Annotated in this window: 30 protein-coding genes, 1 tRNA gene and 10 pseudogenes (2 of these 41 cut by a window edge); 8 read left to right on the forward strand and 33 right to left on the reverse strand. The window is 53.4% G+C overall.

What is annotated here, in order from left to right:
- From tssH to GM30_RS12380, 8 genes are all read right to left on the reverse strand, one after another.
- On the reverse strand, positions 1-1,773 hold the 5' portion of the coding sequence (tssH, locus tag GM30_RS12350) for a type VI secretion system ATPase TssH (protein WP_049848861.1). 804 nt of this gene lie to the left of the window's left edge; 1,773 of the gene's 2,577 nt are visible here — the first part of the coding sequence; it begins with the start codon at positions 1,771-1,773; its stop codon lies beyond the left edge, outside the window.
- Between the two features lie 17 nt (positions 1,774-1,790).
- A complete protein-coding gene (tssG, locus tag GM30_RS12355) occupies positions 1,791-2,762 on the reverse strand; it encodes a type VI secretion system baseplate subunit TssG (RefSeq protein WP_049848862.1) in 972 nt (323 codons plus the stop codon).
- Positions 2,755-4,602, reverse strand: coding sequence for a type VI secretion system baseplate subunit TssF (tssF, locus tag GM30_RS12360; RefSeq protein WP_049848863.1), 1,848 nt, complete (start codon positions 4,600-4,602; stop codon positions 2,755-2,757). The genes tssG and tssF overlap by 8 nt, the downstream gene beginning before the upstream one ends.
- 35 nt (positions 4,603-4,637) lie before the next feature.
- On the reverse strand, positions 4,638-5,081 hold the full coding sequence (locus tag GM30_RS24390; RefSeq protein WP_072091746.1) for a type VI secretion system baseplate subunit TssE: 444 nt from the start codon (positions 5,079-5,081) through the stop codon (positions 4,638-4,640).
- Between the two features lie 51 nt (positions 5,082-5,132).
- A complete protein-coding gene (locus GM30_RS12365; RefSeq protein ID WP_038162297.1) occupies positions 5,133-5,657 on the reverse strand; it encodes an Hcp family type VI secretion system effector in 525 nt (174 codons plus the stop codon).
- 188 nt (positions 5,658-5,845) lie between these two features.
- Positions 5,846-7,336, reverse strand: coding sequence for a type VI secretion system contractile sheath large subunit (gene tssC / locus GM30_RS12370; protein ID WP_420340978.1), 1,491 nt, complete (start codon positions 7,334-7,336; stop codon positions 5,846-5,848).
- 30 nt (positions 7,337-7,366) lie between these two features.
- Positions 7,367-7,930, reverse strand: coding sequence for a type VI secretion system contractile sheath small subunit (tssB, locus tag GM30_RS12375; RefSeq protein WP_038162280.1), 564 nt, complete (start codon positions 7,928-7,930; stop codon positions 7,367-7,369).
- A gap of 10 nt (positions 7,931-7,940) precedes the next feature.
- Positions 7,941-8,930: a type VI secretion system protein TssA gene (locus GM30_RS12380; RefSeq protein WP_049848865.1), complete on the reverse strand. Its 990-nt coding sequence runs from the start codon at positions 8,928-8,930 to the stop codon at positions 7,941-7,943.
- Positions 8,931-9,202: 272 nt separating this feature from the next.
- Between GM30_RS12380 and GM30_RS12385 the strand changes: the two genes are divergently transcribed.
- Positions 9,203-9,904: a transcriptional regulator domain-containing protein gene (locus GM30_RS12385; protein WP_049848866.1), complete on the forward strand. Its 702-nt coding sequence runs from the start codon at positions 9,203-9,205 to the stop codon at positions 9,902-9,904.
- 104 nt (positions 9,905-10,008) lie between these two features.
- Here the strand turns inward: GM30_RS12385 and GM30_RS12390 are convergent, their stop codons facing one another.
- Positions 10,009-10,767: a M48 family metalloprotease gene (locus GM30_RS12390; protein WP_049848867.1), complete on the reverse strand. Its 759-nt coding sequence runs from the start codon at positions 10,765-10,767 to the stop codon at positions 10,009-10,011.
- Between the two features lie 249 nt (positions 10,768-11,016).
- Complete coding sequence (locus GM30_RS12395) at positions 11,017-11,640, reverse strand: helix-turn-helix transcriptional regulator (protein ID WP_049848868.1); 624 nt, start codon at positions 11,638-11,640, stop codon at positions 11,017-11,019.
- Between the two features lie 1,212 nt (positions 11,641-12,852).
- Between GM30_RS12395 and GM30_RS27230 the strand changes: the two are divergent.
- Positions 12,853-12,960 (forward strand): annotated as a pseudogene (locus GM30_RS27230) (PTS transporter subunit EIIB); the annotation flags it as partial.
- Here the strand turns inward: GM30_RS27230 and GM30_RS27700 are convergent.
- Positions 12,954-13,265: pseudogene (locus GM30_RS27700) on the reverse strand (cation-transporting P-type ATPase); the annotation flags it as partial. The pseudogenes GM30_RS27230 and GM30_RS27700 sit on opposite strands and share 7 nt — an antisense overlap.
- Positions 13,266-13,656: 391 nt before the next feature.
- On the opposite strand from GM30_RS27700, the gene treR reads away from it, so the two are divergent.
- The 3 genes and pseudogenes from treR (at position 13,657) to GM30_RS12415 (ending at position 17,436) form a co-directional block, all read left to right on the forward strand.
- Entirely contained in the window at positions 13,657-14,604 is a 948-nt protein-coding gene (gene treR, locus GM30_RS12405) for a trehalose operon repressor TreR (protein WP_049848870.1), read from the forward strand.
- A 130-nt stretch (positions 14,605-14,734) separates the two neighbouring features.
- On the forward strand, positions 14,735-16,153 hold the full coding sequence (gene treB / locus GM30_RS12410; protein ID WP_162212994.1) for a PTS trehalose transporter subunit IIBC: 1,419 nt from the start codon (positions 14,735-14,737) through the stop codon (positions 16,151-16,153).
- 87 nt (positions 16,154-16,240) lie between these two features.
- Positions 16,241-17,436: pseudogene (locus GM30_RS12415) on the forward strand (maltoporin).
- A gap of 86 nt (positions 17,437-17,522) precedes the next feature.
- On the opposite strand, the gene GM30_RS12420 reads toward GM30_RS12415, so the two are convergent.
- Positions 17,523-18,365: an OmpA family protein gene (locus tag GM30_RS12420; RefSeq protein WP_238582643.1), complete on the reverse strand. Its 843-nt coding sequence runs from the start codon at positions 18,363-18,365 to the stop codon at positions 17,523-17,525.
- 131 nt (positions 18,366-18,496) lie between these two features.
- On the opposite strand from GM30_RS12420, the pseudogene GM30_RS28215 reads away from it, so the two are divergent.
- Together GM30_RS28215 and GM30_RS24400 are read left to right on the forward strand one after the other, a co-directional pair.
- Positions 18,497-18,589, forward strand: a pseudogene (locus GM30_RS28215) (hypothetical protein); the annotation flags it as partial.
- Between the two features lie 68 nt (positions 18,590-18,657).
- A pseudogene (locus GM30_RS24400) lies at positions 18,658-22,628 on the forward strand (autotransporter adhesin BigA); the annotation flags it as partial.
- 175 nt (positions 22,629-22,803) lie between these two features.
- Here GM30_RS24400 and GM30_RS12445 read toward each other — a convergent pair.
- The 18 genes and pseudogenes from GM30_RS12445 to phsC all read right to left on the reverse strand — a co-directional run.
- Positions 22,804-23,979 (reverse strand): HlyD family type I secretion periplasmic adaptor subunit, encoded by a 1,176-nt coding sequence (locus tag GM30_RS12445; RefSeq protein WP_049848877.1) that lies wholly within the window; start codon positions 23,977-23,979, stop codon positions 22,804-22,806.
- Positions 23,980-26,036: pseudogene (locus GM30_RS12450) on the reverse strand (type I secretion system permease/ATPase).
- A gap of 183 nt (positions 26,037-26,219) precedes the next feature.
- Positions 26,220-27,863 (reverse strand): TolC family protein, encoded by a 1,644-nt coding sequence (locus GM30_RS12455; protein ID WP_238582644.1) that lies wholly within the window; start codon positions 27,861-27,863, stop codon positions 26,220-26,222.
- A 193-nt stretch (positions 27,864-28,056) separates the two neighbouring features.
- A complete protein-coding gene (locus tag GM30_RS12460) occupies positions 28,057-29,418 on the reverse strand; it encodes an HlyD family type I secretion periplasmic adaptor subunit (protein ID WP_080993426.1) in 1,362 nt (453 codons plus the stop codon).
- A 42-nt stretch (positions 29,419-29,460) separates the two neighbouring features.
- Positions 29,461-29,994, reverse strand: a complete 534-nt coding sequence (locus GM30_RS27590; protein ID WP_338011782.1) for an ATP-binding cassette domain-containing protein — start codon at positions 29,992-29,994, stop codon at positions 29,461-29,463.
- A gap of 55 nt (positions 29,995-30,049) precedes the next feature.
- Positions 30,050-31,669, reverse strand: a pseudogene (locus GM30_RS12465) (ABC transporter transmembrane domain-containing protein); the annotation flags it as partial.
- 424 nt (positions 31,670-32,093) lie between these two features.
- Positions 32,094-32,957 (reverse strand): OmpA family protein, encoded by an 864-nt coding sequence (locus GM30_RS12470; RefSeq protein ID WP_049848879.1) that lies wholly within the window; start codon positions 32,955-32,957, stop codon positions 32,094-32,096.
- Positions 32,958-33,098: 141 nt separating this feature from the next.
- Positions 33,099-33,440, reverse strand: a complete 342-nt coding sequence (locus GM30_RS12475) for a type I secretion C-terminal target domain-containing protein (RefSeq protein WP_049848880.1) — start codon at positions 33,438-33,440, stop codon at positions 33,099-33,101.
- A complete protein-coding gene (locus GM30_RS27240) occupies positions 33,433-34,347 on the reverse strand; it encodes a type I secretion C-terminal target domain-containing protein (RefSeq protein WP_155483970.1) in 915 nt (304 codons plus the stop codon). The genes GM30_RS12475 and GM30_RS27240 overlap by 8 nt, the downstream gene beginning before the upstream one ends.
- A 2,140-nt stretch (positions 34,348-36,487) precedes the next feature.
- On the reverse strand, positions 36,488-37,504 hold the full coding sequence (locus tag GM30_RS26605; protein ID WP_476690989.1) for a hypothetical protein: 1,017 nt from the start codon (positions 37,502-37,504) through the stop codon (positions 36,488-36,490).
- A gap of 605 nt (positions 37,505-38,109) precedes the next feature.
- Positions 38,110-40,566: pseudogene (locus tag GM30_RS12495) on the reverse strand (Ig-like domain-containing protein); the annotation flags it as partial.
- Positions 40,563-41,543 carry an Ig-like domain-containing protein gene (locus GM30_RS12500; RefSeq protein ID WP_049848885.1) on the reverse strand — a complete coding sequence of 327 codons (981 nt, stop codon included), beginning with the start codon at positions 41,541-41,543 and terminating at the stop codon, positions 40,563-40,565. The gene GM30_RS12500 and the pseudogene GM30_RS12495, both read right to left, overlap by 4 nt.
- A complete protein-coding gene (locus GM30_RS26170; protein WP_155483972.1) occupies positions 41,537-41,752 on the reverse strand; it encodes an Ig-like domain-containing protein in 216 nt (71 codons plus the stop codon). Before GM30_RS26170 ends, GM30_RS12500 begins: the two co-directional genes overlap by 7 nt.
- On the reverse strand, positions 41,706-52,220 hold the full coding sequence (locus GM30_RS12505) for an Ig-like domain-containing protein (protein WP_049848886.1): 10,515 nt from the start codon (positions 52,218-52,220) through the stop codon (positions 41,706-41,708). The genes GM30_RS26170 and GM30_RS12505 overlap by 47 nt, the downstream gene beginning before the upstream one ends.
- Positions 52,210-52,506 (reverse strand): Ig-like domain-containing protein, encoded by a 297-nt coding sequence (locus tag GM30_RS12510; protein ID WP_049848887.1) that lies wholly within the window; start codon positions 52,504-52,506, stop codon positions 52,210-52,212. The genes GM30_RS12505 and GM30_RS12510 overlap by 11 nt, the downstream gene beginning before the upstream one ends.
- Complete coding sequence (locus GM30_RS25565; protein ID WP_049848888.1) at positions 52,457-53,167, reverse strand: Ig-like domain-containing protein; 711 nt, start codon at positions 53,165-53,167, stop codon at positions 52,457-52,459. The genes GM30_RS12510 and GM30_RS25565 overlap by 50 nt, the downstream gene beginning before the upstream one ends.
- Positions 53,160-55,088: an Ig-like domain-containing protein gene (locus GM30_RS12520; protein WP_049848889.1), complete on the reverse strand. Its 1,929-nt coding sequence runs from the start codon at positions 55,086-55,088 to the stop codon at positions 53,160-53,162. The genes GM30_RS25565 and GM30_RS12520 overlap by 8 nt, the downstream gene beginning before the upstream one ends.
- 523 nt (positions 55,089-55,611) lie before the next feature.
- Positions 55,612-56,247 (reverse strand): annotated as a pseudogene (gene phsC / locus GM30_RS12525) (thiosulfate reductase cytochrome B subunit); the annotation flags it as partial.
- An 11-nt stretch (positions 56,248-56,258) separates the two neighbouring features.
- Between phsC and GM30_RS24410 the strand changes: the two are divergent.
- A pseudogene (locus GM30_RS24410) lies at positions 56,259-56,438 on the forward strand (amino acid ABC transporter permease); the annotation flags it as partial.
- A 98-nt stretch (positions 56,439-56,536) separates the two neighbouring features.
- Here the strand turns inward: GM30_RS24410 and GM30_RS12530 are convergent.
- The 3 genes from GM30_RS12530 to glmM all read right to left on the reverse strand — a co-directional run.
- Positions 56,537-56,623 (reverse strand) — tRNA-Leu (locus tag GM30_RS12530).
- 12 nt (positions 56,624-56,635) lie between these two features.
- Positions 56,636-56,968 carry a preprotein translocase subunit SecG gene (gene secG, locus GM30_RS12535; RefSeq protein WP_049848890.1) on the reverse strand — a complete coding sequence of 111 codons (333 nt, stop codon included), beginning with the start codon at positions 56,966-56,968 and terminating at the stop codon, positions 56,636-56,638.
- Positions 56,969-57,194: 226 nt separating this feature from the next.
- Positions 57,195-57,671, reverse strand: the 3' end of a protein-coding gene (gene glmM / locus GM30_RS12540; RefSeq protein ID WP_049848891.1) for a phosphoglucosamine mutase. The gene runs 861 nt beyond the window's last position; 477 of the gene's 1,338 nt are visible here — the last part of the coding sequence; its start codon lies off the right edge, out of view; the stop codon is at positions 57,195-57,197.

Raw genomic sequence — 57,671 nt, forward strand, 5'->3', positions numbered from 1 at the left:
TCTTTCCTGCGGTTGAATGCCTGCTCTGGCAATACGCATCGCCTGCGCAATTTCCCGGATGGCATTATCCTGGCCGAAAATTTGCTCGCCTAAATACTGTTCAAGATTGAGAATACATTCGATGTCATCCTGCAACATTTTGCCAGACGGAATACCGGTCCAGTCAGAAAGTACTTCCGCAATAGTGTGTTCATCGACCCAGGGATAAACCAGCGGTTTGTTCTGCTGTAATTCCTGTAATTCAGGTAAACATGAACTAATCGTATTCCCTTCGCTCCAGCTCACCAACTCCTTGACTAATACACGCTCTTGCTCGTTGCGCTGACGCAAGTCTTCGAGCTCTTTCTCCATCTGAGAAATAAGCGTTTCGACTTCTGCTAACCTTTCATTTACCGAAGCGCCGAGCAGCAGTTCATGCTGCAGGTATTGATGTTCTGTATTGAGTATGCTCAGCCTTGCGGCCAGAGCCTCAATGGCCTGAGGATCAGCGTGCTGGCTGAGCGCAACCCTGGCGCAAGCAGTATCTAACAGGCTGATAGCCTTATCCGGTAATTGGCGCGCAGGTAAATTACGCACAGAGAGTCTGACCGCAGAAGTAATTGCAGAATCTCGAATCGTGACGTTGTGGTGCTGCGCAAAGTGAGGAGCAATTGCACGCAACATGTCTACTGCCGTTGACTCGTCCGGTTCGCCGATAAATACCCGCTGGAAACGTCGTGTCAGCGCGGAATCTGGCTCAATAAACTGTTTGTATTCGGACCAGGTTGTTGCGGCAATCATGCGCAACGCCCCTCTCGCTAACAGTGGCTTGAGCAGGTTGACGGCATCACCTGTACCTGCCTGCCCACCGGCGCCAACGAGGGTGTGTGCCTCATCGCAGAACAAAATCACAGGCGTAGGCGATTGCCGAATAGCATCGATCAGTGCCTTTAAGCGGGATTCAAATTCCCCACGCATGCTCGCTCCGGCCTGCATCCGGCCAAGATCCAAGGACAACAGACGCGCACCCTGTAGCAATGGCGGTACTTCACCACTGGCTAAACGGCGAGCAAGCGCTTCAGCCACCGCCGTTTTACCCACCCCCGCTTCGCCCACCAGGATAGGGTTGTTCTGCCGACGACGCAGTAAAATATCCACGACCTGGCGGAGTTCAGATTCTCGACCAATAACCGGATCAATCTCTCCCTGTTGTGCCTGTTTCGTTAAGTCACTACACCATTTTTCCAGCGCATCGGGGTCCCGTCCGGACGATTCGGCGGTAGTTACCCCCTGGCTGTCGTCCGCTTCTCTGCCTTCACTATGTTCACAGGAAGAGATCAACACCTCTTCATATTGTTCAGCAATTTGCGCCACCGGGAATTTTTTAAATTCATCACATAAACGGTATAACCAGCGCTGGTGCTGAGGATCCTGCAATAAACCGATAAGAATATGCGCTGTACGAATAGTCTTCTGGTTTCCTGTGAGCTGGCTAATCAGTAAACCACACTCTACAGCGGCTTCCAGACGATCCGACAAATCCTGCACAGAAGTATTACTGTTTGGCATATACCGGATAAAATTATCAATACGCGCCGTAACCGCACTCTGATTCACATTGTAGTGAGTGAATAAAGCGGGCAGATCGCCATCCTGGCGATCCAGTAAAATTTTCAGCCAGTGCTCCAGTTCCACAAATTCATGACGGTAACTTCGACATAAACGGGTCGCTTCAACAAACGTTTTGTAAGCAAATGGTCCGAGTCGGTTAAACAGACGTTCACGCTGATACACCGTTATTACTCCTTTAATCAGGTTGTCGTTTTGTAGAGGAGTCGTTTCGTCAAAGCTGTGCCGGGTTTCAACCAGCTATGCTTCCCAAGCCTGCCACTCCTCAAACAACAGGCCATGTCGGGTGAAGTTTGAATAAGAATGCTGACATCCAGCACCATCCGGTGACGGATGAAGTCATGACACAGGTGTACCAGCGTTTTCAGACGTTCACTCCCTCGTTGATACTGAAGATACTCATCTCCGATAACCGGTCCGATAGCTACCGAGAGGCTGTGTTGTGCATCGAAAAACCGCTTGCCAATGCGAGTTGAACCCAGATATCCCATTCTTTGGCATTCTTGATTTCGCGCATCGTTAATCCATGTTCCCTTATGTGGAGTCAATCGCACAGGGACAGAAAAATAGTGGGTCAAAATCTCCTGCAATTTCCTTAGTGAACCGCGGCCAGGTAGATAGGCGCCGGGAAAGGCTTCCCGCACGTTGAGGATATGGCGATTTATACCCGTTTCATCCAGGAGGCCGGCAATCTGGTGTATATGCGATTTGAAGCGGTTGTGTTCTTTATGATCATGCCCAACCGCGACATGCAGTTGTGACCACGCCCGGTAATGCAAAATCGCCATTCGCTGACTCAAAATGCCCGCAAAATCCTGAAAAGCCCTGTTCCGCCGGGCCAGCAACTCATTACGGGCATGCTCTGTGATATGGATAGGTAAAGGACCATAAGGGGCAAATAATCCGAAATGACGACAAATAATAATCACCGGTTCAGCAGTTTGACCGTCGCCCAGCGGTTGGCGGACATCCGCCACTTCCCGTGGGGCAAATGACAAATCAGCGGGTTGATAAATACGTATTTGCCGTTGCCCCGGATCACCAAGCCGCACATCGCTATGAGATGCCCACTCAATACGGCGCAGTAATTCGAAAAAATCCTGCCGCGCTGAAATACCGACGATACGTCTGGTCGCGGCTTGTCTTTTAGGCATGGGTGATGGGCCCCCATTTCGTCAGCGGCTCGCCATCCAGAGTGACGGTCATTCGGAGGGTCTGTCCGAGTTCACAATACTCAGCAAGCGCGTGATGGATGATGCGGGCAAAGAGAAACGCCCCCTTGTCGCTATGGTGATGGCTGTGAAGATCAAGCGTGGCCTGGACACCCCGTATCCACGCTATGGGGCCGGGCAACAGGCTGCGTTCAAAATTATGCTCAATACACGCATGGTTCAGACTGGTTATGCGTCTGTGATGAGTCGCATCATTAGGCTGACTAAATAATGAAAGCCAGTCGCGAAGTAAGGACGAGCAATCAGCAATTTCCGGCAAGGCATAACGCAAAGGGTTATTTGCCAGCAACTGCAGAGCCTTCCATGCCTGAGCGATATCCGGAACGCCCTGAGGCCTGGAGGGATGTCTTAACATTTCAATTCGTCGTATCGGCAGAGCACTTTCCAGATGGAAGCCAGGTTGCTGGAGCTGGCTCGGGATCAAATGCCGATCACAGACCATAGCCTCTATAGAAAGCGATTTAACGCGATCAATATCGATATTTGTTCTTCCCGGAGAAAGCGCGATAAACAGGCTATCCATTGGAAGCTGTGCAAATTTATGATCGTTTTTATCCGCGAATTCTCTGCGCCTGCGTAAACTGTAGCCAGCGACCTGCTCATCATTACTAAAATTGGCATAACCATGCAAAGGTGAAAATGGCAAACTGCTGCCATCATTCAGTAAACCATTTACTTTCAACAGATGATGAATTTCATATGTACGAGGATTGAGCCTGTCAACGATAACAGGATATTCCGTATGCTCGCCATTAATTAACACAGGGCTACAGCGGCGTTTACTTAAATTAATAATGGGAGTCGCAAATAAACGGAAATCCTCTTCGCTCACATGCCCGTTCAAATGTAATGGGCGATGCCGTAAAACGAACAGGATTTCAAATTTCTGTTCACGCCCTGCCTGCTGTAAAAAGTCGTTAAGACCATGCAACTCCAGTGAAAGAAATCGCGACGGCGCCGCAAAGTACTCTCTTAATAACCGGCTACCTGGTAGTTCCCCAATCGCCGCAGGGAGTAATGCCTCCTCTTCGCTAAGCCCCCCCTGACGCAAATTGTCAGACGGTAACACCTTAACGATGGGTTTATTTTTATCGGTACTGGTCCACAGAATGATACGCAGAGTATCATTGAGCAAAGCTGTAATTAATTGATTTGAATGAACAATATCCCCCGTCAGCGTTAAATGCATGGGGGCAAAATCAAGATCACCCAGTGAGGCAACGCCTTGAGTGGACATCTGTAATTCAATATGTGCTTGTCCATCCTGCATGGACGATGCTACGACCTGTGGTAAATGCGCAGAAGGGGTATTCGCGCACCGTGCAGATTCGATGACCAGAGGCTGAATTTTAAGACTACGTCCGGTAGAGAATGTGGCATGACGGTTCACCAATGATGCGTCATGCATCAATACCTTACTTCCCCGGGGAAACTCCACTTGCGAATGCCATTGTGGAGAGGTCAAATCAGGAATCATTGAAATCGTGGCGATAGAAGGTAACGGCGTATACCAGAATGGCGCCAGACGCCCCAACATCTGGAGTGCGAATTCAGGCTGTTCATTGTTAAGTCTCTCCTGCACTCTGGCGCTCAGGAAAGCGGTGCCCTCCAGTAAACGTTCGACAAAAGGATCCAGCACACTGTCTGACAACATACCTAAATGTCTGGCAACCTGAGGATGGGTGTGAGAAAAGCGCTGACCATCTTCACGCAAATAACGCAATTCTTCGTTGTATAGCGCGAGAAATTTATCGCTGAGCATAACTACTGTCTCTTTTTATTATCATTGACGAGCATTTATAACACCCGAACGATCCCATAGGAGTAATCGAGTGCAATTCTTAAATTCACCATTTGTTCGTCTTCAGGCAAACTACACTTAGCATGAATATCGAATAAAATAGCTAATACCCATGTTTGGTCCTTGTCTATTAACGGGACAACGCGAATTGAATGAGGATCCAAACGTGATTCAAAAGTGGCAATGATGCGCTGAATTTGTCTGGCTAAGGCAATGAGATCAGTATTCACTGGCACCTGCTGGCTAAGAGAAGGTAATCCGTAATTCACAACGGATGTTTCACACTGAGAATATCGTTGTAACTTTAGCGCCGCACTATGTGCCGAATCATTCAGCAAATATTCAATATCTCTCAACAGTATTTCCCGCCAGTGGGGTAAACCTGAACGGTCACGCCGTACGGTCAGTTTGTCAAACAAAACCGGATCCGATGTTTTCATCATCCCTTTTTCCAAAATACTGCTCCACCATATAGTGGAGCAGTTTATTCATTAGATACGAGAGTTCAGTTTCAGGTCGTAGCCAGACTTAATAACAGCACCCATCGAGCCATCGTTCTTCTGCTCTTTGTATTCAATTTCAATACGTGCAAAGTTCAGACTGATGACATCAGTAGGCAGTACAGTATCTGCATCCTGAAGAGTGACCATTGATGGGCCAAGAGGCATGTTGCCAACGGTCTTGAATGAAGAGACGAGGCAGTTTCCGAAGGTAACGGTCAAGAAATCCTGTTGACCGCTGCCGGATTTACGACATACCAGTTTAGCCTGCGGGATATGTTCACCGGTGGCGCACATCAGAAAAAGTTTCGGAGAAGCTTTGTTGCTGACCATGCGGAATTCGAAATCTTTCATCTCGACTTTACCGGAACCGCCACCACTGCCGTACCCCCAGCGTCCGGCGTTTTCCTCAGACCATTGCCAGGCCTGAAGTTGAATCCAGCCGCCATAGGTTTGATCGGGAGATTCACCTTCTACGCCTTCAATTTTGAGAAAATAATCTACTAAAGCTGTCATGCTTTACTCCTGTTTAATTACATTAATTAATAAAACACCCTCGATATAAAATGTGCTGACCCAAAGTACCCGATAAAGCGAAAATTAATTCCGTCCAGTTGATGTTTCTTATAAAAAAACAACATTGACTGGTAATAACCAGAAAATGGCATGTCACGGAAATTTTGATACTCTGGAAATCAGAACACTTACTTCTCTTTCCCTTCCTTACTTGACGGAAGTTTAGAAACCAGTCGCAAAGAGACTGTCATCCCCTCCAACTGATAATGCGGGCGCAAATAAAAGTGAGCGCGATAAAAACCTGGATCATCCTCAACATCCTCGACTCTGACTTCTGCAGCAGCTAAAGGACGTTTAGCCTTGGTGGCTTCCGTTGATATTGTTGGATCCCCGTCTACATAATTCATTAACCAGTCATTAAGCCAGACCTGCATATCGTCACGAGAACGGAACGAACCAATTTTGTCTCGAACAATACATTTGAGGTAATGCGCAAAACGGCAGGTCGCAAAGATATAGGGCAAACGCGCAGATAACTTGGCGTTAGCTGTTGCGTCAGGATCTTCATAATTAGCAGGAGCATGCAAAGTACACGATCCAATAAATGCAGCGAAATCTGAATGCTTGCGATATACAAGAGGAAGAAAACCAGCACTTGAGAGTTCATTTTCACGGCGATCGGAAATGGCCAGTTCTGTCGGGCATGTCAGTTCATACCCACCTTCATCAGAAGGGAACGCGTAAGCGGGTAATTCTTCAACTGACCCACCTGATTCAATACCGCGGATGCGTGAACACCAACCGAATTCATTAAAAGCACGGTTAATATTGACCCCCATAGCATAGGCGGCATTTGCCCATGAGAAATCTTCAATGACATGAGGGTTGACGACTTCTTCAAACGCAAAATCTTCAATCGGATTAGTTTTTGCGCCGTAAGGCAAACGGGACAAAAACCGCGGCAATGTCAACACCAGATAGCGGGAGTCATTACTTTCACGCAGGCGGCGCCAGGGCGCATATTCAGGGGTAGTGAAAATTTTGCCAATATCACGCGGGTTCCCAAGCTCTTTCCAGTTATTCATTTGCATAATAGCCGGCGATGCTGAGGCAATAAACGGACAGTGTGCTGCGGCCGCAACTTTAGAAATCTCAGTGAGTAAACTCACGCTTTGCGGACCATGGTCAAACTCAAAATCGCCAATCATGCAGCCAAAAGGCTCGCCACCAAATTGACCGTACTCTTGCTCATAGATTTGCTTGAAAATAGGGCTTTGATCCCAGGCGGAACCACGGTACCGGCGAAGCGTTGAGGCAAGCTCATCCTGACGAATATTCAAAACACGGATTTTGAGCGTCTCATTAACCTCGGTGTTGTCAACGAGGTAACTTAAACCACGCCATGCCGATTCCAGTTTCTGGAATTCCTTGTGATGGAGCACATGGTTCATTTGCTCGGAAAGTTTCTCATCAATTTCCGCAACCAGAGATTCGATGGTCAGCACGACATCTCTGTTAACTTTCACTTTCCCTTTTTGTGCGTAAGCCGCCAGAGTCCCAATCGCACGACGAACAGCGGTAGATGCTTCATCCGTTCTTGGACGGAATGAACGTTTAAGTAAATCATCAAGCTCATTGTAATCATCTTCGGCAAAAGAAAGACCGACTTCTGGCTGCAGCTCAGGCTGAACTTGTTGTGTGTTTTCCACTTATGCATCTCCCTCAGTAGGCTCAGTTGGCTGCTCATCCTCGTTCTCATTGATTGCAGCAATAGTCCCCTGTGCATCGGTTGCCAGACGTTGTAAAAAATCCGGTTGTTCAAGCAAACGCTTCACGACTTCTTCAGCACTCGCTTTACCATCCATATAGGTGATCAATTCCGCCAGATGCGCACGGGCCTCCAGCAGTTTTTCCATCTGTGGAATGCGACGCGCGATGGAGCCAGGGGAAAAATCCTCCATTGATTCAAATTCCAGTTCCACATCGAGCAACTCATCTTCCTCGCTTAATGTGTTATCAACGTAAAATTTTAAGCGTGGCTTAATTGCTCGCATGCGGGCATCGAAATTATCTTGATCGAAAGTCAGGAATTTACGCTCCTCTACAGGGGCAAGAGGTTTTGCCCGGTGACCAGAAAGATCTGCCATCACCCCAGTAACGAAAGGCAATTCAACTTTTTTCTGCGAACCATAAATCTCAACGTCGTATTCAATTTGCACTCGAGGCGCGTTGTTTCTACCAATAAATTTTTGAGAACTTGCATCTTTTGCCATCTCAATTTCCTCATTCAGCCGTGATGTTATTATTTCCAGTAAATTGTTGCAGAGTATTCATCGATTCCGGCAAAAGCTCTTCGACAATAGAAATAAAATCCATGCCAATCATTTGCTTTGAACGACGTATGAATATGGGAGCAGGATGACTAGGCTCATAGCGTTGAAAATAATCCAGAATACGATCCAGCATCAGGATAATCTCCTGCCTGGATCGAATATTTGCATCCCCTCCGTCGAGCAATAAAGATCCTGCTATACCAGCGATATTACTTCTTTCCGCATTGATGTCATCCTCATTAAGATTCACTGGTGCTGACTGTTGTTTGAGTTGAGATAATGCTTTAGTTAAAAAAGATCGTAGTGCATGACAATCCAGCAAATATCCTTCGCTGTACTGATTCGCATATGCTTCAACATTTTCTAAAGTCTGACTGATTGCTGTTAATTGCTCATTAAAATCAGGCAAACTATTTTGTTGATAGTAAGTGTTTATGGCTAACAGGATTGAGGAGGATGACGAAAATGAATATTCGGCCGATGAGTTTGCATCTACATTAATCAGATCATGTAATTGATAATTATGCTCTCTTGTAAGCTTTATAGATTTCAATTCTGCAATGAATTGCGGTGCAGATAGCCATCCTAAAGCGGCAGCATGTCCTTCATTACTATTATCTGTCTCTGACTTCGGATAGGCAATGTTATTTTCACTCATTAAAACCTGTCCGAGCTCAGTAATACCATGATAAACAGCACTGATACAATCCAGATACATATTGGCACGGATTAGCCATAGCGCGACTCGCAGGTCATAGCACTGCTCAAGCATTTTTTTAGCATGTTCAGCAACAAGACTCCAGTTCACCTGTGGGGCAGCTCCTGCCTCCGCAAGAGGATCAGAAGACTCATCTAACTGAGCCAGCATGGATTCAATCTCACCATACATAGGATCAAATTCAACGCCATAAAACTCTTGAGAAAAAGTATCAATCGTCATTTATCCTCTACCCCGTGATGAAGTTAAATTCACCTCGTAAACCTGAACGAACTTCCTTATTCATCTTCATACATAGATAAGAGACAGAGAAGGGAGTTTCATATATAAAAATATGTTCTACTTTGTTTACACATTAATATATTGGATACCCACCAGGACAACAGGGACAATTTGAAGCAGGTTTTTTTTGACCCTATGCGATATGCTACAAACAATCATTAATACTAGAAATATAGTTTTTAATGACCAACCATAAACTTAAGGAATGGATTATGGATAGCGAGGCATATACTGATTTTGCTTGGGAATACCTTAGAAGGAATAAGCAGTACATTGCTGACTGGGAACTAAGTAATAATAGTAAATCAAGACCTGGAATACAAACAATTCTTGATCGTAACGCTGAAAAAAAATGGGGGTTACTGAAATATGCAGATCCATCTGAGAAAAATCCTAAAAATGTTTTCTGGTCACCTGAGTTAAGCAGCAAGTCAGCCAGGGTAATGCTTAGCAAGTATGGGGATTGTATATGGGGCAGTCTCTATAAAAAATCTGGGATGAATCTTGAAAAATTAACTTTGCAAGACAAAACAACATGTATCAAGATATTCAATCAAAATGATTACTTTCAGTTTTTCATCGAAGATATTGATGCTTTAAATAGTAGCTCGAGAATTTTTCTGTGCTTTCCGCTCAATCTTGACAATAAAATCAAAAGCAAAAACATCGACTTCATTAAAGGCATTATTAACAATGAGATTTCTGACCTCAATAAAGAGCCACCACCAAATTTATTAGAAACAATCGATGATCTAAATAAAGGTTTTTCGCACCGAACGATAGCATCGAAAATTTTTGGTAAAGAACTTGTTGAGACGGAGTGGTCATCTGATAGCTGGTTGCGCGCAAACATACGATATCGTATCAAAAAAGCGATCACATTAGTTAATACTGGATATTTGAATTACATCTGATTCATTTGACCAGTGATAGCGATGGCTACGGTTAGCATCCTATGTAGCCATTGCTATTTTCGTAGACAGTTTTTATACCGCATTATGGAAATGAGTTACTATCACTATTTTATACTGTCAGCAGCCATGCGATCTTTGATACGTGCCGCTCGCTCAGCAGAGACAGGGTGATTGTCAAACATAGAGTTTCGTTGACCTACTTCCAGCTTCGCCAGTTTTTCAAAACTGGTGACAAGTCCTGTTGGGTTGAGTCCACGTTTACGTAGCAAATCATAAGAATACTCATCGGCCTCGAGCTCCTGCCGCTGAGAGAATTGAGAGTTAATTAGTCTTTCCCCCATATCGCCAAGCGGAGACTGAGAAACACTGCCAGCGAGGCCACCTACTGACGATGCCACCGTGCGCATCGTATTTGTACCAGAGGCTATTTGCCGGCTCTCTTTAACATGGCCAAGGGCAACGTGACCTATTTCATGACCAATAATGGCCTCCATTTCGTTATCATTCATTAGATCCATCAACCCACTGTAAACACGTATGCAGCCATTTTCCATTGCAAAGGCATTAATTTCTTTTGACAGGTAAACGTTATAATCGACAGGTTGACCATTAATGTTGTGACCAAGCATCAACGCAATTTTTTGCAGGCGCCTGGCATAATCACTGTTTCCCGGTGCAATAGTGGCTCTACTATCTATTTCCCGACAGGCCTGATCATTCTGCGGTTGTACCTGATAGTCGCTCAATGTATAAACTTCGAAAGCTTCAGCTCCGGTACTAAACCAGCTCCCCGATTCCATACTTTGGCAGCTACTCAGAAAGAGACTTATTCCCAGTACCAGCATCGTTTTACGCATTCTCATAATGTTGATTCCTTGCACATAAACACAATTAACTTCCAATCCAAAAAGTTGAGGGTAATTGTTAACTGCGTTAGTATCCGACTTGCTCTTTTTTTGTGAAGGGATAAATCAGAAGGAAGGGAGTCTCTCCGGGATAAATTATTCCCCTAAAGCAGTTGCAGGCCGCGCCAGTGCTTGCGTCTTCAAGCGAATAAATATGCAGATCAATAGAGGTAATGCTATCTTTATCGATCTGCTTTCAAAATATCATTAACAAAGATTATTTTGGTGACGTCGGATAAAAAGCTCAGGAAAACGCTTTATACCTAATTTTCGTAATATATTGGACTTATGCGCACTGACTGTTTTTTCACTGCGCGAAAGTTTGCCTGAAATTTCCTTGTTTGTAGCGCCCTCAAGGCACATTTTCAGGATCTGCATTTCTCGTCGGGTAAGCCCGGAAGAGGCATAATATTCCTCATTGAATACCTCACTAATATCATTATTAAGAGTGTGTATGCTCCAGGAATAACAATACCCGCCATCTTGTATCACATTGATACTATTAAGGAAAAAACCTATATCACATTCTCGTTTTATCACGCCATGGATATATTGGATCTGTTCGAGATATTTCTTCCAGGGCTGATTCTCCTCCACTAACAAAAGAACCGGGTAACTAATCAATTGCGATAGTCGCTTCAAATTACATGAAGAACTAGTGTGTAGTGCCCGACCATCAATGATCCCGATGCTATAGTAGTCGGTAGAGTCTTCTTCAATAAATTTATCGATATTCTTCAGGATGACAGAAGACATTTTATAATTAGATTCTATGATACTAATAATGCCAAGACTGCCGAGGTTCTTTTCGCCAAGGTATAATGCTTTCATATATTATTCCTATTTATCCTGATATTCAGAAGCCTCATTTTGTTGCCTTACAATGTAATAGCACTTTTAAGGCTTTTCCTTCATCATCGATACAAACAGGTTGACCAGTCCTGTTGCTTACTCGTGCATGTTGCAGAGAAGATATGCTCATTTGTTCACTTTCATCGCATAGTGAATAATGAACATACGCACTTATAAAGATAAAATTGTGAAGTCATATAATAACGATAAGAAACAGGATAGCATCGAAATTGATACTAGCATTGTTTTAAATATAACATAGTCAAATAAAAACACATCTTATCATTGATGTAAGAATATATCGCCACATACTAAGAACGTCAACATGTTGTTTACTAAAAGATGACACGGCCCCTTATTTTTGATACGTTTTAAATATTCGTTCTTACGAATACTCAATTTTCATATACGAATTTACCCTATTGTATTTAGTAACATCACTTGTGAAAATTCAGTTAACCTCCTAAATACTTAATAAGCAGATCTACTGCCCTCTTGTCCAAATATACTGTAAAATCTGCTATTCATGCAAAAAAACATCACTTTAATAATGTATCTGGTAAGGCATGAAAAATCTCAACCACACTCCATAAATAGACAAATATTCTTACTTTGAGACTCGATTGATCTCAAAGATCACAGATTTTCTGATATATTTTCCGTTAACCGGCGAAAAAGAGCATCCATATTAAACACTGAGTAAGAAATCCATAATCCCGATAGAGCCTTAAATTCCTTTAAAATTTTTTAAGAAGATAACTTATATCACTCTGTTCACAACGCAGGAAACTACTACTTCTGTAGTCGCTTTCTTAATTAATGGATTAATAACCCTCTGGCACTGAGTAAATTTGTTGTTACCAGGCTAAGGGTTAAAAAACAATCGAATAAATTGTCCCTTCCAAACTACGTCCATATGTATATTTTTTAATATGATGAAAAAACATAAAAGCGATATTTTTCAATTAATTACGTTTCACGTTTTTTATGAATCTATTGCACTGCGACCGGATTAGATTTGAGTTTTACTTAACCCTAAAGATTTCCCCTCATATTTACCGGAAGCAAATGCATTACGTAACATATTCTAACCGCTTGTTTTAAAAAGAAAAGGGAACGTTCCCTATAAATTATTCAGTATGCCTTCGAATAAATTTAGCGATGCGTCTCTAACAATAAAGGACATTTAATATGCTAAAAATAAATCAGCAGGACATCGATAAATTGATCGAGCTGGTGGGCGGGCGCGAGAACATCGCTACTGTCAGCCATTGTATTACCCGTCTGCGCTTCGGGTTGCGGTAGCACTGCCACAGATGCACCCACCACGACGCCGGTTTCTGCGCCGGAAGGGTGTTTTCGCCGTACTGCTCGCGATGTTCTTCAACCTCCATCGCGGTCAGCCCTTCCGGGTGGCTATTGAAGGCACGCCAGATTTCGTTTTCATCCATCGCCGCGACGTTCAGACAATGGCGGGCGAGCGAGTCCGGTATCGGACCACTGGCGAGCGATTTGCCCGCGGGCATCGGGTCACGCTGAACGAGACGGCGCGGCAGACGGCGGCTAAGCTGCGCAAACAGCTGCCGGCTAAAAATTTTCCACATAAGAAGTCCCTCCGCGCCCGCAATTCACGGGCGCAGCACGATTTTCAGGCAGGGCAAGGCCGTACCTGACAGGCACAAACATTCACTACAGGGACATCAACGACGTCACTGCCTCACCGCGCCGGTAAGACAGTCACCACAGCCTTACCGGCGCGAAAAAAACTCCCGCGATATCGGGGAATGGGATCGGGATCCATGTCACCTCCGGTAAGTGAAAGAAGAGAGACCGCGCAAGTCCGCCAGATAAACGATGAAGCTTGTGCGATGATGGCGTTATCATACGACCGCGCAACTAAACCGGGCATCAACCAGACTTTTGCCCCTTGTGATTTCGCTGAATCACAGTAGTCTCTGTTTATTCGTTAGAACTGGCTTACGACGGGAATTGAGGATGCAAAACCGGCTGACAATCAAAGATATCGCACGCTTAAGCGGGGTGGGAAAATCCACCGTCTCCCGCGTCCTGAACAATGAAAGCGGCGTCAGCGAGCGCACCCGGGAACGTATCGAAGCAGTCATGCTTCAGCACGGTTTCTCCCCTTCCCGCTCGGCGCGTGCGATGCGTGGGCAGAGCGACAAAGTGGTCGCCATTATCGTTACCCGTCTCGATTCCCTCTCCGAAAACCTCGCCGTACAAACTATGCTGCCTGCCTTTTACGAACGCGGTTACGATCCGATCATGATCGAGAGCCAGTTTTCCCCGGCGCTGGTGGAAGAGCATTTAGGCATGCTGAGCCGCCGCAACATCGACGGCGTGGTGCTGTTTGGCTTTACCGGCATCACCGACGCGATGCTCGCGCCGTGGCAACCGACGCTGGTGCTGCTGGCGCGGGATGCCAGCGGGTTTGCGTCGGTTTGTTATGACGACGAAGGCGCTATTCAGACGCTGATGCAGCGCCTGTACGATCAGGGGCATCGCCATATCAGCTACCTCGGCGTGCCGCACAGTGACGTCACTACCGGCAAACGCCGCCATGAGGCATACCTCGCCTTCTGCAAAAAGCGCAAGATCAACCCGGTTGCCGCGTTGCCCGGTCTCGCCATGAAACAGGGCTATGACAACGTCGCCAGGGTGATGAACAGTGACACCACCGCGCTGCTCTGCGCCACCGATACGCTCGCCATCGGCGCCAGCAAATATCTCCAGGAACAGCGCATCGACACCGTTCAGCTGGCGAGCGTCGGTAACACGCCGCTGATGAAGTTTCTCCACCCGGAAATTATCACTGTCGATCCCGGCTACGCCGAGGCCGGAAGCCGCGCGGCGCAACAGTTGATCGAGCAGATCAACGGCCACGCCGAGCCACGTCAGATAGTGATCCCCGCCCGACTCGCCTGATCCTTTTCTGCACAAATAGTGTGATCGTCGCTGCGTTTCGGGAACGTTCCCATTTACCGAATTTGCGGAAAGGCTCAGGATGATCATCAGGTCATTACGCAACATCCTTCATCTGCCATGAGGCTACATGATGAGCAAAGTTAATCAGCAGGACATCGATAACCTGATCGAGCTGGTGGGCGGGCGCGAGAACATCGCTACTGTCAGCCATTGTATTACCCGTCTGCGCTTCGTCCTGAACGCACCCGCAAAAGCCAACCCGAAAGCCATCGAAGAATTACCGATGGTCAAAGGCTGCTTCACCAACGCCGGGCAGTTTCAGGTGGTCATCGGCACCAACGTTGGCGACTACTATCAGGCGCTACTGGCCACCACTGGTCAGGCGTCTGCCGACAAAGAACAGGCGAAAAAAGCCGCCCGCCAGAATATGAAATGGCACGAGCAGCTGATTTCGCATTTCGCCGAGATCTTCTTCCCCCTCCTGCCCGCGCTCATTAGCGGCGGCTTGATCCTCGGTTTCCGCAACGTGATCGGCGATCTGCCAATGAGCAACGGCCAGACGCTGGCGCAAATGTTCCCGTCGCTGAAAACGATCTACGACTTCCTGTGGCTGATCGGCGAAGCAATCTTCTTCTATCTGCCGGTCGGGATCTGCTGGTCAGCGGTGAGAAAAATGGGCGGCACGCCGATCCTCGGCATCGTGCTGGGCGTAACGCTGGTGTCGCCGCAGTTGATGAACGCCTATCTGCTCGGGCAGCAGGTGCCGGAAGTGTGGAATTTTGGCCTGTTCAGTATCGCCAAAGTGGGCTATCAGGCGCAGGTTATCCCGGCGCTGCTGGCGGGTCTGGCGCTTGGCTTTATCGAAACGCGCATGAAGCGCATCGTGCCTGACTATCTCTATCTGGTCATTGTGCCGGTGTGCTCGCTTATCCTCGCGGTATTCCTCGCCCATGCACTGATCGGCCCGTTCGGCCGTCTGATTGGCGACGGCGTGGCCTTCGCGGTGCGCCACCTGATGACCGGCAGCTTCGCGCCGATTGGCGCCGCGCTGTTTGGTTTCCTGTATGCGCCGTTGGTGATCACCGGCGTGCATCAGACCACGCTGGCGATTGATATGCAGATGATCCAGAGCATGGGCGGTACGCCGGTGTGGCCGCTGATTGCTATCTCGAACATCGCCCAGGCGTCGGCAGTGGTGGGGATTATTATCTCCAGCCGCAAACACAACGAACGTGAAATCTCGGTTCCTGCCGCCATCTCCGCGTTTCTCGGCGTCACCGAACCGGCGATGTACGGTATCAACCTGAAATACCGCTTCCCGATGCTCTGCGCGATGATCGGCTCCGGGCTGGCAGGTCTGCTGTGCGGTCTTAACGGCGTGATGGCGAACGGCATTGGCGTCGGCGGCTTGCCGGGCATTCTCTCTATTCAGCCAACTTACTGGCAAGTGTTCGCGGTCGCGATGCTGGTGGCGATTATCGTACCAGTAGCATTAACCGCATTTATCTATCAGCACAAACTTCGCCAGGGCTCGTTGCAGATTATTTAAGGCTGATTTTTATCATGCAGCCTCAGTTGAAACACGAAATGTAGTAAACGGATGACAAAAATCAATACTCGCAGGAGAGCAGGAATAATGATTAATTTACGTAAACTTACCGTGGCAGCGATTTTTACAGCAAGTCTCGTATCCACCCAGGCAATGGCGGTTGATTTCCATGGTTATGCCCGTTCAGGTATCGGCTGGACTGGCAGTGGTGGAGAGCAGCAATGCTTCCAGGCAACGGGCGCACAAAGTAAATACCGACTCGGAAATGAATGTGAAACATATGCGGAATTTGGGCTGGGACAAGAAGTCTGGAAAGAGGGAAATAAACGTTTTTATTTTGATTCCCTTCTGGCCTACTCTGTTTCGCAAAGAACGGATTTTGAATCAACAAGTCCGGCACTTCGTATAGCCTCTGTGCGAGGCGAAAACCTGATTGATTCTCTGCCAGGTGCCACTCTCTGGGCAGGGAAAAGTTTCTATCAACGACATGATGTTCATATGATCGACCTGTATTACTGGGATATTTCCGGTCCAGGCGCCGGGCTGGAAAATATCGATCTGGGTTTCGGTAAACTCTCGGTGGCCGCGACTCGTAACAGCGAATCCGGCGGCTCGTATGGCTATCTTGATAATGAGTGGGATCTNCTAACGCCCAGGATAACTACCGTTTTGCTGATGGTGCCAGTAAAGACGGCTGGATGTTCACAGCAGAACATACGCAAAGTATTCTGGATGGTTACAACAAATTTGTAATCCAGTACGCTAACGATTCTATGACTGCACAGAATAATGGCCGCAGTGAAGGGGCATCCATCAATAATAACGGTCATATGGTTCGGGTACTTGACCATGGCGCTATTGATTTCAACGATGAATGGGGTCTGATGTATGTCGCAATGTATCAGGACGTCGATCGAGAAAACAATAATGGCGCCACCTGGTACACGGCGGGTCTGCGTTCTATGTATAAATGGACACCAATCATGAGTACGTTATTAGAAATGGGGTACGATAACGTCAAATCTCAGCAAACAGGCGACCACAACAGTCAATATAAAATTACATTAGCGCAACAATGGCAGGCAGGAAACAGTATCTGGTCTCGCCCGGCGCTCCGTTTATTTGCCACTTATGCGAAGTGGGATGAAAACTGGGGGTATGCTACTGACAATGATGCAAACTACACTTCCGGTATCGCATACAGCGACAACAATCTTCACCAGTTTAGCCGTGGTAATGACGACGAATTTTCATTCGGCGCACAAATGGAGATTTGGTGGTAAATAATTATGTGCCCCATCGCATACATTAAATAAGGCATAAAAAACGGGCCCCTTTCGACGGCCCGTTTTATGTTAAGCGAGATTAATCAGTTGCCTCTGACCAGAATATCCACACGGCGACTGTTCACGTTACACCCGGCGTCCTGCTGACTGGCGCGGGTACCACACCCTTCCGCTGACTGCGCCACGCCCTGGCCCATCGCGTTGTTGATCATCTCAGGTTTAATACCCTTTTCAATCAGAAACGTACGTACCGTACTGGCGCGCGCTTCTGAGAGACGCAGGTTCGCATCACGGTTACCGATGGCGTCGGTGAAGCCGATAAGCTGAATTTCGCTGACGTTACTGGCCTGCTTAATGAACTTCACCACGTTATCCAGCTTGTCGCGCGACTCTGGCAGGATCCCCTCCGTATCGCTCTTTGCAAAGCGGAACAGGACCTGTTCCTGAATCAGGATCACGCCACTGGTGTTGATGTAATTACAGCTTTTCACCTGCGAGGCACGGTTCACGATGCGGGTGTGTTTTTGCAGACCGCTCAGCATCGTCTCCGCTTGTGGGCGTTCTTCCAGTGCCGCGGTGTTGCCGGTTGTGCCGGGGTTAACCTGCACAAAGTAGGTTTCACCGCCCTCGGCAGGCAATTGCTGCGTCGGGTTTTGCTTGCCCTGATAAAGCGGTTGATCGTTGAACACCGATTCGATCGCATGCGCCCCTGGCGTCACACAAAATACAGTAAACTCACCTGGCAATAATGCAGACTGTAATTCACGGTCTACATACACTGCCGCCGGTACGCTTCCCTGCGGGTAGTACATCACCACTTGCGCTTGTTCAGGCACCACTGCTGCAACCGGGCGGTAAGGTTCAGCCGACGCTGCCGCCGCGCTAAGCCCTGCCACCGCGCAGAGAATCAACTTGAATTTATTCAAACTAAAACAGGTTGCTTTCAAGCCATTCCTCCGCTGACACTGGCCCGACGCCACCAGACCCGGACCCGACGCCAGACCCGACTCCCGATCCTGACCCACAACCGACGCTGGATTACAGCAACGGCGTCACCGTGGACCCGAATACCAAAACCATCACTTTTGACGCCGTCACCGGTCAGAGCGATGCGCCGGTCACCTTTACTTACGTCAAAAACGGCAGCGACTACGTGCTGACCGCGCCTGATGGCCGCACCCTGACCGTCACCGGCTGGGAAGTGACCGCCGNACCTGGATCTACGACCGCAGCGGCAATTTCACCTTCGCCAGCGCGGACACCAACACCTTTACCGGCGACGGTACCAGCAACACCGTTGACGGCGACACCAGCGCCAGCGGCAGCGGCGAAGCAGGCACCATTGTTTCCGGCGACGACACCAAAACCGACATTAACNCCACCGCTGACGGCGAAGGCTCGGCAGGCACCATCATCAACGGCGACAACGCCAGTTTCGACCAGCAGGGCGATATCACTGTCACTAACGGCGCGACGGGTATTGCGGTGAATGGTGCGACGGCGAAGATTGATAACAGCGGGACCATTACCGTCAAAGACGCAGGCTCTGTGGGCGTCAACGTCAGCGGCGACAATGCGACCTTCATCAACACCGGCACCATCGACAGCAGCCTGAACGGCACCGGGGCCAGCATTACCGGCGACAGTGCCAGTGTGACGCTCGACGGCACGGTAAATGTCCATGCGGAGAAAAATGCCGACGGCGTTTATCAGGCGGCAACCGGGGTCAGCGTGGCGGGGAATAACGCAACGACGGAAATTACCGGTGATGTGACGATGACTGGCGCAAGTGATACTGACGCCGAGATCTACCCGGCAGGTGTTTTAAAAGGCGTGACGGTTTCCGGCAATGATAATTCGGTTACGCTGGACGGTGCGTTAACAATGGATTTCACCACCCCTTATGTCGGTTTTTATGCAAAAGGTATTGAAGTGACCGGCAGTGGTAACACGGTTGATATAACGGGTGGTGTAAACGTTAATACCTCGATTGATAAAGTAGGCCTGGAACATGATGTCGCCGGTATTTCCGTGAGCGGAAACAACACGGTTACCGTCAGTGGTCATTCGACTATAGATACTGTAAGCATTGGCGGCACGCCAACGATTTTCGCCTCAGTGAATGAGGGCGGAAAGGTCATTCTGACCGAAAATTCAGTTTTAGATACCTCATTCACTAATCTGAACGCGGCTTCTTATAGTTTTTATTCGCTTTTACAGGCGACAGGTTTGAACAGCAGTATTGTCAATGAAGGTATTATTAATACTGATGTCGGTATGGTGGTAATGCGTGCCGACCAGGGTGCCAGCGTCAGCAACAGCGGAACGATTAATGTTACACCCGCAGAAGCTACCATCCGTAAAACAGCAATGATGCTGGCAGATGGCGCTGACTCTGTCGCTACAAACGAAAGTGGTGGAACGATTAACATTGAATCGACATTAACGCCATACTTTAGCTCAGGCGCTGTCGCCTATCCTCTGATGTGGAACAACAATGTAGAATATGCCCTGATGGCGTCAAATTATGGCAGCGTGGAAAATGATGCCGGTGCCACCATTAATCTTACTGGCGCGGGGCTTTATGGCCTGGGCGTTGCCAAAGGCACCGCCACTAACGCCGGCACCATTAACGTCGATGGTTTTATTCCGACCCTTGATGAAGAGGGTACCGTCACCAGTAAAACCTTCTGGCAGGACAGTGGCGCGCTATACGCCATGAGCGCCGGGATGATTATCGGTTCGACGGACGCAGGCTACGGCGATGCCACCGGCCTTAACACCGGCACCATCAACGTCAACAACGAAGGTTTCGGCATGCTGGCGCTGAACGGCGGCACCGTCACCAACCAGGGCACCATCAACCTCACCGCTGACGAGGGTGTCACGGCTTTCGCCGATAANNGACGAATCTGGCACCATCAATATCGATGCCGATTATGGTCAGGCGTTCTACAACGACGGCACCGGCACCATTTTTAACTACGGTGCCATCAACCTGAACGGCAGCCCGATGGATGACTCGGACGAGCATATGGGTGACGCCCCGACGGACGCCGTATGGCTGAAAAACCTGACCGGCAGCGGTGATACCGATACCCGTGCCAGCGACACCGGTTTTGCCATTACTGACGCAATGGCGAATTACGGCAGCGAAACCCTGACCGGTGATGTGCAGAGCACCGCCTGGCTGTACAACGAAGACAACGCTAGTCTGACGGTCAATGGTGCACTGACGGTGAACACTGGGCTGGAAAACAGCGGCACGCTGCAGGCCGACACCATCACTGCCCGCGCATCCCTCTATAACCGTGCGTCCGGGTCAATGACCACCAACACGCTGAGCTTAAACAACAGCGCCATCTTCTTTAACGAAGGGGATTTTACCGGCTCAGTCATCGCTGACAGCAAGGATCAGTACGTGGTGAACACCGGCGATATGACGATCGCAGAAGACGGTAAATCGCTGGCGGGCGGGACGTTCCACTTCTTTAACCAGCAAGGGGCCACCCTCAGCAACACCGGGAATGCCGTGGAGGGCGGCGAAAACAGCATTATCAATGTCACCAACACCAGCACCAGTAACAGTCTCTATCAGGTTAACAGCGGGACCATTACCGCCACCAACGGTTACAGCGCCATTAAGACCGCGAATACCAGCGCGCTCGGTGCCTGGATATGGAACACCGAAACCGGGGTGATTAACGGTGTGAACCCGGATGCGCCCCTGGTGGATCTGGGCGTCGGTTACAACTTCTCTAACGCCGGCACCATCAATGTGCAGGGCGACAACGCCGTCGCCATTAGCGGCGGAACCGGCTATACCATCAAGCTGGTCAACAGCGGCACCATTAACGTGGGCACTGAAGAAGGCAAGGCGGACGGCACCAACGGCACCGGGCTTATCGGTATTAAAGGAAATGGTACATCCACCACCATTAATAACACCGCCGACGGCGTCATTAACGTCTACGCGGATGACTCGTACGCGTTTGGCGGCAAGACGAAGGCGATTATTAACAACGGGTCGATAAACCTGCTGTGTGATACCGGCTGTGGTATCTACGCGCCGGGCACCACCTACACCACCGACACCGGGGAAGATATCGCTGTGCCGACGGCGAATACCGCACCGTCACAGGGCACGGTGCCGACACCGCCAGCCGATCCGAATGCGCCGCAGGTGCTGACTGATTATGTTATCGGCACTAACGCCGATGGCAGCGCCGGGACGCTGAAGGCCAGCAATCTGGTGATTGGCGATGACGTGAAAGTGAATACTGGCTTTACCAGCGGTACAGCGGCCACCACGGTGGTGCTGCAGGACACCTTTACCGGCAGCAACATTCAGGGCGCGGATAATATCACTTCCACTTCCGTGGTATGGAACGCGCAGGGCAGCACCGACGCCCAGGGCAACGTTGACGTCACGATGACCAAAAACGCCTACGCCGATGTGGCGACGGACGGTTCAGTCAGCAGTGTGGCCACCGCGCTCGACGCCGGTTATACCAACAACGAGCTGTACAACAGCCTCAACGTTGGCAGCACCGCAGAACTCAACAGCGCCCTGAAACAGGTCAGCGGCAGCCAGGCCACCAGCGTGTTCCGCGAAGCCCGCATGCTCAGCAACCGCTTTGATATGCTGGCCGACGCGGCCCCGCAGGTGAGCAACGGTCTGGCGTTCAACGTGGTGGCGAAAGGCGACCCGCGTGCCGAACTCGGTAAAAACACCGACTACGACATGCTGGCCCTGCGTCAGAAACTCGACCTGACCGGCAGCCAGAACCTGACCATGGAATACGGTATCGCCCGTCTCGACGGCAGCGGCAGNNGCGTTCGAAGGTGGTCTGAGCTGGAACAACGCCCTGCGCTATGACGTTCACAACCTCGACAGCAACCGTTCCGTCTCTTACGGCGACACCAGCAAAACCGCTGACAGCAGCGCGCGTCAGCAGTATCTGGAGTTCCGCAGCGAAGGGGCGAAGGCGTTCGAACTGAGTGAAGCGCTGACCGTGACCCCGTACGCGGGCGTCAAACTGCGCCACACGCTGGAAGACGGCTATCAGGAGCGTAACGCCGGAGACTTCAACCTGAACATGAACAGCGGCAGTGAAACGGCGGTGGACAGCATCGTCGGCATGAAGCTGGACTACACAGGGAAAAACGGCTGGGGCNNCGTGAAGACGGCATCAGCGACAAAGGCATGATGCTGAACGTTAAGAAAACATTTTAAGTAGTCACCCTGGCAAGCAGAAGCCTGCCGGGAAACCAGTTCCTTCCTGGATCGGTGGGTGTAACAACCTTCCGTTAATACACCCGGTGACATGGATGTCTGCCGGGGTATTATAAAAGCGGCCTGTCTTATCGTTCCCGCAGCGCCTCTTTCGCTTTATTCAACGGCTTCAGCAGATACTCAAGAATCGTTTTATTTCCCGTTTTAATATCCACGGTCGCAATCATGCCCGGAAAGACCGGAAACGATTTGTTCTGTTTGTTCACCAGATGGTTGCTGTCGGTGCGGATGTACACCCGGTAGAAATAGACGTCGCGTTTAACCTCATCCTGAATGGTGTCCGGCGAAATCATCGTCACCACACCGTCAATACCGCCGTAGATCGAATAATCGTACGCCGTCACCTTCACCAGCGCTTTCTGCCCCGGGTGGATAAACGCCACGTCACGCGGCAGAATTTTTGTTTCAATCAGGATCTGATCGTCCAGCGGCACCAGGCTCATCAGCTTGCCGCCGGGGGCGATGACGCCGCCCACAGTCGTCACGTCAATGTCTTTCACAATGCCGCGCACCGGTGCGGTGAAGGTCAGACGGGTGAGTGAGTCCTCACGTCCACGCATTACCGAACGCTCGGCTTCGATTTCCGCATTCGCCCGCGCCAGCTCTTCGCGCGCGCGCACGTAATACTGGTTTTGCATTTCGGCGATCTTATTTTCCAGCTCGTTTTTCTGCCGCTGGAGACGCAGCACTTCCACGTTGCTGGCCGCACCCTGTTTAATCAGCGGCTCGGTGAGCGACAGCTCACGCTGCACCAGCAATACGCCCTGTTGCAGACCGGCCAGCCCTTTCTCCAGGCTGTCGCGGCGCGACTGGAACAGCGCCGTTTCCTGGCGAACCAGTTCGGATTCGTTGCCCAGCTCTGGCGGAAACACCAGCGCGGTGTTGTTCACTTCGGCGTTCAGTCGCGCAGCGGTGGCCATCGCGGCATGCAGTTTGGATTCGCTTTCCAGCACGCTGGATTCGGTTTTGGTGCGGTCAAGCTGCGCCAGTTGCTGGCCGCGCTCAACGATGTCCCCTTCATGCACCATCAGCTTGTAGATAATGCCGCCTTCCAGCGACTGGATCTCCTGCTCATGCGACGACGGCACCACTTTGCCGCTGCCGGTGGTCACTTCGTCGAGGTGGAAAAAGCCCGCCCAGGCGACAAACGCCGCCAGCAGGGCAAATAAAAACCACGCCACCAGCGAGGAACGCGGCAGGCTCGGCTCGCTCAGGCGGCTGTTAAAGCGGTTCATTTCGCTCATTTACATTCTCCCCTGCACGACATTCGCCGACGGGGTTTTCATCATCGACACGTTGCTGTCCGGTGTTAAGCCATGTTTGTTAAGGATTGCCTCACGCGGGCCATCCATCACGATGCGGCTGTTGTCCAGCACGATGATACGGTCAACCAGCTCAAGGATCGGCAGGCGGTGCGTCGCGACCACCATCGTGCGCTGCGTGCCAAGCNNGGCTCATCAAGCAATAAAATGTTCGGTGAGGTCAGCAACGCGCGAGCCAGCAGCAGCGCCTGACGCTGGCCACCGGACAAGCCTGCGCCGCCTTCGCTGATGACATAGTTCAGGCCCATTTTCTGCTTGCGGACGAACTCCAGCGCACCGCTGTTCGCCAGCGCCTGCTGGATATCGTCATCCGTCGCCGTCGGGTTGCCTAGGGTGATGTTGTCGTGGATGGAACCAAAGAACAGCCGCGCCTGCTGGCTCAGCAACTGCATATCGCGGCGCACGTCCGCCGGGTCGAGGTGATTCAGTGCGATATTGTCGAGCAGCACGGAGCCCTGCTGTGGCTCCTGCATCCCTGCCAGCACCTGCAACAGCGTGCTTTTGCCNAATACGTTCAGCTTCTCTTCCTGATCGTAGTAAAAACCGACGTTTTCCAGTTGGTAGTGCCCGCGCAGGTGCGCTTTATGTACTTTTTTGCCGCGCTGCGGTTCGTCGATCGGACGCTGCATTAAGTCATCAAGCCCTTTCAGCGCCACTTTTGCCGACTGCCAGCGCGACATCACCCCGGAGATCTGCGACAGCGGCGCGATGGTGCGCGACGCCAGAATGGAGGTCCCCACCAGCGCACCGGTGGTCATGTCACCGCTGATGACCAGGTAACAGCCAATCAGCAGCACCACGGCATACACAATCGACTGCACTTCCTGTGTCCACGTCAGCAACAGGCCAGTGAGCCAGCGCTGGCGCATACCAACGTCGGCCGCGACGAAATTGGTGTTGTTCCACTGGTTCTGAAAACGCTGTTCGGCGCGCATCAGCTTGATGTCTTCAATCCCCTGCACCGCTTCGACCAGCGTCGCGTTGCGGATAGCGGATTCGCGCATCCCTTCGGTGGAAAGCCGCGCCAGCGGACGCTGCACCAGCATGCCGGGGATCAGTAATAACGGCACTGCGGTGAGCACCACCAGCACCAGCGGGCCGCCAATCATCCACAGAATAAAGACAAACAGCAGGAAGAACGGCAGATCGGAAATTGCCGCAATACTGGTGGAGGTAATTAATTCCCGCACCGATTCCAGTTCGCGAATTTGCGAAATAAACGATCCGGTGGATTTAGACCGCGCGCCGTTTTTAATCCGCAGCGCATGCGCAAATACCCGTTCGGAGATGCGTAAATCGGCGCGTTTACCGACCACGTCGGAGATATACACCCGCAACATGCGCATCACCAGTTCAAACAGAATGGCCAGCATCACGCCGCCAAATAAGACCCACAGCGTGGCTTCGGACTGCGACGGCACTACGCGGTCATAAATCTGCATCGAAAAAATCATGCCGGACAGCGCCAGCACGTTAGCCACCAGCGCGACAATCATAATATCGCTGTAGCGACGCCAGTCTTTTAATGCCAGCCGCCAGAACCAGTTTTTCTTATAGGGCTGAATATAATCATCAACGCGGGCATCAGGGGTGGATTCCAGCGGCCGCAAAATAAGCAGCGTTTTCATGCGCGAGGCGACGTCATCACGCGTCAGTACGGTGTCCAGCCCGTCATCGCCGCTGAACTGCAAGCTGATATTTCCGTCAGCGTCCATGCGGTTAATAACCGCAATTTGCCCGCCGTCGAATTCCGCAATCAGCGGTAATCGCCAGGGATCGAGATAAGCCACTTTCGCCGGAACAATGCGCAACCCAAGGCCCAACTGGCGCGCCATATCTTTTAACACCAGATCCCGAGGTGACTGACTTTCATAATTTATCGTCACCCGCACATGTTCCTGAGAAAAGTCGAGACGATAATAGTGCGCCACGCCGATCATTGCCTGGAGCCACGGCTCGTATTGCGGGTTCGCGTTCATAGAGTGATGTTCCTGTTCTACGTGATGACGCTGTACTGGAAAATGTCATTACTGACTGCAATGGTACCCATGAGTTTTTTGCGCACGACCAGACAGAGGCATAAAGCCTCTGTTCATTCTAGTGCGTATTTCGCCGGTTATTTGTCGGGGGGAAGAAAATCCCCCCAGAGGAGAGGATGACCGTTATTCTCTGGCGCTATTGCCGTTAATGCCAACCCAGTTGAGCAGCATAGACGCGCTAGAAATAACGTTAATGTTGGAAATATAACCATCGTAGCGGTTATTAATCGCCGACAGCTGATTATTAAAGTGATCGTTTTCTGCGGTCAGTACATCCAGTAATGTCCTTTTCCCGAGGTGATACCACTGGTCATAAAACATTTGCCGGACGCGGTCGGTTTCCGACGAAAGACGGTCATAATCATCGGCACGCAAGAATGAAGAATCGCGGATCTGAATCTGGTTATTGATCTGATATTCCAGGTCGCGGTAGCTGACTTCATATTGCTGTTGCGCGGCATTGGCTCTTGCCCGCGCCGACATCTGCGCCGCCCGTTCAGAGCCGCCGCTGAACGCATTCCACTCCACGTTCACGCCGGTATACCAGCCGCTTTCGTTGCCGTTCACGTCTTTGGCGGTGCTTTTCGAAATAACCCAGTTTACTTGCGGCAGACTGGAGGCTCTGATGCTTTCTGCTTCATGTTCCGCCGCCCGGACTTTCGCCTGCAGGCTCATCATCATCGGGCTTCGGTCCAGTGAGGCGATTGCCGTCGAGGCCGGGATCACCGTGTCACGCCAGGAGATATCTTCCGGTACCACCGGCTCAATGCCCAGCAGGCGTACCAGCTTGATGCGGCTGGTGCTGACCTGATGCTCAATGTTATCCATACTCGCCTGCGCCGACATCAGCTTCGCTTTTGCCTGCACCAGCTCGCTGTCTCGCCCCGGATCCGCCTGGGTGATTTGCGACAGCATGGTCACCAGCTCCTGCATCCTGTCGACGTAAGCTTTCGCTACCATCCGGCTGCGCTGATAGCGGCTCAGGTTCATCAGTTCCGAAATGGTGCTGTAGGCCAGTTGCTCGCGGGTGTGATCCTGGTCGAAACGCGCGGCTTTTGCCGTTTCTTCCGCGTTATCAACCTGGCTACCGATCCGCCCCCAGTCAATGATGGGCGTGGAAACCGACACCGAGCCGCTGGTATCGCTGATGTGCGAATTGTTGTTAGTGGACGTATTGCCGCCGACGGTAGTTAACGGTGAGGTCACGCCCAGTTTCACCTGCGGCCAGCGCTGACCGCGCGCCTGGTCAACGCTGTATTCCATCGCCAGCACTTCGGCGGAGGACATGCGCATTTCCGGGCTGTACGACAGCGCTTTGACCACCATCTGACGTAAATAGTCGCGCGACGGGTTTTCGCTGCTGCCTTTAAACTGCTGCTGCAACATACTGTTGATGTCGCGGGGGCCACGGTTTCCCTCTGATTGCCCCTGCCAGCGCACTTTGTTGTACGCCGGATCGGGCTTGTAATATTCGGTCACCGGGGGGAAGTAATCATAGGTTTTCTTCAGCACGGCCCGGTTTTCTGTGGTCTCTTCGCCCTTATCAAGACGCACAAACGCCGGTTTCGTTTTCTTCGGTGGCGCTGGCGGAGACGAAGGCGGCACGATGGCGCTGGCCGTTGCCGGAGCGGTGATCCGCTCATAGCGCTCCTCCGGCGTGCGGTTGTTGTTTTCTGGCGGTGGACTGACAGGCGCAGGCGTCGGCGTTATCGCCGGCACCGCAGGGGTTGTCACGATGGGTCGCGGCGCGGGTGTCGGGGACGTCATTGTAGCGGGTGCCGCCTCCGTTTTTTGCGCGCGCATATATTGCGACTGGGTCCGCATTGTCGGTAAGGACGAGAGCGAACGATCCGCCGCCTCTGCAAACAGAGGAAAAATAGCGGATGAACAGGGTAAGCAGAACGCAACCGCCGTCGCCACCTTCGCCCAACGGTGGTCTTTCTTTTTACAGGCCATGAACTTATCTCTCCCTGAACGCTTCTCGCGCCTTCAGCACAGGTTTGAGGATATAAGAAAGAATTGTCTTCTCGCCGGTCCTGATTTCCACGTTAGCCACCATCCCTGGCATAATCGGGAACACTTTATCTTTCACATGCAACGCGGCTTGATCCGTGCGCACATACACCCGGTAGTAAGTTGAATCACCGCGACCCATCCGGGCCTTTTCTTCATCTATCAGGGTATCTGAGCTGAGATGCTCAACCACGCCGCTCAGACCGCCGTATATGGCATAGTCGTAAGCGGTAATTTTCACCGTCGCCGGCAGGCCAGGGTGAATAAATGCCACGTCAGACGGTTTGATCTTCGCTTCCACCAACAGGTTGTCCTCAAGTGGAATGATGGTCATGATTTCAGCGCCCTGCTGAATCACCCCGCCGCGTGTGGTGACGCGAATATTGTTGACGGTGCCGTGTACCGGCGCGACGACCGTGGTGCGGTCCATGACGTCCTGACGCCCGCGCAGGATCTCTTCGGCCTGAGCCAGTTCGGATTCCAGACGGTTAAGCTCGCTGTTGGCGTCAGAGCGGAAACGGTTGGTACGTTCGGCAATCTGTAAGCGGAACTCGTTGGCCTGACGCTTCAGACGCAGAATTTCCACGTCCGACATCAGCCCTTTATTAGCCAGTGGTTCAGAGAGGTTCACTTCGTTTTGCGCCAGCGCCAGGCTGTGACGCAGCGCATCCACGCTTTCATTCAGGGTTTTGATACGCGCGTTGTAGGCCTGAGTTTCGTCGTGAACAATGGAGGTGTTGTTGGCGATATCCGACGGAAACTCCAGCGGCGTGCCGTACGCCTCCGCACGCAGACGGGCGATGCTGCCTTTCAGCCCCTGCACTTTTGACAGTGATTCGCCATAGCTGGCCCCGGCGCGGGTGGGGTCGATTTTGAGCAGGATCTGCCCTTTCTCCACCACGTCGCCTTCGTGCACGTTCAGTTGCTCCAGAATCCCCCCTTCGAGGCTCTGGATCACCTGTTCACGGCTGGCAGGGATCACTTTACCGTCACCGCGCGTAATCTCTTCGACGCGGGCGTAGTGCGCCCACACCGTGGCGGCAATCACAATGAACGCAATGAGGTAGAGCATGATCATGCTAAACGGTGTCTTCTGTGAAATCAGCGCGCCCTGCAGATCGTGCATGAACTTCAGATCTTCCGACTTCACTTTCCCGGTGACCTGTTTTGGCGGTTCCTGCTGCGGCTTTGCTGTTTTACCCGCAGGCGAAGGCGCGCCGATTTTTCTCAGCGCGGGAGAGGAGGCACTCGTCACCAGTTTTACTGTTTTGTCGGATGCGTTATCGTTCACATCGTCGTTGCTCATCATCTCTACCTTATTTCTACAACTGAAACCGTCTGTCAGGGGTAATTACTTCGGCCGATACTGCATCGGTGCCTGCGGCTTTTTCTGCGCGCTTTCATTGAGGCTGGCGATCACCTGCTCTTTCGGTCCGTCTTTGGCGACGTGACCGTCTTCCAGTACGATCAGACGATCGACCAGGCTTAATACCGACATGCGGTGGGTGACGATGATCAGCGTCTGCCCTTCTGTCGCCTCTTTCAGGCGGCGCAGGAACAGGGTTTCTGTCATCGCATCCATGGAGCTTGTCGGTTCATCCATCAGCAAAATTTTGGGTTTCAACAGCAGGCAACGCGCCAGCGCCACCAGCTGTTTTTGCCCGCCAGAGAGACCGTTGCCCATTTCACCAATGGGCATTTCATAGCCCAGCGGATGGCGGGCGGCGATATGATCGAGGCCGGTCATGCTGGCAACGCGTAAAAAATCTTCCGTGCTGACGCTCGGGTTGCCGATGATGACGTTCTGACGCAGCGTGCCGTAAAACAGCCGGCAGTCCTGACCGACATACCCTACGGCGGCACGCCAGTCGGCCGGGGCCANNATCGATAAAGACCTGGCCGCCTGCGGGCTGGAACAGCCGCGCCATCACGCGCAGCAGGGTAGATTTACCGCTGCCGATTTTGCCCAGAATCGCAATACGCTCCCCGGGGGTGATCTTAATATTGATGTTTTCCAGCACGCGGATCGGCACCATCATGCCGGGCACCGGCCAGGCAAATGACACTTTCTTCAGCCGCATGCTGCCGGTGAATTTTGGTGTCGGCAGATACGAAATAGTAGGGTCGCGCTCGGTGGGGGCATCCATCAAATTGTTCAGCGATTTCAGCGCCGTTTTCGCATGCTGATAACGCAGCGCTAATCCCACCACCGACGCCAGCGGCGCCAGGCAACGCCCGGAGAGGATCACCACCCCGATCATCGCCCCCATGGTGAGGTCGCCCGCGTGGATCAGGTACACGCCGTACACCACGATGCACACGGTAGTGATCTGCTGAATAAAGGTGACGAAGTTTGAGGTCATCATCGAGAGATAACGGGTTTTCATGGAGGACGCCGCCGCCATGGCGCTGAAGTCATCCCAGCGTTTTTGCATGACCCCTTCGCCGCGCGCCGCTTTCAGTGCTTCCAGCCCTTCGATACTCTCAATCAGCAGCCCCTGCTTGAGCGAGATTTCACGAATGTTCTCTTCCATGTAGCGGCCCAGCGGCCACTGAATAATGACGCTGGCGATGAGAATGATCGGGATCGCCGCCAGCGGCACATACGCCAGCGCGCCGCCAATCATGTAAATGACGAACATGAACAGCGCGCAGAACGGCAGATCCGACAGCGTTGCCAGCGTGGCGGAGGTAACGAAATCGCGCACCGCTTCAAAGTCACGCAGCTGGTTCGCGAAGGTCCCGGAGGACTGCGGCTTATTCTCCATGCGCATCGCCATCACCTGGCGAAACAGCTTCGCGCCGAGGATCAGGTCGGCTTTTTTCCCGGCCACGTCAATCAACCAGGTTCGCACCTGTCGGGTGGTAAATTCAAAAACAATGGCGATGATGACGCCCACTGCCAGCGACCATAACGTGACGTAGGCCTGCGTCGGGATCACGCGGTCGTAGACGTTCATGGTGAAAAAGGTGCTCGCCAGCGTCAGTACGTTCGCCAGCAGCGCCGCCAGGGCCGCGCTGTAAAAATAACGGCGATAGCGCCACAGGGTCGAAAACAGCCAGTGCCCTTCGCCCGGCCCTTTCGGCAGCAATTGATCGTCGGCGCGCGCATCCAGTTTGGGTTTTGGCGTCGCCACCATGGCGTATCCGGCGTAGCTTTCCAGCAGTTCCGCCTCCGCCAGCATTAACGCGCCGCCGCTTTCCGGCACCACCACCTGATAGATGTACTGGCCACGCTTTCCACGGCGCGCCGTGAGAATGCAATAGCTGCCGTCATTACGGGCAATCAGTAACGGAAACAGATAAGAAGAGAGTTTATTCAGATCGCGCTTTACCCAGCCCGCAGAAATACCGACCTGCTCCAGCATGCGCAAGGCAGTTTCTGGATCAAGTCTTTCGCTACGCGGTAAACCGGAATATAAAACTTCCTTACTTACCCGCTTTGTGTGATGCGCGCAAATCCACTCCACGCCCCACAGAAGAGAATCTTTTCCGTGGTCTTCAATATTTTCAAAATGAGAAGGAGAGGACATCTCAGCCGCAGAATTCTGAACACTCATTATTGTTCCCTGGCTTACGTAAAACCTTAAAGCGACACGATTATTACTGTGCTTTTACTTTACTTGTTATATCACAACGCTTGCTATTACCGCTCAATTTTCGTCTAGGAATATCCTTATTTAATAAGCATTAAAAATAAGAAAAATTAAGGCGTTAAGTGGCAATTTAGTGACTGCAGACGCATTAAAAATTGAGAGAAATTCTCTATTTCCGGCAGTTAAAAAGACCAGCAAGCCCCGAAAAACAAATAAATAGCAACAGCCGAGAAATTATCCTAAGAATACCTTTCAATTATTAATTAATTGTTATATTTATGTCGCACTAAGGAAGTAATAATAAAGATGTGACAAAACGCATATCTCTAATTAAGCCATTAAAAAACGGACCCCATTTCGGCGGTCCGTTTTTAGTAAGACGGATTAATTAGTTACCTCTGACCAGAATATCCACGCGGCGGCTGTTAACGTTACACCCGGCGTCCTGCTGACTGGCGCGGGTACCACACCCTTCCGCTGACTGCGCCACGCCCTGGCCCATCGTGTTGTTAATCATCTCAGGTTTGATCCCTTTATTGATCAGCAACGACCGTACCGTGTTGGCGCGCGCGTCAGAGAGACGCAGGTTAGCCTCACGGTTGCCGATGGCGTCGGTGAAGCCGATAAGCTGAATTTCACTGACGTTACTGGCCTGCTTAATGAACTTCACCACGGCATCCAGCTTGCTGCGGGATTCTGGCAGGATCCCGGCGGCATCGCTTTTCGCGAAACGGAACAGGATCTGCTCCTGAATCAGCACCACGCCGCTGGTGTTGATGTAATTACAGCTTTTTACCTGCGAGGCACGGTTCACGGTGCGGGTGTGTTTTTGCAGACCGCTCAGCATCGTCTCCGCTTGTGGGCGTTCTTCCAGTGCCGCGGTGTTGCCGGTTGTGCCGGGGTTTACCTGCACAAAGTAGGTTTCACCACCCTCGGCAGGCAGTTGCTGCGTCGGGTTTTGCTTGCCCTGATAAAGCGGTTGATCGTTGAACACCGACTCGATCGCATGCGCCCCTGGCGTCACGCAAAAGACGGTAAACTCACCTGGCAGTAACGCCGATTGCAGCTCACGGTCGACATACACCGCCGCCGGTACGCTTCCCTGCGGGTAGTACATCACCACTTGCGCCTGTTCTGGTACCACTGCTGCAACCGGGCGGTAAGGTTCAGCCGACGCTGCCGTCGCGCTAAGCCCTGCCACCGCGCAGAGAATCAACTTGAATTTATTCAAACTAAAACAGGTTGCTTTCATTTTTAACTCCCAGATTAACCCAGTAATTCATTGATAAATAACAATATTCAGACAATTCGCCTTCACTTATCCCTTCTGTCGCGCCCTGACAACGGGCGCGAGCAGATAGCCCGCCATCCGAAGATGGCGGGGATTGCCGGGTTAAATCGTGATCTGGTTGTTCTGCAGCAGAGTGACCAGATCGGTCTGCACATCGGCCAGGGTGACAACCTGCGTGAAGCCATGCTGTCCGCCCAGACCATCACGGTCGATGCTGATAACCGTGTCGTTACCGACCACTTCTGTCTTCAGGTAATCCTCAAGTCCTTTGGATGCCGTATCCAGTTCCGTCTTACCGTTGTTCTCGAAGAAGGAGACTGGACCACTGTAATCCAGCAGATCGCTGAGGTTGAGCGTATCGGCGTCACTGTCGGTTGCCACGTCGCCCACCCTGAAGGCGTGAACCACGTCATGACCGTTGCCGCCGGTAGCGTCATTACCCATTTGGACCACTGTAATCCAGCAGATCGCTGAGGTTGAGCGTATCGGCGTCACTGTCGGTCGCCACGTCGCCCACCCTGAAGGCGTGAACCACGTCATGACCGTTGCCGCCGGTAGCGTCATTACCCATGCCATCCAGCACCTTGTACATCAGCGTGTCGTTACCGCCGTTCATCAGGTAGAAGGTGTCATCACCTGCTCCACCTTCAAGAACGTTATCCGCTGAGTTATCCGTGATGACGTCATCGCCGCTGGTACTGATCAGCGTGGTGATGTTTTCCAGTTGCTCACCGGCGGAGTTAAAACCGGTCCATAGGTTGGCGGTCATCCCTTCGCTCAGGGCGCTGTAGTTAGCAATACCTGCAGTCGCCTCGCTGGAGAGGATCAACTGGTGGTTAGCCAGCAGCGTCGCCAGGTCAGCCCTGGTATCCGTCAGCGTCAGTAGTGTGGTGGAGTTGAATGCTCCGCCGCTGCCGTCGCGGTCGATGGACACCACGGTATCCTTACCGTTGTAAGTCACACTCAGGTAGTTACCAATGGTTTCACCCGCATCAATGGTATCCTGACCACCCCCTTTCCCGACGACGTCGAGGTTGAAGATGTCATTCCCGCCGCGGCCTTCGAAGTAGTTGTTGCCCGCGTTACCGGTGAAGGTATCGCTACCCTGACCACCCGCCAGACCCTCGATGTTCACAAACGTCGCGTTACCAAAGCCCGTGTTCTGTGCCGTGGTTTTGCTGAGATCGATGTTCAGTGATGTCGTTCCGGCCAGCCGATAGTCGACGATATCGATACCGCCTGTGTTACTCCAGACACGTTCACCGGAAACGATGGTGGTACCGCCACCGCCGTTGTAGATGTCCGTTCCGAGTGTTGCAGAGAAGGTGTCGTTGTAGCCCGTACCGACCACGCCNNGGTGGCCACACCGTTGATGTAGTGCGCTGCACCGTCAGCGCTGGCAGAGTAACCGACCAGCAGGTTGCTGACGTCGATGACATCCGCGGCTTTCGTCGCTTCTACTGTACCGACCCAGAAACCGTTGACCGTATCGCTACCGTTACCGCCGGTACCGTTACTGTTTCCACCTGCCAGGACCTTGTACGTCAGAGTATCCTGACCACCCCCTTTCCCGTCGACGTCGAGGTTGAAGATGTCATTCCCGCCGCGACCTTCAAAGTAGTTGTTGCCCGCGTTACCGGTGAAGGTATCGCTACCCTGAGCACCCGCCAGCCCCTCGATGTTCACGAACCTCGCGTTACCAAAGCCCGTGTTCTGTGCCGTGGTTTTGCTGAGATCGATGTTCAGTGACGTCGTACCAGCCAGCCGGTAGTCGACGATATCGATACCGCCTGTGTTACTCCAGACACGTTCACCAGAAACGATGGTGGTACCGCCGCCGCCGTTGTAGATGTCCGTTCCGAGTGTTGCAGAGAAGGTGTCGTTGTAGCCCGTACCGACCACGCCATTACCAATGTTGGCGTTGTTAACGGCACTGCCACCTTCCGCAGTTAACACATAGCTGTCGTAGCTGTTTGTCGCTTTCAGGTCAGCCCACGCGGCGTTCACATTCTCAATGGTGGTTCCCCCGAGAGAGGCTTTACCGCCAACATCAGACGAGACGCCTTTAACCGTACGTAACAGGACCGCGCTGTAGTTTTCAGCAGGATCTAATCCGTAGAAGTCCACAATCGCCGAGCTGTCGCTGGTCTGGTTCCCGGCCTGCGGGTTGATGATCTGCGACGCCACCAGGTTCCCGTTCGCATCAAACAACTGGACCGTGTTGCCGTACAGGGCGTTGATACCATTCTGATCAACAATCTTCAGATGGATCGCATTCCCGTAGTCGTTGGCCGATTTGTTTTCAACATAGGTGGAACCTTTGTTACCGGTGAACAGCAACAGGTCTTTATCACCGTCCCAGTCAAGGTCAAGGGTTAACAGGCCAGTAAGGGCACTGCCCACACCCTGATCCGCCACCGTTGTCAGGACCGATGAAGTGAACTTCACTGTACTGTTAGCGGTACCGTTGGTGTACAGCATCACGTTCTGGGCCGTTGCCGGATCAGCACTGCTATAGTACGGGATTTCAATGACATCCATTTTGCCATCGGTGTTCCAGTCGACGGCCACGGAGCCGCCGCCCTTCATACTGTCTCCCATGCCGTAGGTACGGCCTACATCTGTATCAATACCGTAGCTGTTTGTCCCAGCAGAAGAGATCCGGCCTCCATCGTTGAAGAAGATCTTACTCTGGTTCTGGATAGCCACCGATGCACCGTCCGTCGTGCCCTGGAAGAGATCGAGGTAGCCATCACCATCGAAATCCGCCCAGGTCATGGAGACCCCGTCGAACACCAGTCCTTCATCGTTGTAGAGTGCGTTGTTAACGATCTGCGTGACTTTCAGCACACCATCACTGTTCGCACTGGCGACGACCAGACGATCCCAGTCAAGGTCAAGGGTTAACAGGCCAGTAATGGCACTTCCCACGCCCTGATCCGCCACTGTTGTCAGTGTGGATGAAGTGAATTTCACCGTACTGTTAGCGGTACCGTTGGTGTACAGCATCACGTTCTGGGCCGTTGCCGGATCGGCACTGGTATAGTACGGGATTTCAATGACATCCATCTTGCCATCAGTGTTCCAGTCGACAGCCACAGAGCCGCCGCCCTTCATCGAGTCACCCATGTTGTAGGAACGCCCCACATCGGTATCAATACCGTAGCTGTTTGTCCCTGCAGAAGAGATCCGGCCTTCATCGTTGAAGAAGATCTTACTCTGGTTCTGGATGGCTACCGATGCGCCGTCCGTGGTGCCCTGGAAGAGATCGAGGTAACCGTCACCGTCGAAATCCGCCCAGGTCATGGAGACCCCGTCGAACACCAGTCCTTCATCGTTATACAGTGCGTTGTTAACGATCTGCGTGACTTTCAGCACACCATCACTGTTCGCACTGGCGACGACCAGACGGTTGGCGTCACCGGAGTTCTGCGCGTTGGTGTTACCACTGATGTAGTTGTAACCCGCACCGCCCAGGTAGACGAGGTCCGTCACGCCGTCGTTGTTAAGGTCGACGCTCGACACCATCTTCTCAGGTGTGGCCTGATACCGCTCACCATAGAGGTTTGCAGGCGCCCCGGTCGGATCCCATACCAGCGACGGATCCTTGCTGAACATGCCCTCGCCGTTATTAACAAACGAGGAGTCATAACCCTGTCCGGCTTCTTCATCGTTCGGCGTGTTATCACCGTAGGCGAGGTCGACGTACCCGTCACCATCCCGGTCGTAGGCCGCCGTGCCGCCGTACCAGGCCCCACCCGCTGCCCCAAATAGGTGGTTGAACCCACCTGAAAGGCGTAGTAGTCATGGTTAACCGCACTGCCCGGTGCCGCCGGGATATTGGTCTGCGTCGACCCCGGACGGTACATAAAGGCCTGCTGACCATCCGCATAGATGGAGTCTTCACCGAAAATATCCATCAGCCCGTCACGGTTGAAGTCCATGAAGGTGACCGAACCAAAGACCCCCTCGTTACCGGTCAGGATATTCCCCTTGTCGAACCGGGTGACGTTGGTGATATCCGTCCCGTTGGCATTCAGCACCGCCATGTTGGAGAAGATCCGCCACTGTCCGTCTTCACCAATGGTCATCGCCGTTGCTTTGTTGGCCGTATCTGTCGTTGCCGGGGTTTCCGGTGCGGCAGGAGTGTTACCCACATACAACTCGCCGGTGGTGTCGTCGGTGGTAATGACGATGCCATCCGACTGTTTCAGCACCGCAGAGACATCATACGTCTGACCTTTCGGCAGAACATGCGCATCCGGGATCTGGACATACCAGGTGTTGTTCTTCGGATCCAGCACGACCTGACCATTCTGGGAGCTGTATACCTCACCGTTTATCGTGATCTCGACATACTCGCCGGCGCCAATCGCAAAGCCGGTGTAACCGGAAACGATAGGTGTCGTATCCAGGGTGTTCTGGCTGTTGATAATGATTGACAGATCAACCGATACCGTGAACTTACCGGATACCGTCCCTTCGTTACCTGCGGCATCCGCGACCACCGCCCGGAAGGAGTAGGTCGTATTATCCGACAGCGGCGGGAGGTNGGATTCATCGTGGCCACACCCAGCAGCGTGTTCGTACCAGCATCATAGATACGAATCTCATCACCCGCGGCTAATGGCACACCGAAAAGCGAACCATTCAGTACCGGCTGACGGTCATCTGTGGTCATGCCGTTGCTCATATTACCCGTCGACAGACCAACATCATCGTAGTAGCTGTTGATCGTGACCGTCTGGGTTGGCGGCGTCAGATCAACCGTTAACGTGAAGTCAGACGATCTGGCCGACTCATTACCCGCGGCATCCACTGCGGCTGCTGTAAAGGTATAGGTGTTGCCATCCTGGAGTTCCGACAGCGCAAGGGTCCATGTATGGTTATTGCGATCAATATCCATCGGATCCACCGTGCCAATCAGCACTCCACTCTGGTAAATACGCAGCGTTTCAGTGTCTTTCAGCTCGCCCGTCCAGCTGCCTCTCAGTACTGGCGAGGTATCGTCAGTGCTGGTACCGCTGCCGATGATCACACCTTTATTGGTGCCGACATCATCGAGGTAGCCATCAATCGCCAGCGTAACACCCGGTGCCTGGGTATCAACGGTGACATTCACCGGTGACGTTGGTGCCCCTGTGTTACCCACGCTGTCAGTGACGGTGGTGGTGAACTGATGCGCACCATCCGCCAGTGCCGTCGCCGGCGTCCAGGTCCAGTTACCGTAGCTGTCCACTGCGGCACTGCCGATAACAACACCGTTATCGAGGATATTCACTGTGCTGTCTGGCTCAGCCTTACCCGCAAAGGTCGGTTTGTTATCATCCGTAATGGCGTTGTTGGTCAGCGGACCGGTGATCGTTCCGACATCGTCAGTGATCGTCAGATCCGTGACCGCCGCCGGCGCTGTCGCGTCGATTTCAATACTGAACGACGGGCTCTTCTCACTTTCCTGACCGGCAGTGTTTTTCACCGTGACAGTAAAGTCATAGGTGGCATCTGTCAGTGCTGTCAGTGGTGTGAAGGTCCAGTGACCACTCGCATCGAGCGTGGTCGAGCCCACCACCTGGTTACCGTTGTAGATGATCACAATGTTGCCTGCCACGCCCGGTGCCGTACCGTGCAGTGTCGGTGTGGTATCGCTGGTCATGCCGCCGTTATTCAGCTCGACATTCGCCGGGCCGGTATTATCGGTCACGCCATCAATCACCGGAGCCGTTGGCGGGTTGGACAGGGTGACATCATACGTCCCTGACGGTTTCGCCTCGTTACCGACGTTGTCGGTTTCAACAACAGACAGATGGTTAATGGAATCCGCGTACAGCGATCCGGACGGGGTCAGTGTCCATTTGCCGTTGGCATCAACGATGGTGGAGCCCAGCACGCGGGTATTGCCATCTTTATCCGTGGTGTAAACAGTGATGACGTTGCCCTGTTCAGCACCTGTCCCTCCAATCACCGGACGTGGATCGTCCAGTACTCCACCATCCAGTATCAGGCCCTGCACAACACCGTACTGGTCGGTCACAGTGTCGATGGAAACTTTGCTGGCATCCGGCGAGGTGTAGTCGGTATTCACCACGAAGTTCGCAGACTTGTCGCTGACGTTACCGGCTTCATCTGTCGCCGTGACGTAGAAGGTGTTCTTGCCTTCAGGCAGTTTGCTACCCGGCTTGAAGTTCCACGCCCCGCTGCTGCTGGCCGTTGCTGAGCCGATCAGCGTACCGTCAGCGGTGTAGATTCTGACGATACTGTTCGCTTCGGCTGTACCATGCAGGATCGGTTGTGGGTCATCCGTGTAACCGTTGTTGCTCAGGTCATTTTTCACGGCACCCACCTGATCTTCCGCATAGTCAATCATCGGACGGTTTGGCGTCGCGGTATCCACACGGAAAGTAAAGGCACCGGAAGTATCTTCCTGACCTGACAGATCACGTGCTGTAGCCGTGATGCTGTGCGCGCCATCACCCAGGTTACCCACCGGTGTGAAGGTCCAGATACCGTCAGCCCCGGCGGTGGTAGAGCCCAGAACCGTACTGCCATCCTTGATGGTGATAATGCTGCCTGCTTTCGCCTTACCGGTGAATTCCGGACGGGCGTCATCAGTTACGTTATCCGCAGCGACATCGCCGGTCACCGTACCCACGTCATCTTTCACGCTGGTGATGCTGACACTCACACCTGAGGTATCCAGCATCACCGTAATACCGGTGTTGACCGGGCCCAGGTTACCGGCAACATCCCCGGCACGTGCCGTGAAGGTATGCTGACCATCCGTCAGAGTGGTCATGGTGTACGTCCAGTTACCGGAGGCATCCGCCGTCGTTGACCCGTTCTCCACGCCATCGACGTAGAGATGAACGATACTGCCAGGCTCTGCAATACCGCTGATCTTCGGCGTTGCATCGTTGGTCGTGTCGCCATCGTTCAGGTTGCCGACCTGCGGCGCCAGATCGTCGGTGACCACGAAGGAAGACACCGCACCCGGGGCCGCTGTATCGACCGTGACCGGGAAGCCACCGGTCTGCGGGCTCACCTGACCGATGCTGTTAACGGCTTCAGCTACGAACGTGTTGAGACCGTCTGACAGTGCCGACGTGGTGTAAGTCCAGTCGCCGTTGGCATCCGCCGTGGTTGACCCCAGCAGCGTGGTGCCGTTGACACCGCCATAGATCTTGACCGTTACGTTAGCTTCGGCCGTACCTGTCAGCGTCAGGGTGTTGTCGTTGGTGACGGCATTGCTCTGCAGGGCACCCGTATAGGTCGCCACATCGTCAACAACGCTGGTCAGTGTCGGCGGCAGCGGCTGACCGCCTGCGTCGATCTGAATCACGTATTCTGGCGATGCAGCGGTTTCGTTACCCACTTTATCGGTTTCTTTCGCCGTCAGTCTGTAGGTACCGTCAGCCAGTACAGTATTCACCTGCAGTGACCATGTACCGTCACCCTGTACGGTTGCCGTACCGATAACCGTGTTGCCGTTGTAGACCGTGATCGTGTTGCCGGCTTCTGCGCCGGTGCCCTTGATCAGCGGCGTGTTGTCGTCGGTGACACTACCGGAAGTCATGTTACCTGTGACCGAACCCGCATCATCAACCACGCTGGTGATGCTGACTTTACTGCTGTCTGGCGGGGTGTAGTCGGTGGAGAGCACGAACCTGTCAGATGCCGGACCGGTATTACCGGCCCTGTCAGTGGCGGGGGCAAANTGAACGACCAGGTGCCGTTGCTGTCAGCGACGGCAGAGCCAATCAGCTCGCCATTATCGTAGATATCGACCCGGCTACCGGCCTCCGCAATGCCTTTCAGCGTGGGGTTGGCATCGTCGGTGACGCTACCGCTGGCCAGATCGCCACGGATGTCGCCAACATCGTCATTAGCCACGGCAATCGCCGGTTTTCCCGGTGATGCAGTATCGACCGTCAAATCGAAGGCCGGAGAAACGACATCATTACCCGCCTGATCGACAGAGATCACCGTCAGACTGTGGTCACCGTCTGCAAGATCTCCGGCTGGGGTAAAGCTCCAGCGGCCGTCCTGTTTGACGGTAGTCGAACCCAGTACCTCATCACCATCTTTAATAGTGACCACGCTCCCAGGTTTACCGCTGCCGGTCAGTTCCGGACGCGCGTCGTCGGTGACACCGCCGTCAGTCAGGTTGCCGGTTACCGGCCCCTGATCGTCTTTCACCGCACCGAGAGTGACCATGTTCGGATCCGGATCAACGGTGAAACTGACGCCCGGCGACGGTTCACTGGTGTTACCCGCCGGGTCGGTGACGGTGGTGGTGATCTCGTGCTTGCCTTTCGCCAGCGGCGTTTCCGGGGTGTACGTCCACTTACCATTATCACTGGCTACCGCCGAGCCCAGCACGACGCCGTTGTCGATCACCGTGATGATGTCACCCGTCTGCGCCGTGCCGCTGAAGGTCGGGGACTGGTCATCTGTGGTGTCGCCGTCGTTCACCGGGCCGGTATACTCGCCGACGTTGTCCGTAATCAGCAGTTCGGCGATCACGGACGGCGCGGTGCAGTCAATCACCACCGGGAAGCTGCCACTCTCCTTGTGGTTGCCTGCTGGGTCAGTGGCGGGGGGGGGGAATGGTTGCCGTCTGCCAGCGCCGTATCCGGCGTGAAGCTCCAGCGGCCATTGATGTCCGCTGTCACCGAACCCAGGACGGTGCTGTCGTCGCGGATGGTGACGATATCACCGGCCGCCGCCGTCCCGTTCAGGGGCGGGGGGGACGTGCGCACTGCTTACTCCGGAACCACTGTAATCCGCGCGCTCCCCTAAATAGGTGGTTGAACCGACCTGGAAAGCGTAGTAGTCGTGGTTAATCGCACTGGACGATGCCGCCGGGATGTTGGTCTGCGTCGACCCCGGACGGTACATAAAGGCCTGCTGACCATCCGCGTAAATGGAGTCTTCACCGAAGATATCCATCAGGCCATCACGGTTGAAGTCCATGAAGGTGACCGAACCAAATACCCCCTCGTTGCCGGTCAGGATATTCCCCTTGTCGAACTGGGTAACGTTGGTGATATCCGTACCATTGGCATTCAACACGGCCATGTTGGAGAAGATCCGCCACTGCCCGTCTTCACCAATGGTCATTGCGGTTGCCTTGTTAGCCGTATCCGTCGTGGTCGGTGTTTGTGGTGCCTCAGGCGTGTTACCCACATACAGCTCCCCGGTGGTGTCGTCGGTGGTAATGACGATGCCATTGGCCTGTTTCAGCACGGCAGAGACATCATACGTCTGACCTTTCGGCAGAACATGCGCATCCGGGATCTGGACATACCAGGTGTTGTTCTTCGGATCCAGCACAACCTGGCCATTCTGAGAGCTGTACAACTCACCGTTGATGGTGATCTCAACATATTCGCCAGCACCAATCGCAAAGCCGGTGTAGCCTGAAACGATAGGTGTCGTGTCCAGCGTATTCTGGCTGTTAATGATGATTGACAGATCAACCGAAACCGTGAAGTTGCCGGATACAGTGCCTTCGTTACCTGCTGCATCCGCGACCACCGCTCTGAAGGAGTAAGTGGTATCATCCTTCAGCGGCGGCAGCTCGAAGCTCCAGGTGGTCCCGTCGGCGTTCATCGTGGCGGCGCCCAGCAGCTGATTCGTGGCGACATCATAGATACGCACCACATCACCCGTCTCTAATGGCACACCGGAAATCGTACCATTCAGTACCGGCTGACGATCGTCCGTGGTAGAGCCATTGGTCATATTGCCACTCACCAGACCGACATCGTCAAAGTAGCTGTCGATCGTGACCATCTGGGTCGGCGGTGTAAGGTCAACGGTCAGCCTGAAGTCCGACGATTTGGCAGACTCGTTACCCGCTGCATCCACTGCGGCTGCAGTAAAGGTATACGTATTGCCATCCTGGAGACCCGTCAGCGCCATTGTCCATGTGTGGTTAACCCGATCGATATCCATAGGATCAACCGTGCCAACCAGAACACCCCCCTGATAAATACGCAGTGTTTCCGTATCTTTCAGATCGCCCGTCCAGCTGCCTCTCAGCACCGGTGACGTATCGTCAGTGCTGGTGCCGCTGCCGGTGATCACCCCTTTATTGGTGCCAACATCGTCCAGGTACCCATCAATCGACAGTGTAATGCCAGGTGCCTGGGTATCAACATTAATGGTCACAGGTGACGTTGGTGCCCCGGTGTTGCCCACGCTGTCGGTCACGGTGGTGGTGAACTGATGTGTGCCATCCGCCAGTGCTGTCGATGGTGTCCAGTTCCAGTTGCCGTTGTTATCCACCGCGGCGCTACCGATGACCGTACCGCCATCGAGGATATTAACCGTGCTGTTCGGCTCAGCCTTACCCGTGAAGGTTGGTTTGTTATCATCCGTAATAGCGTTGTTGGTCAACGGACCGGTGATCGTACCGACATCGTCAGTGATGGTGAGATCGGTGACCGCAGCCGGTGCCGTGGCATCGATTTCCACACTGAACGACAGGCTCTTCTCACTTTCCTGACCGGCAGCGTTTTTCACCGTGACAGTAAAGTCATAGGTGGCATCGGCCAGTGCAGTTGACGGTGTGAAGCTCCAGTTACCGCTCGCATCCAGTGTGGTTGAACCCACTACCTGGTTACCGTTGTAAATGGTCACGATGTTGCCAGCCACACCCGGCGCCGTACCGTGCAGGGTTGGCGTGGTATCACCCGTTCTGCCACCGTTATTCAGTTCGACATTCGTCGAACCGGTATCGTCGGTGACACCACTGATGACCGGTGCCGTTGGCGGGTTCGACAGGGTGACGTCATAGGTCCCTGATGGTTTCGCCTCGTTACCGACCCGATCGGTTTCCGTGACGGACAGTTTGTTAATGGAATCCGGGTACAGCGATTCGGACGGCGTCAGTGTCCATTTGCCGTTAACATCCACTGTCGTGGTACCCAGTACTTTGGTGACGCCATTTTTATCCGTGGTGTACACGGTAATGATGTCACCCATTTCAGCGCCAGAACCACTGATAACCGGACGGGCATCATCCAGCACCCCGCCGCTCAGTACCGGCCCCTGTACCGCGCCATACTGGTCGGTCACAGCATCGATGGACACCCTGCCCGCATCCGGTGAGGTGTAGTCGGTATTAACAACGAAGTCCGAAGACTTGTCGCTGACGTTACCGGCTTCATCCTTCGCCGTGACGTAGAAGGTGTTCTTGCCTTCAGGCAGTTTGCTACCCGGCTTGAAGTTCCACGCCCCGCTGCTGCTGACCGTTGCAGAGCCAATCAGCGTACCGTCTGCGGTGTAAATGTTAACGACGCTGTTCGCTTCGGCTGTACCATGCAGAATCGGTTGCGGATCGTCAGTGGCACCGCCGTTGAGCAGGTCATTCTTAACCGCACCCACCTGATCTTCGGCGTAGTCAATCGTCGGACGGTTTGGTGCCGCCGTATCCACGCTGAAGGTAAAGGCGCTGGACGTATCTTCCTGCCCCGACAGGTCTCTGGCCGTCGCCGTGATGCTGTGCGCGCCTTCACCCAGGTTAGCGACCGGTGTGAAGCTCCAGGTACCGTCAGCTTCGGCGGTAGTGGAGCCCAGCACGGTGCTGCCATCCTTGATGGTGATAATACTGCCTGCCTTCGCCTTACCGGTGATTTCCGGACGTGCATCGTCAGTCACCGTATTTGCTGGCACATTGCCGGTCACCGTACCCACATCATCAATCACATTCGTGATGGTGACCGTTACGGTCGTGGTATCCAGGGTGACCGTAATACCGGTATTTACCGGGCCCAGGTTGCCTGCGGTATCTTCAGCACGCGCCGTAAAGGTATGCTGACCATCCGCCAGTGACGTGGTGGTGTATTCCCAGTTACCGGAAGCATTGGCTGTGGTTGAGCCATTCTCCACGCCGTCGACGTAGATACGAACAATGCTGCCTGGATCGGCGATACCGCTGATCTTCGGTGTGGCATCATTCGTTGTCGCGCCGTCAGTCAGGTTACCGATCTGCGGTGCCTGATCGTCGGTGACCACAAAGCCAGACACCGCACCCGGTGCGCTGGTATCCACCGTGACCGGGAAGCCGCCGGTTTGTGGGCTCACCTGACCGATGCTGTTAACGGCTTCCGCAACAAATTTGTGCGCACCGTCTGCCAGTACCGGCGTCGTGTAGGTCCAGTCCCCGTTCGCATCTGCCGTGGTGGTACCCAGCAGCGTGGTACCATTGACCCCACCGTAGATGTTGACTGTCACGCCCGCTTCGGCGGTACCCGTCAGCGTCAGGGTGTTGTCGTTGGTGACGGCATTGCTCTGCAGTGCCCCCGTATGCGGAGCCACATCATCAGAGACGCTGGTCAGGGTCGGCGGCAGCGGTTGTCCGCCAGCGTCGATCTGAATCACGTACTCTGGCGATGCAGACGTTTCGTTGCCCGCCTTATCGGTTTCTTTCGCCGTCAGTCGGTAGGTGCCGTCAGCCAGCGCCGTGTTGACCTGCAGTGACCAGGTGCCATCGCTCTGTACGATTGCGGTTCCGATAACGGTGTTGCCGTTGTAAACCGTGATCGTATCGCCGGCCTCTGCCCCCGTGCCCTTAATCAGCGGCGTGTTGTCATCCGTCACATTTCCGGATGCAATATTGCCAGTGACCGTACCTGCATCGTCGTACACGGTAGTGATGCTGACTTTGCTGCTGTCCGGCGGTGTGAAGTCCAGAACCAGTTCGAAGTTATCCGATGGTACGCCAGTGTTGCCGGCCTTATCGGTTGCGGTCACATAGAACTGATGGCTGCCTTCACTCAGGCTGGCGGTCGGCGAGTAGCTCCAGGTACCGTCAGCACGTGCCGTGACGGAGCCCAGCAGTCCGCTCTGATCATAGATCTTCACGATGCTGCCCGCTTCCGCCTTACCGTTGAGCGTTGGCGTCGGGTCATCCGTCAGGCCATGGTTCGCCAGCGGCGTCTGAACCGCACCCACATCATCGGTTGCACTGTCGATGCTTGGTTTCATCGGTGCATCAATGTCGATGGTGATGGTCCAGCTACCACTGTCAGAGTCGTTACCTGCCGGATCTTTCGCCGTCGCGGTAAAGGTGTGGTTGCCTTTACCCAGATCAACCGCCGGGGTGAAGGTCCAGTTACCGTCAGAGCCCGCCGTGGTGGAGCCCAGCACCGTGCCACCATCTTTAATGGTGACAATACTGCCCGCCTTCGCCGTACCGGTGATTTCCGGACGAGTGTCGTCCGTCACCCCGTTTTGCGCGATAACGCCAGTCTCAGTGCCTGCATCATCTTTCACGGCAGTAATGGCAACCTGACCCGGGTCAACATCAACCACAAAAGAGGTATGCGCCCCTTCCGGCCCGGTGTTTCCTGCCGGATCAGTGACCGTGGTGGTAATGTCATGCGACCCGTTTGCCATTGGCGTAGACGGTGTGAAGCTCCAGTTACCATTGTTATCTGCAACAGCAGAGCCAATCACGGAACCATTGTCGATGATGTTCACCGTACTGCCCGCTTCAGCCTTGCCGCTGATGAGCGGAGTGTTGTCATCGGTCGTTGCACCGTTGCTGACCGGGCCCTGATAGCTGCCGACATTATCGGAGACCTGCAGATCCGAGGCCGCAGACGGCGCGCTGGTATCCACAACGATATTGAAACCGCCTGTCGCCGGGCTCACACGACCCACGCCATCAGTGACCGTGGCAGTGAAGTTATGATTACCATTGGCCAGCGCCGTCCCCGGCGTGAAGCTCCAGCTGCCACTGCTGTCGACCGTGGTGGTGCCAATCAACGTACCGTTGTCGTAAACGCTAATGGTGCCGTTGGCAACACCCGTACCGCTCAGCGTCGGCGTGCTGTCGTTAGTCACTTCACCTTTCTGCAGGAAGTCCACTCCCGGTGCCAGATCGTCATACACTTTATCCAGCGTCGGCGCCTGTGGGCCTTCAGTCGACACCTTGATGGTGTAGTCGTTTGACGGACCCGCTTCGTTGCCGACTATATCGGTTTCTTTCGCGGTCAGGACATAAGTCCCGTTCGGTAACGGTGATGACGGTACCAGTTCCCATGTACCATCAGACTTGACGGTCGTGGAGCCAATCACCTTATCGCCGTTATAAACGGTGATGATATCGCCCGTTTCTGCACCGGTACCCTTGATCAACGGACGGGTATCGTCAGTTTCTCCGTTATCCGCGACAGACCCCTGGTAGCCGCCAACATCATCCACCACATCGGTGATAGCGAGTTTGCTGCTGTCCGGCGCAGAGAAGTCCAGAACCAGTTCGAAGTTGTCCGATGGAGTACCGGTATTGCCAGCCTTGTCGGTCGCAGTCACATAGAACTGATGGCTGCCTTCGCTCAGGTTCGCCGTCGGCGAGTAGCTCCAGGTGCCGTCATCGCGCGCGGTGACGGAGCCCAGCAGACCGCTCTGATCGTAGATCTTCACGATGCTGCCCGCTTCGGCTTTACCGTTGAGCGTTGGCGTCGGGTCATCCGTCAGGCCATGGTTTGCCAGCGGTGTCTGGACCGCACCCACATCATCCGTTGCGCTGTCGATGCTTGGTTTCAGCGGCGCATCAGTATCAATGGTGATGGTCCAGCTGCTGCTGGTGGTGACGTTACCTGCCGGATCTTTCGCCGAGGCGGTAAAGGTATGGTTGCCCTTACCGAGATCGCCAGACGGGGTGAAGGTCCAGTTACCGTCAGAGCCCGCGGTGGTGGAACCCAGCACGTTGCTGCCATCGGTGATGGTGACAATACTGCCCGCCTTCGCCGTACCGGTGATTTCCGGACGGGTGTCGTCCGTCACCCCGTTCTGGGCGATGTTGGTGGTCACGCTACCCACATCATCCTTCACGGCGGTGATTTCAGCCTGGCCCGGCGTCACGTCAACGATGATGTTCACGTGCGCCCCTTCCGGCCCGGTGTTACCCGCAGTGTCGGTCACTGTGGTGGTCAGGTCGTGCGGACCGTTAGCCAGCGGTGCACCCGGTGTGAAGCTCCAGTTACCATTGTTATCAGCAACAGCAGAGCCAATCACGGTACCGTTATCGATGATGCTCACCGTGCTGCCTGCTTCGGCTTTGCCGCTCAGGGTCGGGGTGTTGTCATCGGTGGTGTCACCGTTAGTGATCGGGCCCTGGAAGGCGCCGACGTTATCGGAGACCAGCAGATCGGACGCCGCAGACGGTGCACCGGTATCGATGGTGATGTCGTAGCCACCGGTCGCCGGGCTGACGCGTCCCACACTGTCAGTAACCGTGGCAGTGAAGTTATGACGACCATCGCTCAGCGCCGTTCCCGGTGTGAAGGTCCAGCTGCCATTGGTATCAACGGTAGCCGTGCCAATCAGGGTACCGTTGTCGTACACACTGATGGTGCCGCCAATCAGACCAGAACCGTTCAGGGTCGGTGTGCTGTCGTTGGTCACTTCGCCTTTCTGCAGATAATCCACACCCGGTGCCAGATCGTCGTACACGGTATCCAGCGTCGGTGCCTGCGGCGGCGTGGTGGAGACGTTAATGATGTACTCAGCGGATGGGCCGGCTTCGTTGCCAACCTTGTCGGTCTCCTTCGCGGTCAGCGTATAACGGCCATTTGGCAACGGTGAGGACGGCTCCAGTTCCCAGGTACCGTCGGACTTGACGGTCGTGGAACCAATCACCTTATCGCCGTTGTAAACGGTGATGATATCGCCTTCTTCCGCACCGGTACCTTTGATCAACGGACGGTTATCATCCGTCATCCCTTCATGGGAGACAGTGCCGGTTACGAGACCATAATCGTCCACCACATCAGTGATAGCGAGTTTACTGCTGTCCGGCGCAGAGAAGTCCAGCGTCAGCTCAAAGTCATCCGACGGTACGCCAGTGTTGCCGGCCTTGTCGGTTGCGGTGACGTAGAACTGATGTACTCCTTCGTCCAGGTTCGCTGTCGGCGAGTAGCTCCAGGTGCCGTCATCGCGCGCGGTGACGGAGCCCAGCAGACCGTTCTGATCGTAGATCTTCACGATGCTGCCCGCTTCCGCCTTGCCGCTCAACGTCGGCGTCGGATCATCGGTCAGGCCATGGTTCGCCAGCGGCGTCTGGACTGCACCCACATCATCCGTTGCACGGTCAATCGTCGGTTTCGACGGCGCATCGGTGTCGATGGTGATGGTCCAGCTGCTGCTGTTTGAACCATTCCCTGCCGGATCGACTGCCGTCGCGGTGAAGGTATGGTTGCCCTTACCGAGATCGCCAGATGGGGTGAAGGTCCAGTTACCGTCAGAGCCCGCGGTGGTGGAGCCCAGCACGTTGTTGCCATCCTTAATGGTGACAATGCTGCCCGCCTTCGCCGTACCGGTGATTTCAGGACGGGTGTCGTCCGTCACCCCGTTCTGAGTGATGTTGGTGGTCACGCTACCCACATCGTCCTTCAGCGCGGTGATTTCGACCTGCCCTGGCACCACATCAACAATAAAGGAGATATGTGCCCCTTCTGGTCCGGTATTGCCTGCCGTATCTGTCACCTTAGTGGTCACGTCGTGCGGCCCATTGGCCAACGGCGTGGACGGTGTGAAGCTCCAGTTACCGTTGGTGTCCGCGGTCACTGTACCAATCACCGTGCCGTTATCGATGATGCTCACCGTACTGCCCGCATCCGCCTTGCCGCTGATAACCGGTACGTTGTCATCGGTAGTGTCATTGTTATTAATGACGCCTGTCACAGTACCGACATCATCGGTGATCACCAGATCGGAGGCAGCAGATGGCGCTGCGGTATCAACAACAATGTTGAAGCCGCCGGTCGCCGGGCTGACACGTCCCACACCATCAGTGACCGTAGCAGTGAAGTTATGGTTACCGTCCGCCAGCGCCGTCCCCGGCGTGAAGTTCCAGCTACCATTACTGTCAACTGTGGTGGTACCCAGCAGCGTACCATTGTCGTAAACGCTGATGGTGCCGCCAATCAGCCCCTTACCGCTCAGGGTCGGCGTATTGTCGTTGGTTACATCGCCTTTCTGCAGGAAGTCCACACCCGGTGCCTGGTCGTCGTAGACGTTATCCAGTGTCGGAGCCTGTGGTGCAACGGTAGATACCGTAAAGACATATTCGTTCGATGGACCCGCTTCGTTACCAACGCTATCGGTTTCCTTCGCGGTCAGAACATAGGTGCCGTTTGGCAGCGGTGAAGACGGTTCCAGCTCCCAGGTCCCGTCGGACTTGACGGTCGTGGAACCGATAACCTTATCGCCGTTGTAAACGGTGATAATATCGCCTTCTTCCGCACCGGTACCTTTGATCAACGGACGGTTATCATCCGTTTCACCGTTTTGCGCGACCGAACCGGTCTGCGTCGGCTTATCATCAACCACATCCGTGATGGAGATTTTGCTGCTGTCCGGCGCTGTGAAGTCCATTAACAGTTCAAAGTCATCCGACGGATCGCTGGTGTTGCCAGCCTTGTCCGTTGCGGTGACATGGAACTGATGGCTACCTTCATCCAGTTTGGTGGTTGGCGTATAGCTCCAGGTGCCGTCAGCGCGTGCAGTCACGGAGCCCAGCAGACCGTTCTGATCGTAGATCTTCACAATGCTGCCCGCTTCGGCTTTACCGTTGAGCGTAGGCGTCGGGTCATCCGTCAGCCCATGGTTCGCCAGCGTGCCCTGGGTGCTACCCACATCATCATTTGCCGCATCAATGGTCGGTTTCACCGGGGCATTGATGTCAATGGTGATGGTCCAGCTGCCGCTGACAGAATCATTACCTGCCGGATCTTTCGCCGTGGCGGTGAAGCTATGGTTGCCTTGAGCAAGATCGGTCGTCGGCGTGAAGCTCCAGCTGCCGTCCGAACCCGCAGTGGTGGAACCCAATACCGTGCTACCATCGGTGATGGTAACAATACTGCCCGCCTTCGCCGTACCGGTGATTTCCGGACGGGTGTCGTCCGTCACCCCGTTCTGGGCGATATTGGTGGTTACACTGCCCACATCATCTTTCACAGCAATAATGGCGGCCTGCCCAGGGATCACGTCAACAATGATGTTCACGTGGGTGCCTTCAGGTCCGGTGTTACCCGACGGATCAGTCACTGTTGTGGTCAGGTCGTGCGGACCATTGGCCAGCGGTGTATCTGGTGTGAAGCTCCAGTTACCGTTGTTATCAGCAACAGCAGAGCCAATCACAATACCGTTATCAATGATGTTCACCGTGCTGCCTGCTTCGGCTTTGCCGCTCAGGGTCGGGGTGTTGTCATCGGTGGTGTCGCCGTTATTGATCGGGCCCTGCACGGTACCAACGTTGTCAGAAACAAGCAGATCGGACGCCGCAGACGGTGCGGAGGTATCCACAACAATATCGTGGCCACCGGTCGCCGGGCTGACACGTCCAATAGTGTCGGTCACAGTGACGGTAAAGTTATGGCGACCATCGCTCAGCGCGGAATCTGGCGTAAAGCTCCAGCTGCCATTGCTGCCCACCGTCGCGGTACCAATCAGCGTGCCATTGTCGTACACGCTGATGGTGCCGCCAATCAGTCCGCTGCCGCTCAGTGTCGGGCGACTGTCGTTAGTCACTTCCCCTTTCTGCACATAGTCAATACCCGGTGCTACGTCATCGTAGACACTGTCCAGCGACGGAACCGGCGGTGCCTGTGTCGACAGGGTGAAGACAAACTCGTTTGACGGATCGGAGATATTGCCGACATTGTCGGTCTCCTCCGCTGTCAACGTGTACTTACCATCCGGCAGCGGCGTGGTCGGTTCCAGTTCCCAGGTACCGTCGGACTTGACAGTGGTAGAACCGATAACCGAATCACCGTTATAGACGGTAATGATATTGCCCGCTTCCGCACCAGTACCGGAAATGAGCGGACGGTTATCATCGGTAACACCTTCATGAGCTACAGGCCCGGTACTCTGAGGTTTATCGTCATAAACACCGGTAATCGTCACCAGATTGCTGTCAGGTGCCGTGTAGTCGGTGGACAGTACAAACTCGTCGGAGGCCGGGCCGGTGTTACCGGCTTTGTCAGTGGCCGTGACCGTGAGACGGTGCTCGCCTTCCGGCAGCGGTGTGGTCGGGGTGAATGTCCAGGCGCCATTGCTGTCCGCCACGGCAGAGCCAATCAGCTCGCCGTTGTCGTAGATATTCACCCGGCTGCCTGCCTCCGCGGTACCTTTCAGCGTCGGGTTGGCGTCATCGGTGACGCTGCCGCTGGCCAGATCGCCGCGCACGTTGCCCACGTCATCACTGGCCACGGNNCACGGTGCTGCCGTCCATCACGGTCACGATACTGCCCGGCTTGCCGCTGCCGCTCAGTTCCGGACGCGCGTCGTCAGTGACGCTGCCGACAGTCAGGTTGCCGGTCACCGGGCCCTGATCATCTTTCACCGCACCGATAGTGACCATGTTCGGATCGGTGTCAACGGTGAAGCTGACGCCCGGTGACGGTTCACTGCTGTTACCCGCCGGGTCAGTGACGGTGGTGGTGACCTCATGCTCCCCTTTCGCCAGCGGCGTTTCCGGGATCGCCCACGTCGTCATTTGCCGCGCCGACGGACGGTTTGCCCGGCGCACCGGTGTCCACGGTCAGATCGAACGCCGGTGAGGTCACGTCGTTACCCGCCGGATCCACAGACGTTGCGGTCAGGCTGTGGTCGCCGTCAGACAGGTCAGCTGACGGCGTGAAGCTCCAGCTGCCGTCCGGCTGTACGGTGGTGCTGCCCAGGACTGTGGTGCCGTCCATCACGGTCACGATACTGCCCGGCTTGCCGCTGCCGCTCAGTTCCGGACGCGCGTCGTCGGTGACGCTGCCGTCAGTCAGGTTGCCGGTCACCGGGCCCTGGTCATCTTTGACGGTACCGATGGTCACCATGTTCGGATCCGGATCAACGGTGAAGCTGATGCCCGGCGACGGTTCGCTGGTGTTGCCCGCCGGGTCAGTGACGGTGGTGGTGATTTCGTGATCGCCCTTGTCCAGCGGCACTTCCGGGGTGTATTCCCATTTGCCGTCGTCGCCGGCGACCACGGAGCCGATCACTTCACCGTTGTCGATGATGTTAATGGTGTCGCCCGGCTCAGCGGTGCCGCTGAAGGTCGGGGACGGATCGTCGGTGGTCTCACCGTCCGCCACCGGACCGGTCACGTCGCCCACGTCGTCAGTGACGCCCGCGCTGTCCGCAGACGGTGCCGCGGTGTCAATCACTACCGGGAAGCTGCCGCTCTCCGCTGTCGTTAGTCACCTCGCCTTTCTGCAATGGGCCTACATACGGTTCACTGTCGTCGTTTACGTTGATGATCGACGGCTCAGCACCTGTCGGGATCAGCAGCGTGATGTCCCAGGATGGGGCTTCACCGGTAATGCAGTTACCGGCCGGATCCTGAGTTTCCAGGGTCAGGCTGTTCAGCCCTTCCAGCAATGGTGCTTCCGGGGTCAGGTTCCATGTGCCATCCGCATCAACCACCGCCGAACCGATCAGGTGTTTACCTGCCGCGTCGGTGGTGTAGACGAACACCATATTGCCGGCGGTGCCGATACCGCTAATGGCAGGCTGGCTGTCGTCAGTGATGTCACCGCTGGCCACATTACCCTGATAATCGCCAACGTTATCGGCAACGCCGGTAATTCTCAGTACATCTTCACCAGCATCTGGAGGGGTTGTATCAACGGCAAAATCCAGCGAGTCAGACGGCTCGCTGGTATTTCCTGTCGGATCGGTTTGCGTCACAGTGATGCTGTGACCGCCATCGGTTAGTGGCTCGGCCGGCGTGAACGACCACTTACCATCATCGCCAATCACGATGATGCCCAGGACTTTATCGCCGTCATAAAGAGTGACCGTATCACCAGGTTCACCACCACCACTAAAGGTTGGTCTGGAATCATTAGTGACGCCGCCGTCCTGAATCATGCCAGTGAAAGAATCGCTATCATCCAGCGCGTTCACAACGTCTGGCTTAACCGGCGGCATGGTATCTACCACAATATGAATCGGGTTTGAAGGCTCGCTGATATTGCCCGCTTTGTCCGTCTGTGTGACGGTGAAATCATGATTGCCATTGGCCAGATCCTGGGTCGGTTTGAAATACCAGCGACCATCAGCATTCACTTCGGTCTGACCGATAGCTTTACCGTTGTCGTAAATGGTGATAGTGGCACCCGCTTCACCGGTACCACTCATTTCGGGACGGGTATCATCAGTCCAGCCGTTATCGTGAATTTCTCCAACGACATTACCCACCTTATCAATGACGTGTTGAATGGCGGGCGCGTCCGGCGCAAGGGTATCAACGGTGATAACAATCGGATCGGAAGGCTTACTTTCATTACCAGAGGGATCTTTTTCCGTGACAGTGAGTTCGTGTTCCCCCTCATCCAGAGGTTTCTCCGGTGTGAAGCTCCACTTACCATCATCACCCACTTTTACCGAGCCGATTTCTTTGCCCTTGTCATAAATATGGATGGTATCGCCCGGCTCACCGCGGCCACTCAGGGTGGGTGTGGTGTCGTCCGTGTGGTCGCCACTTTTCAACGGACCGACAATAGCGCCTTCATTATCGACGGTTTCGCCAATGGCAGGGGTTGCCGGGGCATTATGATCAGCAATATCGTCACTGCCTTCATTCATGGCAACTGCGGCACCGACACCGATTGCGCTGGCTGCCGCGAGGAAACCTAACAGACCGAACAGAGAATCGTCGTTATCAACGGTTGCCATGAAAATACCACTGCCTGGTCCCATAGGCTCACCGCCCAGGGCAACCGGTGACATATTACCGTCAGCAACTAAGTAACCCGTATCGTAGCTCTCACCGGACAGAGGAGCATAGGCATAAAGTTGACCATCTTCCGCCATCCCTAACAGCGCGGGCTTGTTGGGATCGCCATCAAAATAATCATCAATGATAATACTCGGTAGAGTATCGCCCTCCTGAATAATATGCAGGGCCTTTCCGACTCGCTTTATTGTAATATTTTCTGGTGCGAAGTCATCATTGACATTTTTTAACAGATACTTATTACCCGGGATAAGTTTAACATTGACTGCCTTGCCAGCATCAGCGGTGAGCAAGCGTGTTTTTCCTTCTCCGCTGTTAATAGCCAGAATAATTTTATTTTCCATCATATATGACTCCAGATGTCATGCTATGAAACGTTCCACTCGAACAGGAAGTATGACCTTCCTTCTTTAAGCTGTTAAAAATGAGATATAAAAATTAATATTCAATGAGTTAATAAAGCACGCATCAGGACCACTTTACATAATTGCATGCCATATAAAGCATTAGCGCTTATAGCAAAGAAACAGTCAAATAAACACCATCCCAATAAAAAATAAGCATTATAGAGAAAAAAATAATCAACCCCGCAATAGAAAATACGAACATCACCAGGGTTGAAAATTTATTTTGAAAATTATCCCTTCCAAATCAACATGAATAAATATAGGTATATGCGGATGTATAAATTATCAAGTATCGGATATTTATTTTTATAAAAAGAAAACTCTCTTTATTGCCATGGTCGATTACATCGTATTCATGCATTACAATAAAAATACCCGAGTAGACAACAGGGATATTGCTCCCCAGCGACAGCGGGCATCGTTAACTTAAGCTAGAACAGCGTATTGCTATGCTTACTTGTTGCTACCGTTCTTGTCTTTCATGACTGCGGTGCCGATGGTAACCATCGATCATGCTGCGAAAAATTTGTGCTGGCGTATCTCCCTGGGTACAGAGATAGATGTGAACACAGATAAACATCAGCCATGCGATGCCCAGCGCAAAATGCAGCATCAGCATCAGTGGCCCGCCAAAACCCGCAACTGGCCAGAGACACAGCAGGCCAGCAATGATTAATAACGGCACCAGCAAATACATAATCGCCAGATACCCGAGCTGCTGCAGGGGGTTGAATTTTTGCGTTTCAGTGGCCTCAAACGGGTGCGGTTCCCCTTTCATAATGCCGTACAGATAATAACGAACCTGCAGAAGACAGCGAGAAATTATTCCGGCCAGACGTACCCGGTAATGTTGTCCGTTGCGGCTGAACAGATTAATCAGGACAAAGATGAGCGAGAAAGCCACTAACACAAACCCGCATATTCGGTGCATCTCCACCATAAACGGCACCGACCCGACGGTAAAATGTCCCGCAAGGCCAGTCAGCAACAGCAGAATAAACAGCAAGGCATTTCCCCAGTGCCAGCAGCGAACGTAAAGAGGATAAAGATACTCGCGCACTTCAATTCCACCTTCCGCAGCTTTCGGCGCCAGGAAGCGATCTTCCAGGGTCGTTCATTGTGAACGTGCCTGAACTGACCACGGTTGCAGGGCAGGTGAATTACCGGGTGCAAATTTACCCGGCAGCCATTTTTATCTTTACTGGTGTCGTCTATTACCTGCTCTGCTGCTCTCTGGAGCAGTTTGCCAGGCGCTGGCGTTTCAAACGGCCAGCGCCGTTACCTGAATAACGTTGGGTCAGGAGAGTATAAATCGGGGGAGAAAACCAGTAATTACGTGGGCTTCAGATACAAAAATGGACGTCGGTTGACGTCCATTCTTTAAATATTGGTACCGAGGATGGGACTCGAACCCACAAGCCCGTTAGGGCACTACCACCTCAAGGTAGCGTGTCTACCAATTCCACCACCTCGGTACGACTTATAACTTAGTGCGGGATATCGCTGCTCGGCTGAGCCGGCGCTGCTGGCTGAGTCTGCTCAGTTTTCGCTGGCGCACTCAGAGATTCCCACTCGCTTCCTTTACTGGTTTTGTTGGTGTTCAGGTTACCCAGAACCAGGCTGATGATAAAGAACAGCGTCGCCAGCAAAGCGGTCATACGGGTCATGAAGTTACCAGAACCGCTAGAACCAAATAACGTGGCGGAAGCACCTGCTCCAAAGGAGGCTCCCATATCAGCGCCTTTACCTTGCTGCAGCATGATCAGACCAATCAGGCCAATCGCCACAATAAGGAAAACAACTAAAAGAGCTTCGTACATAATCAACCTGTTCCTTGCGGGATGACCGCATGCCAATTGCTTCACCAATAAAGCGGGACGTTTGAGGTTTCCCACTGAAGCGGGTGTGAATACTAACCAAAGCGAATAACCTTCGCAAGGGCAAATTTATCGCATTGTACCAACTGCGGAAAAAAACAGCAAAAAGTGGCGTATCACTGGAAAAAAGGCGACTTGCGCCGCCTTTTTAAACACTTAGAAAGCCGTGTTATACCGCTTTTACCGCATCAGCGATGCGATGGGCGAAAGCAGTGACCTGGGCGTCATCTTCGCCTTCCACCATCACGCGAATCAACGGTTCAGTACCGGATTTACGCAGCAGCACGCGACCGCGTCCCGCCAGCGCCGTTTCGACTTCCGCCGTCACGCTTTTTACGGTTTCGTTCTCCAGCGGATTCGCTGAATTGGCGCTGTAACGCACGTTGACCAGCACCTGTGGGAACATCTTCATACCGCTGCACAGATCGTACAGGCTCATGTGGTTGCGTACCATCGCCGCAACGACCTGCAGGCCCGCAACGATACCGTCGCCGGTAGTGGTTTTGTCCAGCAGGATCACGTGGCCGGAGTTTTCCGCACCGATGCGCCAGCCTTTCTCCTGCAGCAGTTCCAGCACATAGCGGTCACCCACTTTTGCACGCGCAAACGGGATGCCCAGCTGTTTCAGCGCCAGCTCCAGCCCCAT

The organism is Trabulsiella odontotermitis (genome assembly GCF_001188485.1).
GTDB lineage: Bacteria > Pseudomonadota > Gammaproteobacteria > Enterobacterales > Enterobacteriaceae > Trabulsiella > Trabulsiella odontotermitis_A.

Excerpts from the sequence above, each read along its gene's own strand:
- tssG (WP_049848862.1), bottom strand. The coding sequence starts at position 2,762 with ATGCCTAAAAGACAAGCCGCGACCAGACGTATCGTCGGTATTTCAGCG.
- tssF (WP_049848863.1), bottom strand. The coding sequence starts at position 4,602 with ATGCTCAGCGATAAATTTCTCGCGCTATACAACGAAGAATTGCGTTAT.
- GM30_RS24390 (WP_072091746.1), bottom strand. The coding sequence starts at position 5,081 with ATGAAAACATCGGATCCGGTTTTGTTTGACAAACTGACCGTACGGCGT.
- GM30_RS12365 (WP_038162297.1), bottom strand. The coding sequence starts at position 5,657 with ATGACAGCTTTAGTAGATTATTTTCTCAAAATTGAAGGCGTAGAAGGT.
- tssB (WP_038162280.1), bottom strand. The coding sequence starts at position 7,930 with ATGGCAAAAGATGCAAGTTCTCAAAAATTTATTGGTAGAAACAACGCG.
- GM30_RS12380 (WP_049848865.1), bottom strand. The coding sequence starts at position 8,930 with ATGACGATTGATACTTTTTCTCAAGAGTTTTATGGCGTTGAATTTGAT.
- GM30_RS12385 (WP_049848866.1), top strand. The coding sequence starts at position 9,203 with ATGGATAGCGAGGCATATACTGATTTTGCTTGGGAATACCTTAGAAGG.
- GM30_RS12390 (WP_049848867.1), bottom strand. The coding sequence starts at position 10,767 with ATGAGAATGCGTAAAACGATGCTGGTACTGGGAATAAGTCTCTTTCTG.
- GM30_RS12395 (WP_049848868.1), bottom strand. The coding sequence starts at position 11,640 with ATGAAAGCATTATACCTTGGCGAAAAGAACCTCGGCAGTCTTGGCATT.
- treR (WP_049848870.1), top strand. The coding sequence starts at position 13,657 with ATGCAAAACCGGCTGACAATCAAAGATATCGCACGCTTAAGCGGGGTG.
- treB (WP_162212994.1), top strand. The coding sequence starts at position 14,735 with ATGAGCAAAGTTAATCAGCAGGACATCGATAACCTGATCGAGCTGGTG.
- GM30_RS12445 (WP_049848877.1), bottom strand. The coding sequence starts at position 23,979 with ATGAGCGAAATGAACCGCTTTAACAGCCGCCTGAGCGAGCCGAGCCTG.
- GM30_RS12455 (WP_238582644.1), bottom strand. The coding sequence starts at position 27,863 with ATGACGTCCCCGACACCCGCGCCGCGACCCATCGTGACAACCCCTGCG.
- GM30_RS12460 (WP_080993426.1), bottom strand. The coding sequence starts at position 29,418 with ATGATGAGCAACGACGATGTGAACGATAACGCATCCGACAAAACAGTA.
- GM30_RS12470 (WP_049848879.1), bottom strand. The coding sequence starts at position 32,957 with ATGAAAGCAACCTGTTTTAGTTTGAATAAATTCAAGTTGATTCTCTGC.
- GM30_RS12475 (WP_049848880.1), bottom strand. The coding sequence starts at position 33,440 with ATGGGTAATGACGCTACCGGCGGCAACGGTCATGACGTGGTTCACGCC.
- GM30_RS12520 (WP_049848889.1), bottom strand. The coding sequence starts at position 55,088 with ATGATGGAAAATAAAATTATTCTGGCTATTAACAGCGGAGAAGGAAAA.
- secG (WP_049848890.1), bottom strand. The coding sequence starts at position 56,968 with ATGTACGAAGCTCTTTTAGTTGTTTTCCTTATTGTGGCGATTGGCCTG.